Raw genomic sequence first — 56487 nt, 5'->3', positions numbered from 1 at the left:
CCGCCGCCCGACGCCACCGACCCCGTGGCGCTCAAGCTCATGCAGGGCTTTCCGCCCGCGCCCGACAAGCAGGTGCGGCTGGGCACCATCCTCAAGTACCCCAACGCCCGCTGGGCCCTGCACCACCTGCGCGAGCTTGGGCCCACCGCCAACATTGCGCGCGGCCCGGGCCCCGCGAGCGAACTGCAGGCTGCGCCGCGCGAGCTCGACGGCCTGGCCTTCCTCGACGACAAGGGCGCCCGCACCACGCTGGCCGAGTGGCAGAAGGCCACCTACACCGACGGCCTGCTGGTCATGCACCAGGGCCGCGTGGTGTACGAACGCCACTACGTCGGCAACCAGGCGCACGTGCCGCATGTGCTGTGGTCCATGAGCAAGTCGCTCACCGGCCTGCTGGCCACCGAGCTGATCCGCGAGGGCCTGATCGACCCCGCCGCCCCCGTCACCCGCTACCTGCCCGAGCTGGCGGGCAGCGCCTGGGCCGACGCCACCGTGCAGCAGACGCTGGACATGACCACCGGCGTGAACTACGCCGAGGACTTTGCCAACCCCCAATCGGGCATCTTCCAGTACCTCATCGCCGCCGGCCTGGTGCCCGCGCCCGCCAACTATCCCGGTGCCAAGGCCATGCTCGACTACCTGCCCACGGTGCAGAAGGAAGGCGAGCACGGCAAGGGCTTTTATTACAAGTCGGTGGACACCGAGGTCATCGGCTGGATCCTGCAGCGCGTGACCGGCAAGAGCTTTTCCACCCTGCTGTCCGAACGCATCTGGGCCCCGCTGGGTGCCGAGCAGGACGGCTACGTGTGGGCCGACCCCACGGGGGCGCAGTCCACCAGCGTGGGCATCAACGCCACGCTGCGCGACCTGGGCCGCCTGGGCGAAATGCTGCGCCAGAACGGCTACTACAACCACAAGCAGGTGGTCTCCCCCGCCACCGTGGCCGAGCTGCGCAAGGGCGCCGACCCCGAAAAGTTCATGGCCTCCGGCCAGACCATGCGCAACGGTTACTCGTACCACAACCACTGGTGGCTGCCGCACGACGTGGACGGGAGCTACGAGGCCAAGGGCCTGATGGGCCAGCACATCCACATCAACCCGGCCGCACAGCTGGTGGTGGTCAAGCTCTCGTCGCACCCCATCCCCAACACCGCCTTCACCCACAACTACGACCGCCTGGCCTTCGCCGCACTGGCCGGTGCGCTGCGCTGAGCGCTGACCCCTGCGCAGCCCCGCAGGGCCGGGGCTGCGCTTGTCCACAAGAAGACACCGCACAAGGAGACCTTCACCCATGCACCCCCAACCCTGGCTGGCCAGCTACGGCACCATCCCCGCCCACATCGACGCCGACGCGCAGCGCTCCATCGTGCACCTGCTCGACGTGGCCATGCAGCGCTACGCCCACCATCCGGCATTCACCTGCCTGGGGCAGACGCTGACCTATGCCGACGTGGACCACCTCTCCCGCGCGTTCGCGGCCTACCTGCAGAACGTGCTGCAGGTGCGCAAGGGTGACCGCATCGCCGTGATGTGCCCCAACCTCCTGGCCTTCCCCATCGTGCTGCTGGGCATTGCCCGGGCCGGGGGGGTGCAGGTCAACGTGAACCCCCTGTACACCCCGCGCGAGCTGGAGCACCAGCTGCACGATGCCGGCGCCAGGATCCTCGTCATCTATGCCGGCGCCACCGCCACGCTGGCGGCCATCCAGGGCCGGGTGGACCTGCACAGAGTCATCACCGTGGAGCCTGGCGATGGGGGCCCGGCAGCGCTGCCCGGCCCGCCCGTGGATGCTGGCCTGGCGCTGCCCACCACGGCGCTGGCCAAGGCCCTGGCACAGGGCGCGGGCCTGTCCTTCAAGCCACTGCGGCTGGCGGGAGACGACCTGCTCTTTCTGCAGTACACCGGCGGCACCACGGGCCTGTCCAAAGGGGCCATGCTCACGCACCGCAACCTGGTGGCCAATGTGGAGCAGTTCAAGGCCTTCATGCCCGACACCCTGCGCCCCGGGCAGGAGGCCATCGTCACCGCCATTCCGCTGTACCACATCTTCGCGCTGATGGTGAACCTGGTCACCTACTTCTCGGTGGGCGCGCACAACTGGCTGGTGCCCAACCCGCGCGACCTCGACGCCCTGATCGGCGTGATGAAGGCCGCGCGCCCCAGCGTGTTCATGGGCGTCAACACCCTGTACGCAGGCCTGGCCGCGCACCCGCGCACGCAGGAGATCGATTTTTCCAACCTGCGTCTGGCGGGGGGCGGGGGCTCCGCCATCATCGCCTCGGTCTCCGCCCGGTGGCAGGCCCTCACGGGCCAGTTCATCCGCGAAGGCTACGGGCTCAGCGAGACCAGCCCCGTCGTCACCTTCAACCCTGCCTACGTCGGCGCATTCACCGGCACCACCGGCCTGCCCCTGCCGTCGACCGACGTGCAACTGCGCGACGACAACGACCACCCGGTGCCCGTGGGCGCGGCGGGCGAGGTCTGCGTGAAGGGCCCGCAGGTCATGTCCGGCTACTGGCAAAAGCCCGAGGCCAATGCCGCCGCCTTCACGGCAGACGGGTACTTTCGCACAGGGGACGTGGGGCAAATGGACGAGCGCGGCTTTCTCAAGATCGTGGACCGCAAGAAGGACATGGTCCTCGTCTCAGGCTTCAATGTTTTCCCCAACGAGATCGAGGCCGTCGCCACCGCCTGCCCCGGTGTGCTCGAATGCGCCTGCATCGGCGTGCCCGACGACAAGACCGGCGAAGCCCTGCGCCTGTACGTGGTGCGCATGGCCGAGGTGCGCGTGAGCGCCCAGGACATTGCCGAGCACTGCCGCCGGGAGCTCACCCCCTACAAGGTGCCCCGGCAGATCGTGTTTGTCGATGCACTGCCCAAGTCCAGCGTGGGCAAGATTTTGCGGCGGGAGCTGCGCGAGCTGGCGTAGAGCCGCCGCGCCCGGCCGCCGCGCCGGTCGGTCACTGCACCAGCGTGGCCGTGAGCGTGATCTCCGGCACCGCGGCCAGCGCCTTCGACAGCGGGCAGTTGGCCTTGGCGTCGGCCGCCAGCTTCTGGAAGGCCGCATCGTCCAGCCCTGGCGCCTTGGCCTTGAGCGTGAGCGCGATGCGGTCGATAACAAAGCCATCGCCCTCCTTGGTCAGCCGCACTGCAGCCGTGGTGTCGATCACCTCGGTAGCGATGCCCGCCTTTTCGGCCGCAAAGGCAAACGCCATGGTGAAGCACGAGGCATGTGCCGCCCCCACAATCTCCTCGGGGTTGGTGCCCTTGCGGTCATCGCCAAAGCGGCTGCCAAAGCCATAGGGGTGCTTGTCGAGCGCACCGGTCTCGGTGCTCACCTGGCCCTGGCCGGTCTTGCCGGCACCTTCCCAATGAACACTGGCTTTCTTTTCAGACATGGTTTGGCTCCTGTAAATGCAAAGGGTCTATCGGACCATGCCCGGGCCGACCGGCCAGTCGGATGCGGCGGGCAAAGCGGGTGCGCAATGTCCTACAGGTACTCATCAGCGCGCAATGAGAAAAGGCCCTTGCGGGCCCTTTGAGGATGTGGGTGGCGGATCTGCCCAGCCCGATCAAGGCGCGCTCAGCACCTGCTGGCGCTTGGTCTCGTACTCACCCGAGGTGATCAGGTTGGCATCGCGCATCTGCTTGAGCCACTGCAGGCGCGATTCCTTCTTGCTGGCAGATGCGGGCACTGCGGCAACAGCCGTTGCTGCAGGCGCGGGCTGGGCAGGGCTCACCACGGCCACGGTGGCGGGGGCGGGCACGCTTTGCGCGGCGGGGGCTGATGCTGGCTCGGCAACGCGGCGCACTGGCCTGGCGTCGGACGCGAAAGGCATCGACATCGCGGCGGTGGCCGTGGGTGACGCAGGCCTTGGCCCTTGCGCTGCTGCTGCGGGCGCTGCGGTGCGGGCCACCGGCTTGGAGTCGGGCATGAACGGCATCGTCACCGTGGCGCCTGCCGGCGCTGGCGCAGACCCGGGGGCGGGCGCGGTACCCGGTGCCGGGGCGGATGCAAGTGCCGGCACCGGCGTCGACACCGGTGTCGGGGTTGGTACAACGGCCGTCGCCACGCCGCCCGCCGGTGCGAAGGCCAGGCCTGGCTTCGCCGCAATCATCTTGGAGGCCAGCACCCCCTGGCGGCCCCTGGCCTCGTCCGTCTGGGTGAGGTTGCTGCGCGCCTGGAACAGGCCCATCTTCACCTCTTGCCACACAAAGTAGTTCTTGGCCGCCTGCACGTCGATGCTGATGGAGGCCTGGTTCTCGGCCATCGACTCGATGGTGTACCGGCCCGGTGCCACGTTCAGGTAGAAGAAGCTCTTGGGCCCCGTGTAGCCCAGGTTCTGGTTGTTGACGTTCACCGGCATGGAGATCGCACCGCCGAACAGCTCGTCGCGGAAGATGTACAGAGAGGCCGATTCGGCCTGGGGTGCAAACTGCTTGGCTTTGGCCTCTTGGTCCACGCTGGCCCTGGGCACCTGCGCGCAGCCCACCAGGGCCAGCGCGGCAATGAACAAGGCAAGCGCACGGAAATATCTCGTCAGGAAACGCATGATGGATGTTGGACTCGGTGTTGGGTTGTACTGCGCTCCCCACGCAGGCGGGTGAACCCGCCCGCGCACTCTAGCACCCGGTAGCAACTGCTTACAGCACAACTCAGCAAGTTAGACGCGGCCACCCACGGGTTGTGCGGTGGCCGCAACACCCACCTCTTGGCGATTGACGAAACCGCGTCACCCCGCCTGCATCTGCGCCAGCCACCGCCCCGGCGCCATGCCCACCTGGCCCTTGAAGCGCCGCGTCAGGTGGCTTTGGTCGGCAAAGCCGCAGGCCGCCGCCACATCGGCCACCGCGCCGCCCTGCCGCAGGGCGGCCTGGGCCTGGCGAATGCGCACCATGTTCAGGTAGGCGTGCGGGGCCATGCCATAGGTGGCGGTGAAGGCGCGCGTCAGGTGCGCGCGCGACAGGCCGGCCTGCGTGGCCAGGGCCTGCACCGTCACATCGTCGGCAAAGTGCGCATCCAGGTACTCGCGCACCAGGGCCATGCGCTGGCGGCCTGCGTCCAGGCCGGCCGCCGCCCAGGGCCGCCGCAGCTCGCCATGCCGGCCCAGCAGCGCCACGATGGCTGCGGCCGTGCGCTCCTCGCCGTGCAATGATTCCTGCCGCTCGGCCACCGCCGCCACGGCCTGCTGCAGCAGCAGCGCGCCCTGCGGGTCGTGCACCAGCGGCGCCTTGAAATAGCGGGTGGCCATGCTGTGATGGCTGTTGCCACCCGCCGCATCGCGGTCGCCCATCCACGAATGCACCAGCGCGGCATCCACATACAGCATGGAGTAGCCAAACCCCGCCTCCGTGCCCCGGCTGCCGTCGTGCGGCTCATCGGGGTTGAACAGGATCACATCGCCCGCCAGGCTGGCATGGCGCGCACCCCGGCACGCAAAGGTCTGCACGCCCGAGCGCGTGACGCCGATCGAATACGTTTCGTGGCTGTGCCGCTCGAACCGGTGCTGCGTGAAATGCGCGTTGAGCAGCGTGACCCCGCCCGAGGCCAGCGGCCGCATCTCGGCCCAGTCGCGCTGGCTGGGCGATGGGGGAGACGAAGAGGAGGAGGAGCTTGGGTCCCCGGCATGCATGCAACAAATGTACAAGACCGCCCCGCGCCCGGTGGCGACACTGCAGGCACCAACCCGCCCATCCACGCGGTAATGCAACCAGAGCCCACCCCCATGCCTGAAACCAACCACACTCCCACCGCCGTCCCCGCCATCGACCTGGCCCACAAGCTCACCCAGTTCACCGAGCACTGGGCCCCGCGCACCGTGGCCGAGTTCAACGGCCACGACATCATGGTCGCCAAGATCGAGGGCGAGTACCAGTGGCACAGCCACCCCGACACCGACGACTTCTTTCTCGTGCTGCAAGGCACGGTGGAGATAGACCTGCCCGGCGGCGCCATGGTCACCCTGCATCCCGGCCAGCTCTACGTGGTGCCCAAGGGCGTGGAGCACCGCCCGCGCTCCAGTGCCGAGGCGCATATCCTACTGATCGAATCGACCGGCACGCCCAACAGCGGCGATGCGGCGACGGCTGCGCCGCGCAGGGTGTTGTAGGCAGGCCCTGCCCTCTGGCACGGCATTGGGCCGTTTGCCTACGCCACGCCGGCGCAGGCCCATGGACCATGGAGTTCCACCCCCACACGACAAGGAGCACACCATGGCCCGAGACAACACCACCATCAACCACGACCTCAACCCCGACCCTATCACCGGCGCACCCGGCGCCCACCCTGTCGGCACCGGCATCGGTGCGGCGGGCGGTGCGGTCACCGGCGCGGCTGCTGGCTCGCTGGGCGGCCCCATCGGCACCGCAGTGGGTGCCGTGGTCGGCGCTGTCGTCGGCGGCCTCGCCGGCAAGGGCGCGGCAGAAGCCGTCAACCCCACGGCCGAAGACGCCTACTGGCGCGACGCCCATGGCCGCCAGCCGTACTACTCCGACGCGTACACCTACGACGACTATGCGCCCGCCTACCGCCACGGCTACCAGAGCGTGATCGACGGCCGCAGCGACTGGGACGAGGCGCGCGGCCATCTGCAGACGCGCTGGGACTCGGACCGCGAGACCAGCCGCCTGAGCTGGAAGGACGCCGAGCCCGCAGCCAAGGCCGCGTGGGAGCGCGCCGACCGGATCTGGAAGCAGACCAAGCAGGAATAACGGGCGTTGCCTTCGACCGTCTGACGTCTTTGGGGCGCCTTGCCGTGCCACGGCACGGTTTGCGGCGTCCCGCCTAGTCACACGGTCGAATGCAAACCCGTTTGGGGTATCCGCGCCTGGGGTCGATTGGCTGTCAGCAACGCAGCCGTCGGCCACAGCGCGTTATGGACTGAAAGGCAGGCTGGTCAGCCGATCACATCGACGACCTTGCCCGTCGAATCCTTGATGGTCGTCTTCTCCACCCGCCACTCCACCCCGGGCAGCAGCGGCAGCACATAACTGCCCTCGCGCGGCTGCAATGTTTGGGCAAACTGCTGCACCGTGGCGTCGGTCAGGCGCAGCACCACGCCGCCCTCCCCCTCGCTTTGCCATTCCACCGCGTTCTGGCCATCGGTACCTGCAGGCTCCAGCAGCAATTGCCACTCGTGCCCCGCCACGCGCAGCGTGCGGCCAAAGGGCAGGCGCAGTGGCAGCAGGGCCACCAGCTCGTCCACCTGGCGGGCTCCCAGGGTCACCTGCGTCAGCGGCTTGCGCAGCAGGCGTTTGCTCTGCTGCAGCCCGAGCACATCGGTGAACAAGAAACCGCTCGACGAGCCATCCCGCCGCAAGCCCTCGTCCACCTGCTGCTTGACCGCCGGGTGGGCCAGCAGCGAGGCGCGGCCCAGGTCCGTGATCCACAGCGGCATGTGCGGCAGCAGCGCATCGAGCAGATTGCGCGTGCGCCACCGCTTGGCCGCGCGCTCTTCGTCCAGCGTCAGCCCCACCACCTGCAAAAAAGCGACTGACCCATTGGGCGTGGCCAGCGGCTCTGCCAGCTCCGGGTCGGTCGCAAAGCCCATGGAGCAGATCTGCGTGGCCTGCCCCAGCGCAATGGGGCCATTGGCCGTCATCCAGTCGCCATCGCGAAACACATTGCCGCTTTGGAACACATAGCGCGCCAGGTTCTGCAAAAAGTTCAGCGCCCACACCGGGGGCTCGGCATCTGCATCGGCGGCTTCGGTAGAGCCCGGCGCTATCGCCAGCCGAAACGTCAGCTCAAAGCCACAGCCGCTCACCTCGGGGTCGTCCGACTCCTTGGCATACAGCTCGCTGAACCCATAGGTCACAAAGTGCCAGTGCGACACCGGGTCCGTGCGCCGCCACGCGCTGATGCCGTCCAGGGGGTCCGGCCCGCCCAGCATGTACTTGATGATCGTGCCAAAGTGCTTGGGCTCCTGGCCGGGGTAGAGTTGGGCCAGGCGGGCGGAGATGGAGTCCCAGCCGGGGGATGCATCGTCGATCTCGTCGTCGGTGTTTGTGGTCGTCGTCGGCATGTCTTGGGCAATGCAGGGCCGCATTGTGGGTGAGCGGGAAACACGCATTGTGATTGCATGCCGCGGCATTGCCGTGTCCATGTGTGTGGCAATGCCACGGCATGCTTTTGCGATGCCGCGGCATGTCATTTCCATGCCGCGCTCAACCTTCTGACGTCGTTGGGGCGCCTTGCCGTGCTACAGAACCGTCTGCGGCGTCCCATCTAGTGAGTCATACGGTGAGATGCGAACCTGTGTGATGCACACGTCCCTGTGGTCTGTTGGCTGCCGAGCATCTTCTCGACGCCATTGCCTACCGAGGCCGAGGACATCGCTGCTTGGTCGCTTATAGGGTCGCAGTAATGCCTAACAGTCACTTAGTGAGAGCCACCCGACACCGTTATGGCGTGACGGCGTCTCAGATGAAGCCGGTCAGCTTGTCCAGCAACTTCATCAGGTCCGGCGGCTTTCGAATGATGTGATAAGTCCACCGACCGAAGCGCCCGTCGTTGTTGACGGCGGTGCACCAGCGGTGCGCGGCCTGGGCCTTCACCTCGGCATCGCCTAGCTGGCCCTTCACCTCGACCATCAGGCGCTCGCCCGTCGTCAGGTCCACGATGAAGTCGGGCAGGTAGCGTCGGCGGATGCCGTCCTTGCGGTACGGCACGATGAAGCCCAGATGGTCGTTCTTGACCCACTTGGCCACGCCCTTATGTGCGTCCAAAGCCGTGGCTGCCGCCTGCTCCCATGTCTTCGTGTCGGCGACGATGGCGTTAAGGTGGCACTTCTGCACCGGCCAGGGCTGCCGGCCGGTGAAGAACTCGACGTGTCGCGTCGAGCGCTCGCCCGCCGGCCCCGGCGTGATGATGGGCCGCTCTTGCGTCTTGCCGCTCTCGTCAACCGGCATCAACGAGTCGAACAGGATGCCCACCGCCTGCTGGAAGTACGGGTTCAGCGCCACGTCCTGCGCGGCTCGGTTGCCCGACAGCTTCAGCTTCTCGGCCAGGAACCGTGTGGTGTAGCCCAGCAGTTGCGGGAACAGCCGGTGCGTCGGGATGATATCGCCACGGTCGGCCAGCCACTGCTGCGTCAGAACTTTGGCCATGGTGAAGGCCACCTGCTGCACACGCACCTTGGCGCGCCACTGCTCCAAGTTCACCACGTCGGCTGCACCCGGCCCGTAGGCGGCCAGCGCGCCGTCTTGCGTGGTCAATCCCTTCATCAGCGTCACGTCCGGCACCGTCATAGGGTTCAGTTCCAAGGTCGGCACCTTGGGCCATTCCATGGTGAGCCGGGTCACGCCGGGGTCGGTGTAGCCCTCCACCACCGGGAAGGCCAGCTCGTACTGCGCCTTGGCCGGCACCGCGTAAATCTGGTTGGCCGGTGGTGATGGCGGCTGCTGGGCGCCGCCCTCCACCTTGAACGGGATGAGCTCGAAAGGCACGCCAAAAACCTTGGCCGTCTCCTCGCGGAAGAAGCCGGTAGCCTCTTCCACCGCGTACGACGTGCGCCGCAGTGCCCGGCCGACCACCTGCTCGCACAGCAGTTGCGAACCGAACGGGCGCAGGCCCACCACGTGCGTCACGGTCGTGGCGTCCCAGCCCTCGGACAGCATGGCCACGCTGATGATGCAGCGCACGTCGCGGCCGGGCGGCACGCTGGCGTCGATAGTCACCAAGCCGTTGTCGTCGTCCTCCAGCGCCTTGCGGTTGTGCTTCTCGACCATGGCCACGTACTCTTCAGGCACCTTGTTGCCCAGCCATCCGGTCTTGCCAATGGTCTCCAGCACGAAGCGCAGGCGTCGGGCCTCGTCGTTCTTGCCGCCGCCCTCGGCGATGTCCTCAGCCACCTTGCTGTCCACCCGCACGGTCCATTCACGGCCTGGGGCGTTGCGGAAATGCTCGGGCGCCGCGCCGTAGGTGGCGTTGCCGTTAGCTAGCCAGTCGTACAGCTCCTTGGCCAGCGCGGTATCGCGGCACACGATGATGAAGACTGGCGGCACGTCGGTCTTGCGGTGGCCGGCCTTGAACTGCGCCGACCACTGCTCGGCCGTCTTGCGCCACTCGTCGGCCAGTTGCACGATGGGCTGCGTAGCGTAGCGCATCAGCACGTCGGGTGTCAGCTTGCCGCTGTGGCCTTCCTTCTCGGCAATCTCCTGCACCCAACGCCACACGTTGAAGTAGGCTGGCGTCTCGGTACCGCCGATATCCTGCGTGGGGAGCTGCGGAATCTTCACCAAGCCGGCCTCGATGGCTTCCAGCAGGCTGAAGTCGGACACCACCCATGGGAAGGGCTTGCCCACCTCGTTGCCGCTGCCCTGGATGAAGAACGGCGTGGCCGACAGGTCCATGCAAAGCCGCACGCCATTGGTCCGGCCACCCAGGGCCTTGTTGATGCGGTCCAGGCCTTCAATCCACACCGTCGCCTCGCGGGCATCGACCTCGGCCGTCTCCTCGTCGATGGCGAAGGTGTCCTCAGCGTCGAGCTTGCCGCGCCGGTAGGCGTGGTGGGCCTCGTCGTTCATCACCAGAATGGCCGAGCTGCGCCCCTTGCGGTTGCCCAGCACGCGGCGCAGGAAGGCGGCGTCGCTCTCGTAGTAGCGCACCTCCTTCACCTCGAAGCCGGTGAGCTGGCCCTTGCTGTCCCGCAGCTCGCGCAGGATGTCGAAGGCCCCGGTCAGCGCCTGCTGCCGGATGTCGGCCTCGGTCAGTGCATCCTTGCCGCCCACCTTCACCGTGCGCAGCTTCTCCACCGGCACGCCCCGCTTTACCACCTTGGCCGACGTGCCGTTCACGTCGGTCAGCTCGCGCCGCTCCAGGTTGTGCCAGTTGGTGATGAAAACCTCGCCCTTGCGCAGGTCGGACATGCGGTGCAGCGGCACCAGTTGCCGGGTGCGGTACAGGCTCAGCTCGTCCAGGTTCGGGTCGAGCTCGCGCAGCCGGTCGCGGATGGTGACGTTCGGGCAGACGATGAGTACCGTATCCGAGTAGGCCGAGGCCTGCGGCTGGGCCACCTTGTTGAGGATGGACCAGGCGGACAGCATGCCCATCACCGTGGTCTTGCCGCTGCCGGTCGCCATCTTGAGCGCGTAGCGCACGAAGGCCTTGTAGCCCTCGGCCTTGGCGTCCTCGCCCGGCTCGTCGCTGGGGATGTAGACGCCCTGCTTCAGGTCATCGGGGCCTTCGACCAGGAACAGCACCGTCTCCACGGCTTCGAGCTGGGCGAAGAAGAGCCGTTGCGAACGGTCTGGCGACCGCCAGAGTTCCAGCAGTTCCCGCGTGACGTTGGTGGCGCCCGCAAAGTCGCGCTCGCGCCATTCCTGCAGCCGCTGACGGATGAGGTTGGCCAGGTCCAGCAGGTATTCCTGGCCCTTGGATGCGTCGTCCAGCAGCGACTGCTGGCTCTTGGCCTTGCGCCCGCGCGCCGCGCGGTCAGGCACGCGGAAGAAGTACGAGGCTAGGCGACGCCCTGGCCGCTTCTCAGGGTGCTTGCCTTCCTCGATGTGCCAGTGGTATGCCGGCGGCACGTAAGGCAGGTTGATGATGGGCGCTTCGACGGCGTTGATTTGGCTCATGGCGCGCCTCCCGCCGTGATGGCCGCCAGCTCAGGGTTCACGGTGCGGCCGCAAATCTCCCAGATGCGGTGAAGGCGCTGGTCACGGAAGCTGCGGTACGTTGCAGTGTCAAAGAGCAGCCTCTTTGTGTCAGCCGCGAACTCGTCCAGCAGCAGGTGTTTCTCAATGGGCGACCCGTAGGATTTGAGGCGGCCGAAGTAGCTGTCGGGCAGTTCGGCCCGCTTGCGGATGTTGTCGGTCGCTCCGACGAAGCGGTAGTTGCCGAGCGTGTTCACCTCGGTGCTGCCGAGTCCCAGCTTCGTAGACAAAGCATGTCGCGGATAGATGTGGTCGACGTGCGGTTCGTTGCCCTTGTACTTCACGTCGAACGGCGATGCCCCCATCTGGTCCACGTACACCAAGTTCAGCAGCAGGAATCGCAACCGCGTCTGTTCCAGGTGGCCCTTCTGCAACTCGGTCGGGTAGCCACGCCCGATGAAGTAATTCTTAACCGCTTGCATCGGAAACCCGCCAGGGGCCGGCTGCCCGACAATCGAATGCAGACCGTTGATGACCTTGTCGGTGCCCTGCGAGTACCAACCAAAGAGCTGGGCTTTGTAGTAGTAGCCGCGCATCAGCGCCCGGCTGCGCTCCGTGGGCTTCGGGTTGAAGTACAGATAGTCGAACAGCGGGATGAAGCTGTTGTGGCTGCGGACTACCTTCTCGGCGTAGACCTTCAGGTCAGTCTTGAGGAAGTCGCGCAGTTCCTGGAAGGCGGCTTCGGCCCTGTCCCAGTTCGCCTTCATTTCCGCCAGCAGTCTCGTCCCGTCGGCGCCGGTGAACTTCTCGGCCGATGCCTCGGCACCGCGCCCATGCACTACCAGCAGGCACTTCAGCGGGAACGTCTTGTCGAAGCCGATGTTGGTGCTGTTTAGCAGCTCGGTAGTGTCTTCGATGGCCTCCTCAATTTCGTCCCAGCCTTCCTTCATGGCGGCGAACATCAAGTCGGACGCATCCAACTTGGTGCCGCCGGAGTTCACCCGGACGAAGATGTCCAGCACAGTCCCGTAGGTGTAGTTATTCGCCACACCGTCGAGCTCCTGAATCCAGAAGTGCTTGTCCTCGCGCAGCAGCGATACCAACTGGCCGAAGTTGCGCCGCACGCGCTTCTGCCGCGCCTTCTGGTCCTGGATCGTCGGCTGCTTCTCTGCTGGCAGCGCATCGTCGGCCTCATCGAGGCTGTCGTTCATTCCCTCCGACAGTTCCTCGGCCACGCGCTGGGCGTCCTTGCCAACCAGGTCGGCCACCCGATACCAAGGGGGTGACAGCGCAACCTTCGAAAACTTCAGCGTGTACAGCAGCCCGTCGTCTGACAGCGCTGCGCCGCTGCTGGCATCGAAGTAGGCCTCCAGGCGCTCGCTGTCTGGGCCCTTGATGGCACCTGCAAAGGTGGCATACAGGGTCTGCAGCCGCTGCTGGCCATCAAGAACGAACGTCTTCTCGCATCCGGCCCTGCTGATATTCGGCTCGTAGTAGTCACTCAGGTCGGGGTCCCACTCGACCTCCTCCATGAACTTGCGTGCCTTGATTTCGTCATTGGTCTTCCAGAACAGCAGTGTCTGGATAGGGTAGTTGCGCATCAAGCTGTCGAACAGCTTGAGCATTTGCTCTTCCTCCCAAACGAAGGGGCGCTGGATGTGTGGAAGAAATAGGCTCTTGTTGATAGTTTGAATGAGGTTGAAGAGGGAAGTGGGTTTGTAGCTCATGCCTTCACCTCCAGCACACGCATCAGTTCGTTACCGCGCTCATCGATGACCTTCACCGCCACACGGCGCTTCGACCCCAGCGGGAAGGGCTCGCTAACAGTGCCCGCCAAGTGCTCCCACACCGACGGGTCAAACTCCGTCTTCAGCGACTTCTGCAGGTTGTCCCACGCGGCGGTCTTGGGGAAGAAGACCTGGGTGGCGTAGAAGCACATGCCGTCGTAGTCGCTGTCCAGCATCCACGCCGGCAGGTTCTGGGCCGGAATGTCTTCCTGCTCCATCGTCGCGGGGTTGAAGATGTCCAGGCCGCGCAGATCGACCTCGTACAGATCGGTGCCGTCGTCGTTTTTCTTGCCGGCCTTGCGCACCACGGCATCGGGCAGACCGGTTACCGAGAAGATTTCGCTCGCGCGGCTGGTCTTCAGCAGGTCACTCATGGCCACGTCCGGCGTGACGGTGACGTAGGTGCAGGGCACGCGCAGCTTGGCGCGGTCTTCCAGCAGTTCGCGGGCCTTGGCCTGGATGGCGAAGCCGAAGAAGTACAGGTGCGGGAATTTCAGGAAATAGGCCTCGCGGGCCGCCTCGAACACCACGTCGGACGAGATGGCGCCGTCCTCCGGGCCGAAGACTACGGCGATGCGGTTGCCCTCGGCGTCCACGCCCTCGGCGTGGATGGCATCACTGTCGGTCATGCGGCGGATGTCCGCCAGTACCAGTTCGCGGTTGCCGGGCAGGCGCAACGTTTTGGACTGTCGCAACACCAGGGTCATGCGCTCGATGTGAGTGGCAGGGTCGGCATACTGACTTACGGCTTCCGCCATCTGGAGGGGCATGCCGCCATTGACTGCGTTGGCGTCACTCGGTGCTGCATCAAGGGTCTGGTGCTCGGGCCCTTTAGAGGGACGCTCGTTCAGCTCGACCGTCTGAGCCGGAGCAATGGTTGCCTCAACAACGAACGGACCAGCGACACGGGTAACTTTGCTGATTACCTCAGGACGGTCGACAAGCGTTAGCGTTGGAGGCTGCTCGTCGTTCGCAATTGATTTAAGTGCAATTCGGGGAACCAAACCACCCACTTCCTCGCCCCGTCTATTCTTCCTTCTTGCGTATTGAAATCCACCAACCGGGCCAACCGATTGGTTCTTCAACTGAAAGAAAGGAAATGTCGCAGTCAGCAGGCGCTGCCTGGCCAAGGCCAAGGGCACCCGGGACGTATCACAAGTTATCCACCGCCTTCCCCAAAGTTCGGCGACGGCAGCCGTGGTTCCACTTCCGCAGGTGGGATCAAGGATCAAATCACCTGGGTCGGTTGACATCAAAATACAACGCGCGACAACATCGCTATTTGTCTGAACGACATACGACTTATTCTGCGCTGGAGCAGTATCGTCCCATGGATTCGTTACCTTTGCATAAGGAAAGTCATCATGGAAGACAACGTAACGCGGGTAATCGCCCTCCACAAAAAGCCGCCCTTCGTCGGCTAGCTTCTGAAGCTTTTCCTTTGAAGTAACCCAACATTGCCCCTCGGTTGGAAGGTACGTTTTCCCCTGAAAATCAAAAGGGAAAACGTTCGAAGAAGAAAACGAGGGAGCCCAAAGCGATACAGTTCCGAAGATCCGACAGTCATTCGGAATGTTTGCAAAGTCGGCCCTCTCGTCGGAATTAAGTCGGCGCAAGTTTCCGCTTACATCCTGCACACCGGTCCAACGCCCCTTTGGGTCTGGTGTGGTGGCGCGGTACAGTTGTCGATACTTCAAGCGGCTGGCATCTTTGGCATACCAAACTAAGAAGTCCGCCATTGATTCAAGCGTCTTCGCGCCCAGGGGCATCAGCTTTTTTCGGAACGTTATCTGACTTATGAAGTTTTCTGCGCCAAATACTTCATCGAGCACTAATCGGACACGATGGACATTTTCTTCTGAAATCTGAACAAACAAACTACCTGTTTCGTTCAGCAGCTCCCTGGCAACTAGCGCTCGGTCACGCAAATAGGTGAGGTATGAGTGAAGCCCCAACTCCCATGTGTCCCGATAAGCCTTAACCATTTCCGGCTCTCGCGTCATTTCATCATCGACGCCATGCTTCACATCTCGTCGACGCACAAACGGCTGGAAATTCGACCCAAACTTCACTCCATACGGCGGATCCATAAACATCATCTGGAGCTGACCGCCAAGCCCCTCGAACTCCAGGAGCGAATTCATCACCTGCAGACTGTCCCCAAGAATCATGCGATTCTGCCAAGGCCCCTTGTGCTCGTAGGCATCGAGTTTGTCAGTCACGTCCAGCCCGCCCCCGTCGCCGAACAGGTCGTAGGTGGTGCCCTTGGCCTTGCGGTGCTTGATGCCCTCCAGGATGGCCTTGGTCGAGTGCCGCTCGTGCACGAACAGCGGCACCGTGGGCACTGAAATCTGGTGGCGCTCGGCCTTGCCGGTCCAGTTCAGGAACGGCTGACTTAGCGCCTGCAGCAGGTCTGCTGCGGCTTTCAGCGACTGCACCTGCACGCCACCGCCTGCCCACACCTGCGGGCCGGCGAAGACCGCCACCTCACCCTCTGTGGCGCAGCGTTGCACCAAGCCCAGCAGCCATTCGGCACGGTCGCGGTCCCGATTCTCGTCCCAGCTCAGCGCCGGGTCTAGGCTGCTGTCGTAGCGGTATTTCTTCGGCGGCTTCCTGGTGGTGAACTGATCCTGCACGCCGACATCCGGACGTTGAGTGGCCTGCTGAGTGTGCTGGTAATCGGTAGTTTGGCTTTGTGATGTCGCTGCGATCTTCTTGGTGGCCAAGACGTGCTCCCATTCATTGTTGGATGGCGTAACTGATGAGCATAACTGCCGAATGGCTACATGAAGAATGAAAAAAGGCGCTCTGGATGAGCGCCTTTTTGTCTTCTCTCTGGCAGCACTTTTGCACTAACTTGGCAAAGTTTGCACTTTCTATGCATTTGACAAGATCAATGAGAACCTAACGGCTTACACGCCGATGTTGCCAGCGCGCGCAGCGCGTTCGTCTCAATGACGTCCCGCCGCGGCTCCACCTCATCGCCCATGAGCATAGTGAACACGCGGACGGCCTCGATGGCGTCGTCGATCTACACGTGCAGCAGGCGGCGCACGTTGGGGTCCATAATGGTTTTCCACAGCTGCTCGGGGTTCATCTCGCTCAGGCCCTTGTAGCGCTGGCGGCTGGTGCCGCGCTCGGCTTCGATGAAGAGCCACTTCACGGTCTGGCGTGCGGTGTTGCAGCGATTGTTGCGCTTGTAATCTCCACTACAAGCGCTGACTACAACTCGCTGTACTTGCGGTTGTTGCCCCGCGCTTGACCCGTGGGGTATTTCTGTTCGTTGATCACCACCTTGGCATTCGCAGCCTCGATCAGATCCACATCCAGCGCCGTCGCCATCTGTACCAGGTACAGCAGCACATCCGCCATCTCATGCGCAACGGCCTGCTTCTTGTCGGCCGAGAGGTTGCGGCTCTGCTCCTCGGTCAGCCACTGAAAGTGCTCCAGCAGCTCGCCGGCCTCCACGATCAGGGCCGAGGCCAAATTCTTGGGCGAATGGAACTGGCCCCAGTCGCGCTGCTGCGCAAACTCCTGCAGGCGCAGGGCCAGTTGCTGGAGCGATGTGGCTGGGGTTGCTGGGGCTGTGGTGGGGTCTTGGGACATGTCGAGTAATCGCCAATCTCCGCGCTAGCGGCAGTTCTCCGCCACGTCACGCTGTGCCGCAGCCATTTCCGATTGGCGCTTGCTGTCTTCCAGGTACTGCTTGTCGCCCTTGTTGTCGTACTGGAACACGGGGCGCGCTGTCTTGAGGGTGCCCAGGTTGCGGCGCGCGGTATTGCAGCGCGATGAGCGGTTGTACGCCTCGGCCTGCTGGCGCGCTTGTTGGGCGGCCTGGGCGTCGGCGGTTTGTTGCGTGCTGCCCGCGCCTGTGCTGCTTGCGTAAGGCGAGCGCTGCCGCGCTGGCGGCGCACTGGGCGGAAGGGGGTCGCTGGAGGGCGGGGTGACCTTGATGTGCACGCTGCCCCCGGTGCCGCCGCTCATGTGGCAGGGCTGGTCCTGGAAGGCGGTCTTGCCGTCAGGCTGGGTGCACTTGTACGTTTGCGCCCATGCAGACGGTGCGGCGGCGGCGGTCAGTGCCAGTGCGGCGACAGCGGCAGCGATGGTGGTGAGTGGCTTGGGCATGGCGTGGCGTGACGGGTCGAATGATGGGGGTGGCCAACAAGGTCGAGACGGGCCTATTACAGCACCAGAAAGAACAACGCCCGGCATGGGCCGGGCGTCTTCGGTTCAAGCGGTGCTTGATGGATGGGTGCTGGTCGGATATCTAACCAACCAGCCAACTATCAAACATCGATGTTGCCCGCGCGCAGCGCGTTGGTCTCGATGAAGTCGCGGCGCGGCTCCACCTCGTCGCCCATGAGCATGGTGAACACGCGGTCGGCCTCGATGGCGTCGTCGATCTGCACGCGCAGCAGGCGGCGCACGTTGGGGTCCATGGTGGTTTCCCACAGCTGCTCGGGGTTCATTTCGCCCAGGCCCTTGTAGCGCTGGCGGCTGGTGCTGCGCTCGGCTTCGCTGATGAGCCACTTCATGGCCTGGCGGAAGTCGCCGACCTTTTCTTCCTTCTGCTTCTCGCCCTCGCCGCGCAGGGCCTTGGCGCCCTCGCCCAGCAGGCCGCGGAAGGTTTCGGCGGCTTCGGCCAGGGCCTGGTAGTCGGCGCCGTGCACAAAGTCTTGCGTGATGACGCTGCTCTTGATGTTGCCGTGGTGGCGGCGGCTGATGCGCAGCAGGGGCTTGTCGGTGCGGGCGTCGAACTCGCCGGCCACTTCGGCGGGGGCGCCGGTGGTGTTCAGCTCGCGCAGCTTGGCCTGCAGGGCCATGGCGCTGGTTTCGGCCTCGGCCACCGTGTCGAGCTTCAGGCTCACGCCGTCGGCCACGGCGCGCAGGGCTTCGGCGTCCATGAAGTTGCTGAGGCGGGCAATCACGCTCTCGGCCACCTGGTGCTTGCGCGCCAGTTCGCCCAGGGTCTCGCCGGTCAGCACCTGCGGGTTGGCGCCGCCGGTGCTCACGCTGGCGTGGTTGAGCGCAATGCGCAGCAAAAAGCCGTCGAGCGCGGGCGCGTCCTTCAGGTACAGCTCTTCCTTGCCGGCCTTCACCTTGTACAGCGGTGGCTGGGCAATGTAGATGTGGCCGCGCTCCACCAGCTCGGGCATCTGGCGGTAGAAGAAGGTGAGCAGCAGGGTGCGGATGTGGGCGCCGTCGACGTCGGCATCGGTCATGATGATGATGCGGTGGTAGCGCAGCTTGGCCACGTCGAAGTCATCGCCGCCGGTGGTGCCGCCGGCCTTGCCGATGCCGGTGCCCAGAGCGGTGATCAGCGTCAGGATTTCGTTGCTGGTCAGCAGCTTTTCGTAGCGGGCCTTTTCCACGTTCAGGATCTTGCCGCGCAGCGGCAAGATGGCCTGGAACTTGCGGTCGCGGCCCTGCTTGGCAGAGCCACCGGCGGAGTCACCCTCGACGATGTAGATTTCGCACAGGGCGGGGTCTTTTTCCTGGCAGTCGGCCAGCTTGCCTGGCAGGCCCATGCCGTCGAGCACGCCCTTGCGGCGGGTCATTTCGCGGGCCTTGCGGGCGGCTTCGCGGGCGCGGGCGGCCTCCACGATCTTGCCGCAGATGATCTTGGCGTCGGCCGGGCGCTCCTGCAGGTAGTCGGTGAGCAGCTTGCCCACGATGTCTTCCACGGGGGCGCGCACTTCGCTCGATACCAGCTTGTCCTTGGTCTGGCTGCTGAACTTGGGCTCGGGCACCTTCACGCTCAACACGCAGCACAGGCCTTCGCGCATGTCGTCGCCGGTGACTTCGACCTTGGCCTTCTTGGCGAACTCGTTTTCTTCGATGTACTTGTTGATGACGCGGGTCATCGCGGCGCGCAGGCCGGTCAGGTGGGTGCCACCGTCCCGCTGGGGGATGTTGTTGGTGAAGCACAGCACCTGCTCGCTGTAGGCGCTGTTCCACTGCATGGCCACTTCCACGCCGATGTGCGTGCCGGGGATGCCGCCGTAGCTTTCGGCCGGGCGCTCGCCTGCGGCGTAGAACGAGTTGGGGTGCAGTACCGTCTTGCCCTTGTTGATGAACTCGACGAAACCGCGCACGCCGCCGGCGCCCGAGAAGTCGTCTTCCTTGCCGCTGCGCTCGTCCTTCAAACGAATGCGCACGCCGTTGTTCAAAAAGGAGAGCTCACGCAGGCGCTTGGCCAGGATCTCGTAGTGGTAGTCGTTGTTCTCTTTGAAGATCTCGGTGTCGGGCAAGAAGTGCACTTCGGTGCCGCGCTTTTCGGTCTCGCCGGTCACCTTCATGGGGCTCACTTCGAAGCCGTCCACGGTGTCGAGCAGGCGGTCTTGCACGAAGCCGCGCGCAAACTCGATCTGGTGCACCTTGCCTTCGCGGCGCACGGTCAGGCGCAGCCACTTGGAGAGGGCGTTCACGCAGCTCACGCCCACGCCGTGCAGGCCGCCCGATACCTTGTAGCTGTTCTGGTTGAACTTGCCGCCGGCGTGCAGCTCGGTCAGCGCGATCTCGGCAGCGCTGCGCTTGGGCTCGTGCTTGTCGTCCATCTTCACCCCGGTGGGTATGCCGCGGCCGTTGTCGGTCACGCTGATGGAGTTGTCGGAGTGGATGGTGACGACGATGTCGTCGCAGTGGCCGGCCAGGGCCTCGTCGATGGAGTTGTCGACCACCTCGAACACCAGGTGGTGCAGGCCGGTGCCGTCGCTCGTGTCGCCGATGTACATGCCGGGGCGCTTGCGCACGGCCTCCAGGCCTTCGAGGATGGTGATGGAGCCTTCGCCGTAGCTTTCGCTGGCGCCGGCCTGGTTGGTGTCGATCTTGTGCGGAACGGGCTCACCAGTGCCGGTGGGTTCTGGCTCGGGCAGGTTGTTGTCAGCGGTCATGGTGGGCCTTGGGATCCGTGGAGGCCCGGGGGGCCTCCGATGTGTCTGTCAATAAGGTTCAAATAGGGCTCTGGTCCCCATCATATGGGGGCGAGCAGCTATCAAATCAATAGCTCGTGCGGGGTGCCCGGCGCGCAAGGCGACAAGGGCACGGCGCAGGGCTAGATGCGCATCGGCATCACCACGTACTTGAAGCTTTCGTTGTCGGGGATGGTCAAGAGCGCGGAGCTGTTGCCGTCCGAGAGCTCCACCTTCACCATGTCCTGGCCCATGTTGGCCAGGGCGTCGATCAGGTAGGTCACGTTGAAGCCGATCTCGATGGTGTCGCCACCGTAGTCGATGTCGAGCTCGTCCACGGCCTCTTCCTGCTCGGCGTTGTTGGACGCCACGCGCAGGGTGCCGGGCTCCAGGTTCAGGCGCACGCCCTTGAACTTGTCGCTGGTCATGATGGCCGTGCGCTGCAGGCTGGCCAGCAGCGGGGCGCGGCCCAGGGTGATGCTGTTCTTGTGGTTCTTGGGGATGACGCGGTTGTAGTCGGGGAACTTGCCCTCGACCAGCTTGGTCACGAACTCCATGCCGCCAAAGGTGAACTTGGCCTGGTTGTTGGCGAACTGCATCTCGATGTGGGGCTGGTTCTCGCCGCCGGCGTCGGACAGCAGGCGCTGCAGCTCGATCACGGTCTTGCGCGGCAGGATGACTTCCTGCTTGGGCACTTCCACATCCAGTGTGGCGCTGGCAAAGGCCAGGCGGTGGCCGTCGGTGGCCACCAGGCTCAGTTGCTTGCCCTCGGCCACGAACAAAATGCCGTTGAGGTAGTAGCGGATGTCCTGCACCGCCATGGCAAACGACACCTGGCCCAGCAGGTCCTTGAGGGTCTTTTGCGGCACGGCGAACACGGGGCCGAAGGCGGCCGACTCCTGCACCAGCGGGAAGTCCTCGGCAGGCAGGCTTTGCAGGGTGAAGCGGCTCTTGCCGCCCTTCAGGATCAGCTTGGACTGGGCGGATTCGAGGCTCACCGTCTGGTCGCTGGGCATGGTGCGCAGGATGTCGATGAGCTTGCGCGCACCCACGGTGGTGGTGAAGTCGCCCGTGTCGCCCCCCAGTTCGGCCGTGGTGCGGATCTGGATTTCGAGGTCGCTGGTCGTCAGCTGCAGCGCGTTGCCGGTCTTGCGGATCAGTACGTTGGCCAGGATGGGCAAGGTGTGGCGGCGCTCCACGATGCCAGCCACCGATTGCAGAACCGCGAGTACCTTGTCTTGTGTTGCCTTCAGGACGATCATGTCATCAACCCCTTGCTTGTGGATCTTTTTTGGAACGGTGCGGGCAGCGGCACGGGTTGTGCCCCCCTGCTGCCCCTAAACCCCCCATTTTGCCTTGTAAGGACGTGTTCTATTTGGCAGTGTGGCGCCGAACAAGTTCTTACATCAAAGGCCAGGGGAGAACGCACGGTGGCTCAGCCCTTCAACGTCTGTTCCAGCACGTGCAGCTGCTGGTTCAGCTCGGTCAGCTGCTGGCGCTCGCCCGAAATCTTGCGCACCGCGTGCAGCACCGTGGTGTGGTCGCGCCCGCCGAATAGTTCGCCGATCTCGGGCAGGCTCTTTTGCGTGAGCTCCTTGGCCAGGTACATGGCGATCTGGCGCGGGCGGGCAATGCTGGCCGGGCGCTTCTTGCTGTACATGTCCGCCACCTTGATCTTGTAGTAGTCGGCAACGGTCTTCTGGATGTTTTCCACCGAGATCTGGCGGTTCTGGATGGACAGCAGGTCGCGCAGCGCCTCGCGGGCCAGCTGGATGGAGATTTCCTTCTGGTTGAAGCGCGAGTACGCCAGGATCTTGCGCAGCGCGCCTTCGAGCTCGCGCACGTTGGAGCGCACGTTCTTGGCCACGAAGAAGGCGACTTCCTCGGGCATCTCGGTGCCTTCCACGCGGGCCTTGTTGATCAGGATGGCCACGCGCATCTCGAGCTCGGGCGGCTCGATGGCCACGGTGAGGCCCGAGTCGAAGCGCGAAACCAGCCGCTCGTGGATGTTGGCCAGGCCCTTGGGGTAGGTGTCGCTGGTCATCACGATGTGGCTCTTCTTGGCCAGCAGGGCTTCGAAGGCGTTGAAGAATTCTTCCTGAGTGCGGTCCTTGTTCGCAAAGAACTGCACGTCGTCGATGAGCAGCAGGTCCAGCGAGTGGTAGCGCTCCTTGAACTCGTCGAAGGTGCGGCGCTGGTAGGCCTTAACCACATCCGACACGAATTGCTCGGCGTGGATGTAGAGAACTTTGGCGTCGGTCTTGTCGGCCAGCAGGCGGTTGCCCACAGCGTGCACCAGGTGGGTCTTGCCCAGGCCCACGCCGCCGTAGATGAACAGCGGGTTGTACAGGTGGCCGGGCATGCCCGCCACGTGCATGGCGGCCGAGCGCGCCATGCGGTTGGCCGTGCCCTCGACCAGGGTCTCGAAGGTGAGGCCGGCGTTCAGGCGGTTGCGGAAGGCGCCGGCCGATTCGTCGGGGGTGCTGCTGCCGCTGTTGCCGTTGCCGGAGTTGCTGTTGTTGTTGTTGCTGCTGCCCTGCCCCTGGCCCTGCTGGTCGTTGTGCGAAACCGGGGTCTGCGTGCCCGCTGCGTTAGGGCGCACGTAAGTGCGGGTAACGGCTTCGCGCTGAGCGAGTGCTAACTCCAGTGTGACGGGCTGGCCGTACAGGTCTTCGAGCAGCAGCGAGATGCGCTTGGCGTACTGGGCCCGGATCCAGTCGAGCTTGAAGCGGTTGGCGACGAACAGCGTGACCTTGGAGAAGTCTTCGGTCACCTGCGCCACGAGGGGCTTGATCCAGGTGTTGAACTGTTGCTCTGGCAGGTCTTGCGCCAGTTGTTCTAGGCAGGCCTGCCACAGGCCCTGGCCTGCGTCGGCCCCGGGGTTGGATGCGGAGCTGCTGGAGGGTTCCTCGGTCATTTATCGGGTGATTCTTTTTGTGGATAGGAGGAACGGTGCTGGGCCGGGTATTGTAGCTTGTCAAGGAGTTATCCACAATTTGAAAGGCCGGTTTCTCCAATGGGCTCGGACCCCTTGCGAGGGGGTCGGAAACGGCATTTTGAACCCCTGATTCCAGCGCGCCACAGGGTCTTCCCTGCCGCGGGCATTGCCAGCGGGGCACAAGCCTGCGATAATTTTGGGTTTCCCTGAATGTGTTCAGGGCGATTTGACCGGGCGTGCCGTTATTTCTGCGCAGCAGTCCGGAACTGAACCTCAAGGAATAGAGCACCATGAAACGTACTTACCAGCCCTCCAAGACCCGCCGCGCCCGCACCCACGGTTTCCTCGTCCGCATGAAGACCCGCGGCGGCCGCGCTGTCATCAACGCACGCCGCGCCAAGGGCCGCAAGCGCCTGGCCGTCTAAGGCCGGCAAGGTCCTGGGCCTGCACCCCGGTTTGCACCGTCAGGTACCAAACGGGGGCGCTTGCATGCAACGGCTGAAAACCCGTCCGCAGTTCCAGGCCGCCATGGCGGGGGGCACCGTTTCCCGTACCGCCCATTTTGCGCTGCACCGCCTGGTGCTGGGCGCCGACGGCACTGCCACGACTGGCGGTGCCGTTGTCGTTGCGCCCGGCGAACCCGCCACGGCAACCGCCGCGCAGCCCGCTGCAACGGTATCCTCCCCAGGGCCCGGCACCTCGCCGCAGGCCCTGTTCGGCGTTTCCGACGACGTCTGGCTGGGTGCCATGGTGCCCAAGCGCTGGGCGCGCCGCGCGGTCACGCGCAACACCATCAAGCGGCAGATCTACACGGTGGGCGCCACGTTCGAGGCGCGCCTGCCCCAGGCCGCCCACGTGGTGCGCCTGCGCAGCACCTTCGACCGCAAGCAGTTCATCAGCGCCACGTCCGACCAGCTCAAGGCGGCGGTGCGGGCCGAGCTGCTGCAGCTGTTCGGCTACGCGGCCAAGCGCTCGGGCCAGGCCCCGGGCGCCGGTGGCGAAGCGGGCAAAGGCGGCGGCAAGGGCCAGGGCGGTAGCAGAAGCGACAAAAGCCCCAGCGCGCCGCGGGTGTCGGCGGTTGCGCCATGATGCGTGCGCTGCTCATCGGGGTGGTCAAGGGCTACCGCCTGTTCCTGAGCCCCTGGCTGGGCTCGGCCTGCCGCTTCGAGCCGACCTGCTCCGTCTATTCGCTGCAGGCGCTGGAGCAGCATGGCGCGGCGGCTGGCAGTTATCTCACGGTGCGCAGGCTGGTACGCTGCCACCCCTGGTGTGACGGGGGCCATGACCCGGTCCCGCAGGAGCTGCCGCGCAGCATGCGGCTTTTTTCGCGCTTCACTGCGTCGTCCACCACTCCAACATCCTCACCAAAGAAGTCTTCATGAACGACATTCGCCGCACCATACTGTGGGTGATTTTTGGCTTTTCCATGGTTCTGCTGTGGGACAAGTGGCAGTTGCACAACGGCAACAAGGCCACCTTTTTCCCCACCGCAGCCCCCGTGGCAGCGCCTGCGCCTGCGGGCACCGCCTCGGCTTCGGCCGGCGCTGCGAGCGTGCCTTCCAGCACCAATGCGTCGGCGCCCGCCACCGCATCGGCCCAGGGCGCAGCGGCCGTGCCTGGCCAGCCGGCTCCCACGGCAGCGCCTGCCACGCGTGAGCGCGTGCAGGTGACGACCGACGTCTACCGCCTCACCTTCGACAGCGAAGGCGGCTCGCTGACGCATGCCGAACTGCTCAAGCATGCCGACATCGGCGACAAGAGCGGCAAGAACTTCCTGCTGCTGGACGAGAGCGCGAACCGCGTGTACGTGGCGCAGACCGGCCTGATCGGCGGCGCCTTCCCCACGCACAAGACGCTGATGACGGCCGTGGCCGGCCCGCGCGAACTCAAGGACGGGCAGGACGAGCTGTCCATCCGCTTCGAGTCGCCCGAGCAGGGCGGCGTGAAGCTGGTGAAGACCTGGACCGTCAAGCGCGGCGCCTACGACATCGCCGTGAAGCACGAAGTGGTGAACACCGGCACGGCCCCCGTGTCGCCCGAGCTGTACCTGCAGCTGGTGCGCGACGGCAACAAGCCGCCAGGCGAGTCGTCGTTCTACTCCACCTTCACCGGCCCTGCGGTCTACACCGAGGCCAAGAAGTACCAGAAGGTCGAGTTCAAGGACATCGAGGCCGGCAAGGTCGACATCCAGAAGGATTCCACCAATGGCTACGTGGCCATGGTGCAGCACTACTTCGCCACAGCCTGGCTGCTGGGCAACGACATCCCGCGCAACCTGTTCATGCGCAAGGTGGACACCAACCTGTACTCGGTGGGCATGATCACCCAGTTGGGCGCCATCGCCCCCGGTGCCAGCAAGACCGTGGACGCGCGCCTGTTCGCCGGCCCCCAGGTCGAGAAGACGCTGGAAGCTCTGAGCCCCGGCCTGGAGCTGGTCAAGGACTATGGCTGGCTGACCATCCTGTCCAAGCCGCTGTACTGGCTGCTGGACCAGCTGCACAAGATCCTGGGCAACTGGGGCTGGGCCATCGTGGCGCTGGTGCTGCTGCTCAAGATCGCCTTCTACTGGCTCAACGCCAAGGCCTACGCGAGCATGGCCAAGATGAAGGCCATCAACCCCAAGATCATGGAGATGCGCGAGCGCCTGAAGGACAAGCCGCAGCAGATGCAGCAGGAGATGATGCGCATTTACCGCGAGGAAAAGGTCAACCCCATGGGTGGCTGCTTCCCCATCATGATCCAGATCCCGGTGTTCATCGCCCTGTACTGGGTACTGCTGTCCAGCGTGGAAATGCGCAACGCGCCGTGGATCCTGTGGATCCACGACCTCTCGGCACCGGATCCGTTCTTCATCCTGCCGCTGTTGATGACGGTCAGCTCGCTGCTGCAGACGGCGCTGAACCCCGCGCCACCAGACCCGCTGCAGGCCAAGATGATGTGGTTCATGCCGCTGATCTTCAGCGTGATGTTCTTCTTCTTCCCGGCCGGCCTGGTGCTGTACTGGCTGACGAACAACATCCTGTCGATCGCGCAGCAGTGGCTCATCAACACCCGCATGGGCGTGCCCCCGCAGTTCAACCTGCCCAAGTTCAAGTGATCATTGCCTGATCGCTGAATTCCCCGAAAGGCCGCGCAAGCGGCCTTTTTTCATTGAACGCCCTGCCCTGTAAAGTCACCCCCTATGCTCGCCCGCCACGCCGACCCCATCGTTGCCATTGCCACTGCCCCGGGGCGCGGCGCCGTGGGCATCGTGCGCGTATCCGGCAAGGGCATCGCGCCGCTGGTGCAGGCCCTGTGCGGGCGTGACCTGCGCCCGCGCGAGGCGCACTACCTGCCGTTTCGCGATGCCGAGGGCCAGGCCATCGACCAGGGGCTGGCGCTGTACTTTCCGGCGCCGCATTCCTATACGGGCGAGGACGTGCTCGAGCTGCAGGCCCATGGCGGGCCGGTGGTGCTGCAGCTCTTGGTGGCGCGCTGCCTGGAGGCGGCGGCTGCGGCGCAGAACGAGGGCGGCCCTGCCGTGCTGTCCGGGCTGCGCGTGGCCGAGCCCGGGGAGTTCACCGAGCGCGCCTTCCTCAACGACAAGATCGACCTGGCGCAGGCCGAGGCGATCGCCGATTTGATCGACGCCTCCACCTCGGCGGCGGCGCGCAGCGCGAGCCGCTCGCTCACGGGCGCCTTCTCCAGCGAGATCCATGCGCTGCGCGACGCGCTGATCCACCTGCGCATGCTGGTGGAGGCGACGCTGGACTTCCCCGAGGAGGACATCGACTTCTTGAAGCAGGCCGATGCCCAAGGCCAGCTCGACCGGCTGCAGGGGACTTTGGCGCGTGTGCGCCAGCGCGCGCAGCAGGGCGCGCTGCTGCGCGAGGGCATCAAGGTAGTGATCGCCGGCCAGCCCAATGCGGGCAAGAGCTCGCTGCTCAACGCGCTGGCGGGGGCGGAGCTGGCCATCGTGACCCCGATTGCCGGCACCACGCGCGACAAGGTGCAGCAGACCATCCAGATCGAGGGCGTGCCGCTGCACGTGATCGACACCGCTGGCCTGCGCGACAGCGAGGACGAGGTGGAGCGCATCGGCATCGCCCGCGCCTGGGACGAGATCGCAGGGGCCGATGCGGTGCTGTTCTTGCACGACCTGTCGCGTGCGCACACGGCTGCCTATGCCGAGAGCGATGCGGCCATCGCTGCCGACATGGCGCAGCGCCTGCCGGCGTCGGTGCCGGTGATCGATGTCTGGAACAAGATCGACTGCGTGGACCAGGCCGCGGCCGCCCGGCTGCAGGGCCCGGGCCGCTCGGTGCAGCTGTCGGCGCGCATGGGAACGGGCCTGGAAGACCTGCGCCGCACGCTGCTGGAGGTTGCCGGCTGGCAGTCGGCGCCCGAGGGCGTGTACATCGCCCGCGCCCGCCATGTGCAGGCGCTGCAGGCAGTGGCCGCGCACCTCGATGAAGCGCACATGCAGTTACAGGCGCGGGCCCCGGCCCTTGACATCCTGGCCGAAGAATTGCGCCTGGCGCAGAACGCGCTGGGGGCCATTACGGGGGAGTTCACGTCCGATGACCTGCTGGGCGTGATTTTTTCGAGCTTTTGCATCGGCAAGTAGCCCGCGGGAGCCACCTGGCTGGGCGCTTTTGTTGTAAACGGACGTAAACAGCGCTTGTGCGCAACCTGTAACAGGGTTACTTTAAGAACAACCATGAACGTTCTATCCCCCGCTGCCACCAAAGCCGATCTGCAGGGCCTGATCGATGCCATCGCCCAGGCCAGCGCCGACGACAGCATGACCAACCCGCTGACCCCTGCGCAGTGGGACACCGTCGCTTCCTACCTGCTGCCCTGCATCCTGCCCACGGGGCATGTGCTGTTCACCCAGGGTACCAGCGACCGCACCCTGTATTTCGTGGAGAGCGGCAGCCTGAGCGTGCACTTCCAGGACGAGAAGGAGCGCCTGCGCCTGGCCATCGTGGGCCCCGGCTCCGTGCTCGGCGAAGGGGCGTTCTTTTCGCACCGGTCGCGCAGCGCCACGGTGCAGGCCACCGGGCCTTGCAAGCTGTGGAGCCTGACGGCCATCCGTTTCACCGAGTTGACCAACCGGCAGCCCGCCATTGCCTTGGGCCTGGCCATGGCGGCTGGCTCGGTGCTGGCCAAGCGCCTGGGCAATCGCCGCCGGCGCGTTGCGGCGACCTGACACCGCTGTCGGCCGGCACCGCTTTCGGTACCGGCGGCATCGTTGGGGGTGCAGGGCTCGCGGTACACTCGAATCGGACAACCCACTGCAGGTGTACTCCGAGGAAAGCAAGCCATGTCACTGTTCAGCTGGTTCAGCCGCAAACCGGTACCGCCCAAGCCCCGGCCCAATGCGGCATCGGAGCCTTCGGGCCTGCTCAACGCCGATGCCACGGTGCCCCTGGCTGCCGGCCGCCAGGGCAAACCCCTGGTCGACGCGCTGCCGCCCGAGCACGCCGCCAACCGCAAGAACGAGCGCATGGAGCGCCGCGAGCTGCTGTACACCGTGGTGCGCGACGCCATGGTGCGCGCCGGCGTGCTCTCGGCCAGCTACAAGTTCAAGGTGCTGTCGCTGGACCAGCGCGGCCGCCAGTTCCTGGTGATGATGGACTTGGCGCGCGAGTACGGCGGCGAGACGGTGCGCCTGTCGGAGATCGAGGCGCTGATCGCCCAGACCGCCAAGACGCGCTACGACATCCTGGTGACCGCCGTCTACTGGCGCATCAATGACCATGTGGCGGTGGGCATTCCGCAAAAGGGCATTGCCCCGCTGGGTGCCGCCCTGCCCGTGGGCACGCAGGCCCCGGCCGCTGCCGCCGCCGTGCGGCGCCCGCTGCCTCCAGTGTCGGCCCCGGCCCCGCTCACGGCCACGCCGTCCGCCCCGATCTCGCGCCCGGCACCGCTGCGCGCCGCCGCGCCCGTGGCCACCGCCCCGGCTCCGCTGACGGGAACGGCCGCACCGCGCTCGCCCACGCCGGTGGACTACGAAGCCACCCGCCCGGTGCCGCGTTTCGAGCCCATCGAGGCCGATGAAGTGGCGGCCTTCAAGCGCGCCCTGGCCGATGCCGCAGGCACCAACCCCGTGCCCGTCACCCCGGCACGCCCGGGCGGTGCCCCGGTGCGCTCGGGCCCCATCCGCCCCCGGCCAGCCAATGCAACGGGCTTCGAGGACACGGAAATGCCCGGTGCCGAAGAGCGCGGCCCGGACCTGAGCAGTACGCAGTACGGCGAGCTGCGCTAGAGCGCGCAGGGCGCCAAAAACAAAGGCGGCCCCAGGGGCCGCCTTTTTCATGGCACACCGCTGGGGTGCTCAGGCTTTGACGTCGAGCAAAGAGCCCATCATCTGGTCCTGGGTCTTCACCACCTGCAGGCTGGCCTTGAAGGCGTAGGTGGCCGACATCTGCTCCACGGCCTCCTTCTCCAGTGCCACGCCCTCTTCCTGGCTGCGGCGCACGGTGCCGGTCACGCCGGCTCCACCCGGTGCGGCCTGCTGCTCCACCACCTCGCTCTTGTAGCGCGGCGTGTTCATGTTGGCCACGTTGTTGGCCGAGGCATCCAGGCGCAACTGGGCTGCCTGCATGCCAGAGGCGCCGATCGAGGAAATGGAGGCCATGGTGGAGTGCTCGCGGTGGAGGGGGATGGCCGGATTATCCGGCGCTGCCGGGTTTTGGGCGAGACCGCCCATCCTGCCGGCAGGGTCACTGGCCCCAGAAGCGGTCTTCCTGCGCCGGGTCGCTGGAGAAGAGAAACACCTCGACGACCTGGCCGTCCGCGATGCGCAGCAGGTCCACGCCCGCCTGGTCCAGGCGGGCGCCCTCGCGCTCGCCGCCAAAGCGGATGCTGACGGCGACCCAGTCGCCGTTCTCCATGTAGTGGCTGGCCTCGGTGATGGCAAAGCTGCCCTGGGACACCTCCATCATGCCCCCGATCATCGCCCCCACGGCGGCCAGGCCCCGGTGCGTGCCCGAGAAGCGGTTGGCGCCGGGCTGGTGCCAGACCACGGACGGCGACACGGTGGCGGCCAGCAGGGCCTGGTCGCCGGTCTGGGCGGCACGGATGTAGTTCCTGGCGATGTCGATGGGGGTCATGGGGCTCTCTGGAGGTGTTGAAGATCAGGCAATTATTGGACTCGGGGTGCAGCAAAGCACGGCAGCCAGCAGCCGGAGAAAGACACTTATCGGACAAAATGGGCCAACTACCCACGCCAAGGAAAGCGATGGCCCCGAAGAAGACCGGCCGCACCCGCACCGACGCCAACACCGACATCGAACGCTTCGACTACCGGCCGCCCGGGACCTACGGGCTGGACCTGGAGGTCTTCCCGATGTCCGACCTGCGCCAGCGCGGGCCGGAGGGCGAGGTCCTGCGCACCCACCGCTACGCCTTCCACATGCTGGTGCTGGTCACCCGCGGAAGCTGCACGCAGGTGATCGACTTCGAGCCCGTGCCCTGCGCGCCCGGGTCGCTGCTGGCCATCCGGCCCGGCCAGGCCCACCACTTCGGGACGGCGCAGGACTGGGAAGGCTGGGTCATGCTGCTGCGCCCGGAGTTCCTGCTGGCGGCCGGCGCTGCGGCAGCCAGCGATCTGCGCCTGGTGGTCGGGCTGGAGCGGTTTCCCGTGCACCTGGCGCTGGGCGACGGCGAGGCCCGCACGGTGGCGGATGCGATGGTGCTGATGCGCACGGACGCGGCGGCCACTGCGCCGGCGCAGGAACTGCACGCGCTGCTGCGCTACCAGCTCTATGCCCTGCTCGCGCGGCTGGCCATTGCCCACGGCCAGCGCGGCCAGCGGGAGCCCGCGAACCACCGCGCGCTGCTGCGCTTCGAGCGCTTTCGGCAACTGCTGGAGCAGCGTTTTGCCCAGTGGCACCAGGTGGCGGATTACGCCGGCCCGCTGGGCTGCACGCAAAAGAGCCTGGCGCGTGCCACCAGTGCCGCGGCCGGCATGAGCGCCAAGGCCTTCATCGCCGCGCGCCTCTGTCTGGAGGCCAAGCGCCTGCTGCTGCACACCGGCGTGCCCGTGGCACGCATTGCCGAGCGCCTGGGCTTCGACGAGGCGACCCATTTCAGCAAGTTCTTCCGGCGGGAGGCGGGCTGCACCCCGGCCGAGTTCCGCCGCCAGCAGGTGGCGGCACTCCCGGAGGTCAACGCAGGGTGAGGATTCAGACCTGCACGTAGTCCGGGTGGCGCGCGCAGATCTCGTCGACCTGGCTCAGCGTGCCCGACAGGTGCTGGCGCAGCGCGTCCTGCGCGGCCGGGGCGTCGCCGGCCGCAATGGCGTCCACGATGCGCCGGTGGTCGGCCAGCACGGCCTCGGTCTTGCCGGCGGTGGGCAGGTGCAGGCGGCGCAAGCGGTCCACATGGCCGGAGCGGCGGCGCACCAGGTCCCACAGGCCGGCCACGCCGGCGGCCTCGTACATGCGCTGGTGAAAGCCCTGGTCGGCCTCGACGAACTCGCGGTAGTGGGCCGGGCCCACCACGGCGGCCATGGCCGCCACCTGGGCACGCAGGCGGGCCAGCACGGTGTCGTCGGGTGCCAGGGCCAGGGTGCGCACCACCTCCAGTTCGAGGGAGCGGCGCAGGTAGTGCGCCTGGCGCGCGGCCTCGATGTCGATGCGGCTGACCACCGTGGCGTGCTGCGGAAAAATGTCCACCAGCCCCTCTTCGCCCAGGCGCAGCAGGGCGTCGCGCACGGGCGTCTGGCTGATGCCGAACTGCTCGGCCAGCTCGGCCCGCGCCAGCACGGTGCCGGGCGCCAGGTCGAGCGAGACGATGGCCTCGCGCAGCCGGTCGAAGACCTGGGGCGCCGCATGGCGCGAGCGGTCGAGGCGGACTTTTTCTCTCACGTTCATAGGGTCGGGTTCATGGCGCCCGGATTGTCGCACCGTGTTGTGTTGACGCACTAATATACTAGTGCTTTAATGCGCCACATGACACGACGCACCCCTGATTCCCTGCGCAGTGCGCGCTGGTTCGCGCCCGACGACCTGCGCTCCTTCGGCCACCGCTCGCGCATCCTGCAGATGGGCTATGCGCCCGAGGACTGGGTGGGCAAGCCCATCATCGCCATCGTCAACACCTGGTCGGACATCAACCCCTGCCACGGCCACTTCCGTCAGCGGGTGGAGGACGTCAAGCGCGGCGTGCTGCAGGCGGGCGGCTTTCCCATCGAGTTGCCGGCCATCTCGCTGGCCGAGGCCTTCGTCAAGCCCACCACCATGCTCTACCGCAACATGCTGGCCATGGAGACCGAGGAGCTGCTGCGCAGCCACCCGGTCGACGGCGCGGTACTGATGGGCGGTTGCGACAAGACCGGGCCCGGCCTGCTGATGGGCGCCATGAGCGCCGGGCTGCCCGCCATCTTCGTGCCCGCCGGCCCCATGCTGCGCGGCAACTACAACGGGCAGGTGCTGGGCTCGGGCTCGGACGCCTGGAAGCTCTGGGACGAGCGGCGCGCCGGCAACCTGAGCCAGGAGCAGTGGCAGGGCGTGGAGGCCGGCATCGCGCGCAGCCACGGCACCTGCATGACCATGGGCACGGCCAGCACCATGACGGCGATTGCCGAGGCCATCGGCATGAGCCTGCCCGGCGCCTCGTCCATCCCTGCACCCGACGCCAACCATGTGCGCATGAGTGCCGAGAGCGGCCGGCGCATCGTCGACATGGTCTGGAACGACCTCACGCCCGCACGGCTGCTCAGCCGCGAGTCCTTCCTCAACGGCATCCGCATCGCCATGGCGGTGGGCTGCTCGACCAACGCCATCGTGCACCTGGTGGCCATGTCGCGCCGTGCGGGTGCGCACTGCGCCGTGACGCTGGACGACTTCGACGCCGCCAGCCGCGTGGTGCCGGTGCTGGCCAATGTGCGGCCCAGCGGCGACACCTACCTGATGGAGGACTTCTATTACGCCGGCGGCCTGCCGGGCCTGATGTCGCGCATGCCGCAGCTGCTGCACCTGGGCGCGCACACCGTCACCGGCCGCACGCTGGGCGAGAACATCGAGGGCGCGGCCGTGTTCAACGACGACGTGATCCGTCCGCTGTCCAACCCCATCTACGCCGAGGGCGCACTGGCCGTGCTGCGCGGCAACCTGGCGCCCGATGGCGCGGTGATCAAGCCCAGCGCCTGCGCCCCTCACCTGCAGCAGCACACCGGCCCGGCGCTGGTGTTCGACGACTACCCGAGCATGAAGGCCGCCGTGGACGACCCGGACCTGGACGTCACGCCCGGCCACATCCTGGTGCTGCGCAACGCCGGCCCCCAGGGCGGGCCGGGCATGCCCGAGTGGGGCATGCTGCCCTTACCGGCCAAGCTCGTGAAGCAGGGCGTGCGCGACATGCTGCGCCTGTCCGACGCGCGCATGAGCGGCACCAGCTACGGCGCCTGCATCCTGCACGCCGCGCCCGAGGCCTACATCGGCGGGCCCCTGGCGCTGGTGCGCACCGGCGACCTGATCACCGTGGACGTGCCCGCGCGCCGCATCCACATGGAGGTGGACGACGCCGAGCTGGCGCGCCGCCGTGCCGAGTGGACGCCGCCGCCCGCGCGCTTTCAGCGCGGATACGGCTGGATGTTCAGCCGCCACATCCTGCAGGCCGACCAGGGCTGCGACTTCGACTTCCTCGAAACCGGCTTCGGCGCGCCCGTGCCCGAGCCCGACATCTTCTGACCACCAACCTGCCGCCGACATGCCACTGAACCCCTCCACCCGCGAACTGCTGGCCCACGTCAGCACTGCCACCCTGTGCACTGCGCTGTTCAAGCGCGGACTGCGCAACCAGTTCCTGCAGGACGTGCACCCCCTGCGCGGCGGCCGCGCCAACATGGTGGGCGAGGCTTTCACGCTGCGCTACATCCCGGCGCGCGAGGACCTGAACCCGATCAGCGTGTTCCAGGACCGCGACCACCCCCAGCGCAAGGCCGTGGAGGAATGCCCGCCGGGCGCTGTGCTGGTGATCGACAGCCGCAAGGACGCGCGCGCCGCCTCGGCCGGCTCCATCCTGGCCACGCGCCTCATGCAGCGCGGCGTGGCCGGCCTGGTGACGGACGGCGGCTTTCGCGACACGCCCGAGATCGCGACGCTGTCCATGCCGGCCTACCACCAGCGGCCCTCGGCGCCCACCAACCTCACCCTGCACCAGGCGCTGGACATCAACGTGCCCATCGCCTGCGCCGACGTGGCCGTGTTCCCGGGCGACGTGCTGGTGGGCGACGGCGAGGGCGTGGTGGTGATCCCCGCCCACCTGGCCGACGAGATCGCCGCCGAGGCCACGGAGATGACGGCCTTCGAGGACTTCGTGACCGCGCAGGTGCTGCAGGGCCGTTCCATCCTGGGCCTGTACCCGCCCACCGACCCGGCCACGCCCGGCGAGTTTGCCGCCTGGCGGCAGGCCCACGGGCGTTGACACCCTTCGCCGCATTGCTTCCCCCATAACGACACCCGGAGACAAACCACCATGCGATTCCTCATCCACTGCGCGACCGTGCTGGCGCTGGCTGCCTTGCCCCCGATGGCTGCCGCGCAGGACTGGCCAGCCGCCAAGCCCATCACCTACGTGGTGCCCTTCACGCCCGGGGGTTCCACCGACACCATCGGCCGGGTGCTGGCCAGCAAGCTGCAGGAGGCCCTCAAGCAGTCGGTGGTGGTGGAGAACAAGCCGGGCCAGGCCGGTGGCATCGGCGCGGCCTATGTGGCCAAGGCCGCGCCCGACGGCTACACCCTGTTCGGCGGCACCATCAGCACCCACGCCATCAACGCCAGCCTGTACAAGAACCTCGCGTACCAGCCGGTGCGCGACTTCGAGCCGGTGGCGCTGGTGGCCACCCTGCCCAATGTGCTCATCATCAACCCCGCGCTGGGCGTGAACTCGGTGGCCGAACTGGTCGAGCTGCTCAAGAAAGACCCGAGCAAGCGCATGTTCGCCTCCTCGGGTTCGGGCACCTCCACCCACCTGGCGGGCGAGCTGTTCGGCGACCTGATCGGCGTGAAGCTCACGCACATACCCTACAAGGGCACGCCCCCGGCGCTGACCGACGTGGCGGCCGGCCAGGTGGCCTTCATGTTCGACCAGATGACGGCGGCCCTGCCCCTGGCCAAGGCCGGCCGCGTGAAGCTGCTGGCGGTGACCACGGGCAAGCGCATCACCCTGGCGCCCGAGCTGCCCACCATGGCCGAGGCCGGCGTGCCGGGCTTCGAGATGTCGTCCTGGCAGGCGGTCTATGCGCCCAAGGGCACGCCCCGGGCCGTGGTGCAGCGCCTGAACGCCGAGATCACCAAGGCCCTCAGGCTGCCCGACGTGCAGGCCAAGCTGCACGACCAGCTGGGCATGGACATCGTGGCCAGCACGCCCGAGGAGCTGGCCGCCCACATGGCGCGCGAGATTCCGCGCTGGGCGGAGCTGGTCAAGAAATCCGGTGCCCAGCCGGACTGAGGGGGCTCAACCCACGCCGTGGGCCTGTGCCAGGCACTGCTGGAAGGCCTGGGCCGCGCGCGAGGGTTCGGGCGAGCGCCGCAGCAGGCCCACGAACTGGCAGCTGTAGCGCAGCAGCGCCGGCTGCACGGCCTGCATCAGGCCACGGCGCTCGTAGACCTCGGCATAGTGGTCGGGCAGAAAGCCCAGGTAGCGGCCCGAGAGGATCAGCGTGGCGATCGACTCCTGGTCGAAGCCCGTGGCCGTGCGCGACAGGCGTGCCTGGTGGCTCAGCTCCATGTTGGGCGAGTGGTAACCGAGGCCCGCGAAGGGCTGGTGGCGCAGCGCCTCCCAGTCGAGCGAAGTGTCGTCGACGCCGAACAGCGGGTGGCCTGCGCCGCAGTACAGCAGCATGGTCTCGGTGAACAGGTCGGTGTACAGCAGGCTTTGCGAGGCGCGGTGCGCCGGGATGATGCCGACCTGGAAGGTGCCGTCGATGACCCCGCGCTCGATGGCATTGATGGTGCCCACGTGCATCTGCAGGTGCACGTCGGGCGCCTGCTGCGCAAACGCGGCGATGGCCTGGCCGATGCGCGCGGCCGGGTTGGTGGCGGTCTTGTCGAACACGGCCACTGCGAGCTGCCCGCCCATGCGCGCATGGATGTCGTCCACCGCATTGCGAAAGCCCTCCACCGAGGCCAGCAGGCGCAGCGTCTCGTCGTAGACGCGCTGCCCCTCGGGCGTGAGGGCGAAGCCTGCCCGGCCGCGCCGGCACAGGGTCAGGCCCAGGCGGGTCTCCAGGTCCTTGACGTGGCGGCTCACGGTGCTGGTGCCGATGTTCAGCTCCAGCTCCGCGGCCGACATGCCGCCGCACTCGGCCACGGCCTTGAACACCTGCAAGAGGCGCAGGTCCATGTCGCTGAGCTGGCCGAGCACGGCGCGGTTCTTGGTGTTCATGGCGGTCCGGTTGTTACTTGCATAAACGCGCAAGTAAACATTGATATTGCACTATTTGAGAGATTAACACCGGCGACAACAATCCGCCTGAAACCTGCTTTTCGCCCGGCCCTGCGCGGCTGCCTTGCACTGGAGATTCCCATGAGTTTCGTCAACATCGAAAAACCCGCTTCCGACGCTGGCGGTGACCGCCTGGACGCCGCCTGGCTCGACGCCCACTGGATGCCCTACACCGCCAACCGCCAGTTCAAGGCGGCTCCGCGCATGATCGTGGAAGGCAGCGGTGCCTACTACACCGACTCTGATGGCCGCAAGATCTTCGACGGCCTGTCGGGCCTGTGGTGCACCGGCCTGGGCCATGGCCGCCGCGAGATCGCCGAGGCCGTGGGCAAGCAGGCGCTCAAGCTCGACTATGCGCCGGCCTTCCAGTTCGGCCACCCGCTCTCGTTCGAGCTGGCCAACCGCATCAAGGCCATCACCCCGGACGGCCTGGACTACGTGTTCTTCACGGGTTCGGGCTCGGAAGCGGCCGACACCTCGCTGAAGATGGCGCGCGCCTACTGGCGCGCCAAGGGCCAGGCCAGCAAGACGCGCCTGATCGGTCGCGAAAAGGGCTACCACGGCGTGAACTTCGGTGGCATCTCGGTGGGCGGCATCGCGGCCAACCGCAAGCTCTTCGGCCAGGGCGTCGAAGCCGACCACCTGCCCCACACCCAGCCGGCCGCTGGCTCCTTCCACAAGGGCATGCCGCCCACGGGCAAGGAACTGGCCGACCGCCTGCTGGACGTGATCGCACTGCACGATGCCTCGAACATCGCGGCCGTGATCGTCGAGCCCTTCTCGGGCTCGGCCGGCGTGGTGATCCCGCCCGTGGGCTACCTGCAGCGCCTGCGCGAGATCTGCACGCAGAACAACATCCTGCTGATCTTCGACGAGGTGATCACCGCCTTCGGCCGGGCCGGCGCCTGGACCGGTGCCGAGGCCTTCGGCGTGACACCCGACATCCTGAACTTCGCCAAGCAGGTCACCAATGGCGCGCAGCCCCTGGGCGGCGTGGTGGCCAGCAAGGACATCTACGACACCTTCATGGCCGCGGGCGGCCCTGAGTACATGCTCGAGTTTCCGCACGGCTACACCTACTCGGCCCACCCCGTGGCCTGCGCCGCCGGCATCGCCGCGCTGGACCTGCTGCAGAGCGAAGACGCCATCGGCCGCGTGAACGCGCTGACCCCGCACTTCGAGCAGGCCGTGCACAGCCTCCAGGGCAGCAAGCATGTGCTCGATATCCGCAACTACGGCCTGGCAGCGGGCATCACCATCGCCGCGCTGCCCGGCGAGCCGGCACGCCGCCCCTACGAGATCGCGATGAACTGCTGGAAGAAGGGCTTCTACGTGCGCTACGGTGGCGACACCATCCAGCTGGCACCGCCCTTCATCAGCGAGAAGGCCGAGATCGACCGCCTCGTGAACGCCCTGGGCGACGCCCTGGCGGAAACCGCCTGAGTTCCATTTTTTAGCCATTCCTTTGCCATGAACCACGACAAGAGCGTCACCACCACCGTCGGCCACCTGATCGACGGCCAGATCGTTGCCGATACCGAGCGCACGCAGCCGGTCTTCAACCCGGCCACGGGCCAGTCCACCACCAACGTCGCCCTGGCCAGCAAGGCCACGGTGGAGCGCGCCATCGCCTCGGCCGAGGCTGCCTTCCCGGCCTGGCGCAACACGCCGCCGCTCAAGCGCGCCCGCGTCATGGGCAAGCTCAAGGTGCTGCTCGAAGAGAACGCCGACAAGATCGCCGCGATGATCACGGCCGAGCACGGCAAGGTGCTCAGCGACGCGCACGGCGAACTGCAGCGCGGCATCGAGAACGTGGAGTACGCAAGCTACGCGCCCGAGCTGCTCAAGGGCGAGCACAGCCGCAACGTCGGCCCCGGCATCGACTCGTGGAGCGAGTTCCAGGCACTGGGCGTGGCGGCGGGCATCACGCCCTTCAACTTCCCGGCCATGGTGCCGCTGTGGATGTGGCCCATGGCCGTCGCCTGCGGCAACACCTTCGTGCTCAAGCCCTCCGAGCGCGATCCCACGAGCACCCTGTTCATCGCCCAGCTGGCGCTGGAGGCCGGCCTGCCCCCGGGCGTGCTCAACGTGGTCAACGGCGACAAGCTGGCCGTGGACACGCTGCTGCAGGACGCGCGCGTCAAGGCCGTGAGCTTCGTCGGCTCCACCCCCATCGCCGAGTACATCTATTCCGAAGGCTGCAAGCACGGCAAGCGCGTGCAGGCCCTGGGCGGCGCCAAGAACCACGCCATCGTGATGCCCGACGCCGACATCGGCAACGCCGTGAGCGCGCTCATGGGCGCCGCCTACGGCAGCTGCGGCGAGCGCTGCATGGCCATCCCGCTGGTGGTGGCCGTGGGTGACGAGGCCGGTGATGCCGTCGTGGCAGGCCTCAAGGTCGAAATCGCCAAGATGAAGGTCGGCCCCGGTACCGACAACGGCAACGACATGGGTCCGCTGGTGACCAAGCCCCACTTCGAGAAGGTCAAGGCCTATGTCGACAGCGGTGTGGCCGAGGGTGCCACGCTGGTGGTCGACGGCCGCGGCGTGACGGTGCCCGGCCATGAGGACGGCTACTTCCTCGGTGCCTGCCTGTTCGACAACGTCAAGCCCGGCATGAAGATCTACCAGGAAGAGATCTTCGGCCCCGTGCTCGGCGTGGTGCGCGTGAAGACGCTGCAGGAAGCCATGAAGCTGATCGACGACCACGAGTACGGCAACGGCACCTGCATCTTCACGCGCGACGGCGAGGCTGCGCGCTACTTCACCGACCACATCCAGGTCGGCATGGTGGGCGTGAACGTGCCCCTGCCCGTGCCCGTGGCCTACCACTCCTTCGGCGGCTGGAAGCGCAGCCTGTTCGGCGACCTGCACGCCTACGGCCCCGATGCCGTGCGCTTCTACACCAAGCGCAAGACCATCACCCAGCGCTGGCCCTCGGCCGGCGTGCGCGAAGGCGCGGTGTTCAGCTTTCCGAGCAGCCGCTGATTCGACGGCGTCCAACAAGACAAACGGCCCCGCGGGGCCGTTTTTTCTTGGCGGGTTCGGGGCTCAGCAGGCGGCGCGGCAGCGCTTTCCGTCGGTCCAGGTCGCGCCTTCGAGCAAGGCGGCGTCCAGGTCCACATTGACCATCTTCGCGCCCGAGAGGTTGGCGCCGCGCAGGTCGGCCTGCTCCAGGCTCACGTTGACGAACTCGGCGCCGCGCAGGTCGGCGCCCGAGAGGTTGGCGCGCGACAGGTCCACGTTGGTGAACTTGCGGCCGGCCAGCTGGGCCCCCGCGAAATTGCGGCCCGAGAGGTCGCTGTTCACATAGTCACCGCTTTTGCCGGCCTTGCCAGCCGGGGCGGGCCTGGCGTTGCCGGAGTTGGTCACCGTGACCGACGAGCCCTGCACCACCACGCGGTTGGCACCGCCGCCCACCGTGGTCTCCACGCGGGCATTGCCGTCGGTAGCGGTGATCACCTGCTGGCCGTTGACGACCACCGCGGCGTTGTTGTCCCCGGCGATCACCGTGCCGGAGCCGTTGGAGGCGAGGTTGCGCTGGGCATGGGCCAGGGGCATGCAGGCAGCGACGGCCGTGAGGGCGATCAGGGTGCTGGCAAGGGGGTGCTTCTTCATCTCTGGATTTCCTTGGTCATTCGTCAATCGGTAGGCCCTCGGCCGGAGCGCGGGCTGGACTGTAAGGGGGGACGGCGGGTTCGGCGGTAACAGGCGGTGTCCAACGTAAGCTGGTGAGATTCCACAGCGCGTCCTCGCTGCGCCGCGGGCGGTCGGAGAGCATGTCCCGGCCCTCCTTGCCGGCATCGGTGCGGGCATTGATGCGCGTGGCCAGTTCCTCCATCCAGGCGGCATCCACGCCGCGCGCCGGGTTGTCGCGCGCGGAGCGGCTGAAGACCAGCGCCAGGAATTCGCGCGCGCTGCGCGAGCCGCTGTCGGCCGCGCGCCGGTAGAGTTGGATGGCCTGGGCGAAGTCGCGCTGCACGCCGCCCCGGCCCTGGTGGTACAGCTGGGCCAGCTGCAAGGTGGCATCGGCGTTGCCGTCGTCCGACAGGGTGCGCAGGCGTGCCAGCGTGGCCGATTCGCTGGAACGGTTCTGGCGCTCCAGGCGCAGGTAGTTGGCGCGCGCCGCGCCATAGCCCTGGGCCGCGGCGAGTACGTACATCTCGCGCGCCCGCTCCAGACTGCCGTCGAGCTCCCAGGCCACGGCCAGGTCGTTCAGGGCCAGGGGGTCGCCGTCCTGGGCGGCCTGCTCCAGCAGGCGCCGCGCATCGCGCAGCTTGCGCGGGCCGGTGATCTGGCCTTCGAGCAGCGACTCGAGGTAGGTGGCGCGCACCAGGCCGGCCGCGCGCGCCTTGTGCAGCCATTCGCGCGCGGCCGATAGGTCGCGCTGGCCGCCGGCGTTGTCCACGCCCAGCAGGTAGCCGTAGCCGGCCATGCCGCGCACGTCGCCGGCTTCGGCGGCGCGGCCCCACCAGCGCCGTGCCGTGGCCGCGGCCTGGGGTAGGCCCGGGTTGGCGTGGTAGTACATGCCCACCTGCACCATGGCATCGGCATCGCCGGCGTTGGCCGCCTCGATCAGGCCGTCGAGCACCTGCCCGGTATTGGCCGAGGGCAGGCGCAGCGAACTGCCCGGTGCCTGGGGGGCGCGGGCCGCACCGCCTTGCGGGGCCGACGCCGGTTGCGCCGAGGGCAGCTGGATCACCGCCTGGGCGGCGCCCGCGGCGGCCACGCAGCAGGCGGCCAGGGACCAGCGCAGGGCCGCCCTGCGTGCCCGGTCGGCGGGGGCGCCCGGGGGGGACAGGCTGGCCATGCTCATTTGGCAGGCCGGTTGGGGTTGCTGCGGACGCGGCCGGCGGCCGGTGCGGGCTCGGGGGCCTGCACGTTCCAGTCAAGCGAGGTGCTCATCACGCCGACGCCGGCCTGCTCGAAGGCGCCCTGCACCTGGGCCAGGCTGGAGTAGCTCTTGATCGGCTCCAGGTTGGCACGGGTCAGGGCCACCGGCACCTGGCCCTTGAGCGGCTGGGCCGTCATCGCGCAGAACATGTTCTCGGTGCCGCCGCGCGCCGTCTCGATCAGGAAGGAGTTGGGCTTGCTGATGTCGGGGATCAGCACGCTGGTGCGGCCCTGCACCGTGGCCGAGGGCTGCATCGGGTTGGGGTAGACCTGGCTGATGGAGCCGCCCGCGTCCTGGTAGTAGCAGTACAGGTAGCCCGTGCGCGGCGGCACCACGCGCACCACGATGGATTCGCCCACCTTGAGGTCGCGGTCCTTGCGGCCGACCATGCTCAGCGCGATGCTGCGCGGGTCGGGCTCGTTGGCCGGCAGGCCGCTGGGGCGCGCCACCAGCTGGTCGCCGGCGTATTCGGGCTTGCGCAGCTTGCCTTCGGCTGACATGCCCACGAAGCTGCGCATCAGCCGGGTGTAGGTCTCGAAGTTGACCACGCCCACGGGGGTCAGGTCCTGCGAGGCCTGGTACAGGGCCACGGCCTTGCGGAAGGCGGGCGAATCCGTGCCGTCCGTCGCACCATTCCACATGCCATGCGTCTGCAGCACCCGCTGCGCCAGGGTCCAGCGCTCGGCCACGCTGGCCTCGTCGAACCAGGCACGCATCTGGCGCAGGAACTCGGGGTGGTTCTGCTCGTAGTCGATGCAGTCCCAGTACGGCACCTTGGCCCACTTGCCCACCAGTTCGATGGCCGCCAGGTCCACCAGCAGGCGGATGGCGGCACCGGCGCCCTGGTTGTTGTCGGCCGCCACCTCGTACTGCACGCCCACGCGGTAGATGTGCCGGGGCAGGCCGGTGGCCTTGGCGCCGATCTCCACGGCCTTGCCGCCGGTGGCCACAATGAGCTCGTTGGCCGATTCGATGCCCGAGTACAGCGTGCGCGTGTTCATGTCCCCCAGGTGCAGGTCCAGGCCCACGGCGCTGCCCAGCACGTCCCAGCTGTAGCCGGTGTCGGTGGCGGCGGTGGAGACGCCCAGGCTCTGGCGCTTGGAGACCACCGTCTTGTCGCCGAAGCTGATGGCGCCCGAGATGTAGATCTGCGGCTTGCGCAGTTCCATCTGGTTGTTGTTGAGCAGCAGGCTGGTGAGGGTCTGCACCGTGTCCTGGCGCAGCGCGTCGACCTCGTAGTCCACCACGCGGAAGGCCTGGCTGGTGCGCGACATGCGCGACAGGGCGGTGATCAGCATCTCCTTGGTGCCGGTGCTGAACAGGCCCGAGGGGTCGGGGATGGACTTCACGGCGATCAGCGTGGTGGGCGTGTTCTCGGCGGCCAGCATGCGGTCCATGCAGGCCAGGCCCTCGCGCAGCACGGAGCCGGACTTGCTCGGCGTGACCAGGGGGGCCTGCTCCACGGTGCCCTGCTCGATGATGTTCACGCGGTCGCTCACGTTGGGCTGGATGGCGCACCCGGACACCAGAAGCGCCAGGGCCGAGAGGGCCAGCAAGCTGCGTGCAGGGAGGCTGTTCTTGTTCTTCATGCGGGAAACCGTTGGGTGGGAATGGGGGGTGGCGGGAGGCTTACTTGCAGAGGTTGATCACCGGGCCTTGCACCACGATGACCTGGTCGTTGTTGGCGGTGCCGAAGCGGTTGCCGATGCCGCTGTCGCCCTCGGGCACTTTGGGCGCGCCGATGTTGGTGGCGCAGCTGCTGCCGCTGGGACCGGTGACGAGCTTGCGGTCCACCGTGGCCAGCGTGTCCTCGGCATCGATGCGCGTGCGCGAGAGCACATTGGTGACCTTGGTGCGCGAGGCGGGGTCCAGGCCGCTGCGCCCGGCCGGGGGCTTCTGGACGGGCGTCTGTGCAAAGGCGGCCGAAGACGATGCGGCGGCGCATGCGCCGACCAGGTACAGCGCGGCGAGGCGATGGGGTTTCATGGGTGCTTCTCCTCTTCTCTTTGGAACCTGTACAAAATCCTCTGTGCCTGCGGCAGTGTTGTTGCCAGAGGGTTTTGGACAGGTAATTCAGGGCGGGCAGCAGCGCTACTGCACGCCTTGTTCTTCTGTCGTGAAGGGTCAGGGCGCAGGGCGCGCCCCTGAATTACTTGCCGTCGTTGGAGGCCAGGTTCTGCTCGGCCTTGGAAGCACCGAAGGCCATGTTGGCGACGGCACCGTTCTTCACGGAGACTTCCTGGGTGTTGTTGCCACCGATCTTGACGTTGCCCTTGTTGGAAGCCAGGTTCTGCTTGGCGGTGGAAGCACCGAAGGCCATGTTGGCCACGGCGCCGTTCTGCACGGTCACCTTCTGGCTGTTATTGCCGCCGATCTTCACTTCTGCATGCGCAGCGCCAGCAACGAACACGAGTGCAGAGATAGCCAGTGCGAAAGTCTTTTGCATAATGAACTCCATTGATAAATATAAAAAGGAAAGGCGCCAGATAGATAATGGCTGCCATAGGGAAATCCGGTGGATTTGAAATAATCCATCGGAGGTTTTGGCGGAAATTACCTCCCGCCAATATTCACGACACTTCTCACGCCCTTGCCGGCGGCCTGGTTGACGACGGGGCCCTGGACCGAAATCACCTGGCTGCCGGAGCCTGAGCCGGGCCCCGTGCGGGAAGCAATATTCAATTCACTATGGGCACCAAAGGTCGCCGCATTGAGCACGGCGCCGCGCACCACCACCTGCTGTGAATTGCCGCTGATGACCTGCGCACCCTGGGTCGACGAGATATTCATCACTGCAGTGCCGCCCGTGGCGGCCAGGTTTGCAGCACCGCCCGACAGCTCGACCGTCTGCTGATTGCCTGCGCCGTGGGCCCATGCGGGCGCCAACGCCACCAGGGCCACCCAGGGAAATGGGGATTTCTTCATTTCAAATTCCAGTCCATGTTCGTCGTGCCCAATGCGTGGCTTGTCCTGCTGCATCCATGCAATGGATATTCATGACCCATTACTGCCGTGTCTTTGAACCCCTTGAACCAATTCTGCCAAGGATCCTTCGAAATCTTTTGGACCCAACGGCAGTTTCAATCCGCTTCATGACAAATTCATTAAATTGAAGCGGCTGGAACGTAAGTCGCCCCAATTGCGTAAAACTTCTCAAAATGCAGAATTCCGGACATTCAATTTGAAATAAGCGCAACCGGAAGCAACAAACCAGCGGAGAAGTTAATAGCCCATGTACTTATGGAAACACGGATGCCAAATGAATACACATGTGACAGCGGCGCTGACGACCCGCGGTAGCGCGTTGTGCTTGGATGTTGTATGCAGATGCGGGAGCTGGGCCGGGGTGGCGTCGGTGCTGGCGGTGGCCCTGCTGCCCCTCGCAAGGGCCCGAGGGCCTTCGTCGCCTGCCTGCCGCAGTCCACCGGCGCAAGGGGTTGCCGGACCGGGCCGGCATGGGTTCAGTCGGGGCTTCGCGCGCGCCGCAACTGCTCCAGCCGCTGGTAGAGCCGATGGGTCTCGCCCAGGTGTTCGGGCGTGGGGGGCAGGGGTTGGGCGTGCGTTGGCAACGGATCGCCTTCGAATCGGTCGTGCGAGTGCTTGGAGTGGAAACCCGAGCGTGCCTGCAGCGCGGCCAGTTCGGTGGGGCTGCACTCCATGCCCAGGGTGTCCAGCAGCCCGTGCCAGATCACCGCGGGAAGCTGCCCATAGTCCATCAGCACCAGGTCCGATGTGGTCGCCGCCTCGAGTCCGCAGCGGTACAGGCTTTCAAGCACCCGGATGGCATGGCCGTCCAGGTCTCCGGGGGCCAGTTCCGGGGCCCCGGGGCGGTGCAGCATGTCCGCCAGCCGCGACAGGTCGATCAAGCCTGGCACCATCTGCCGGCCGCGCTGGCGGCGGTGGGAGGCCAGCACTTCGCTGGGCTCGCGGTACAGGAACACGACGGGGGTGCCCGGAAACGCGGCCTGCACGAACGGAATCCAGGGCAGGTGCCAGCAGTCGAACTTGATCACCAGGTGCCGCTCCGCAGGGCTGCGCCGCTGCCCCAGGGCGGCCACCAGCCGCTGCAAGGTCCGGGCGCCGCCGCTGTGCTCCGGGTGCCGATGGTGCAGCCGGAAGAAGGCGTTGAGGGCCGGGGGCTCCGACATCACGATGCACTGCGGCGAGGTGGCCAGCGCCTGCGTGAGCAGCGTGGAGCCGCAGCGCGAGACGTGGAAGATGAAGGCCGCGGGGGGCACGCTGTCGGGCAGATCCTCCAGTGCGGACAGGGGCGTGCTGCAGACCCGGCGGTCCGGCGCTGCCTGCCAGGCCAGGGTGTCATCGAAGAAGGGGGCGGTGAAGCGCTGCTCGCCCATGAAGCGCCACCAGACCGTGGCCGGGTCGTGCTGCAGGCTCACCGGGAACCAGCCGTGCAGCGATTGCCGCTCGGCCGGGCCCACCTCACGGCCGCGCAGCAGTGCCTGTTCTTCGAGCATGGGTTTCCTCCAATTGGGTGGCCAGCTGCGCTGCGCTGGCATGGCCGCCGGCGCGCAGCGCGGCAATGACCTGCAGCACGTTGCCGTCGTGGATGGAGGCATCGCCATAGGGCGGGCTTTCGCGCAGCACCCCGCCGGCGGACAGGAACAGCTGTTCCAGCCACGGGTTGGTGATGCAGTCGATCATCAGGTGGATGCGGGCCTGCGGGCTGCGGTTGTGGGCGCCGTGCAGGCAGCTGGCATTGAGGTACCAGGCATCGCCGGCCGAGAAATGGACCTCTTCGCCTTCGATGCGGTAGGTGGCCAGCGGCGAGGTCTGCACGGGAATGTGCAGGCGGGTCAGGCCGTCTTCCAGTGCGCTGCCCTGGTCCCGATGCTCGTGGATCACCCCTGCGGCTTCCAGCCCCATCAGGCGGATGGAGGTCTTCTCGCATTGGAACTGGTCGATGGCATGCCGGAAGTAGGGGCAGCGCGCGAGGATGGGGGTGTCCTCGAAGCGGCCGCCATTCACCGGCACGATGTGGTCCGCACGGCCATCGACCGAGCGCAAGGGCACGCATCCCCAGCCTTTTTCGTAGGCGGCGGTGTTGAAGTGGCCGATCCATTCCGAAGGGGCCACGCGCTGCAGGTCTTCCTGCAGGCGGGCCAGGTCGAAGGCCATGGGCAGCTTCAGGTAAGGGGTGGGTGCGATGGTGCGGTTCATGCGTGCTCCCCCCGCCAGACCATCTGCGCGTGGGTACCGTCTTCGGACGTGGTGGCGAATCCCAGCCTGCGGTACAGGCTCTGCGCTGCGTGGTTGCCATGGGCCACGGCCAGGCACAGCGGCAGCCCTTGCGCCAGGGCATGGGCCTGCAGCGCCTGCAGCACGGCGGTGGCGGCGCCGCTGCGGCGGGCCTCGGGGACGATGGCGATGTCCACCACGCGCAGGTCTTGCGCTGCGGCGTCCACCACCACACGGCCAATGGGCAGGCCTGAGCGCAGCAGGAGCCACTGGCGGGCTTCGGGGAACTGGCGGCGGAACCCGGCTTCCTGCGCGTTCTGCTGCATGGCCAGCAGGGGCAGCAACTGCGCGGGATCCGGCAGGGCCTGCCGCAGGTCCTCACGGGTGGAGGCATACAGCGCCTGCACAAAGGCCTGGTCGGTATCGGTCCTGTCCCGCAGGGCAAAGGGTTCTGGCAATGGGTACACAGTGGATAACCGGCGGTACGGTGTGTGGTCGGGTCGTGGAAACCTGCCTATTCTGGCAAAGGGAACGGCCATCCTCCAACGATTGGATCACTCTTCAGCGCATGCAACCGGTGGTATCCGGTTCGAAACGCTCAAGGCCGTACTCGGCAGTCGCTCCGCCGCGTGCTCCCGGCATGGCCCGGTTCCGCGCCATGGGGCGCTGTTTGGCAAGGCAATGCCGCCCTCCGGGCGAGGGGCGTCCTGCCTTGTCCCAACGGTGCGCAGGGATTTGGCGCCGCCGGTAGCCTGCTGCTTTCCAACCCGGACAGCAAAACTGTCCCACCCATATAAGCAGATTCGCTTACTAGGGTTTTTACCGAACGCGGCCTACAATCCCTTCCCCCGGAACGTGTAAGCATGTTCCTACAAGAGCTGACCGACGCCTTGCGCACCCCCCAAGCTGGAGACAATTGAATGCCCGAGAACACCACGGCCGAGAACAACAACAACCATCCCGACAAGCGCGCCCAGCTGCGCCGCGCGGCTCTCGAGTACCACGAGTTTCCCAAGCCCGGCAAGATCGCCATCGCGGCGACCAAGCAGATGATCAACCAGCACGACCTCGCGCTGGCCTACTCGCCCGGCGTGGCCGCGCCCTGCGAGGAGATCGTCAAGGACCCCAATGCCGCCTTCAAGTACACCGCGCGCGGCAACCTGGTCGGTGTGGTGACCAACGGCACGGCCGTGCTCGGCCTGGGTGACATCGGCCCGCTGGCGGGCAAGCCGGTCATGGAGGGCAAGGGCGTGTTGTTCAAGAAGTTCTCGGGCATCGACGTGTTCGACATCGAGATCAACGAGAAGGACCCCGAGAAGCTGGTCGAGATCATCGCCAGCCTGGAGCCGACCTTCGGCGGCATCAACCTCGAGGACATCAAGGCGCCCGACTGCTTCTACATCGAGCGCAAGCTGCGCGAGCGCATGAAGATCCCGGTCTTCCACGACGACCAGCATGGCACGGCGATCGTGGTTGGCGCCGCCATCCTCAACGGCCTGAAGGTGGCGGGCAAGAATCCAGAGGACGTCAAGCTCGTGACCTCGGGCGCCGGCGCGGCCGCCCTGGCCTGCCTGGGCCTGCTGGTCAAGCTGGGCATCCGGCGCGAGAACATCTGGGTGACCGACCTGGCCGGCGTGGTCTACGAAGGCCGCACCGAACTCATGGACGAGGACAAGATCCAGTTCGTGCAGAAGACCTCGGCGCGCACGCTCAGCGAAGTGATCGAAGGTGCCGACGTGTTCCTGGGCCTGTCCGCCGGTGGCGTGCTCAAGCAGGACATGGTGCGCAAGATGGCGCCACGTCCGCTGATCTTCGCGCTGGCCAACCCCAACCCCGAGATCCAGCCCGAAGACGTGAAGGCCGTGCGCGACGACGCCATCATGGCCACCGGCCGCACGGACTACCCCAACCAGGTCAACAACGTCCTGTGCTTCCCCTACATCTTCCGCGGGGCGCTGGACAGCGGCGCGACCACCATCACGCTGGAGATGGAGATCGCCGCGGTGCACGCCATCGCCCAGCTGGCCCAGGCCGAGCAGAGCGAGGTGGTGGCCGCTGCCTACGTGGGTGAGCAACTGGCCTTCGGCCCCGAGTACCTGATCCCCAAGCCCTTCGATCCGCGGCTGATGATGATGATCGCCCCGGCCGTGGCCCAGGCCGCCGCCGACAGCGGCGTGGCCCTGCGCCCCATCACCGACATGGATGCCTACCGTGACCAGCTGCAAAGCTTCGTCTACGCCTCGGGCACCATGATGAAACCCATCTTCGCCGCCGCAAAGGCCGCCAGCAAGAAGCGCGTGGCCTATGCCGAAGGCGAGGAAGAGCGCGTGCTGCGCGCCGCCCAGATCGTGGTCGATGAGCGCATCGCGCGCCCCACGCTGATCGGCCGCCCCGCCGTGATCGCCGAGCGCATCCAGAAGTTCGGCCTGCGCCTGCGCGAGGGTGTGGACTACGACATCGTCAACGTCGAGCAGGACCACCGCTACCGCGACTTCTGGCAGACCTACCACCGCATGACCGAGCGCAAGGGCGTGACGGTGCAGATCGCCAAGATCGAGATGCGCCGCCGCCTGGCATTGATCGGCTCCATGCTGCTGCACAAGGGCGAGGTCGACGGTCTTATCGTGGGCACCTGGGGCCACACCGCCCTGCACCTGAACTACATCGACCAGGTGATTGGCAAGCGCGCGGGTGTGTGCACCTACGCCTGCATGAACGGCCTGCTGCTGCCCGACCGCCAGGTGTTCCTGGTCGATACGCACGTCAACTACGACCCCACGGCCGAGCAGCTGGCCGAGATCACCGTGATGGCGGCCGAGGAGATGATGCGTTTTGGCATCAAGCCGCGCGCCGCCCTGCTCTCGCACTCCAACTTCGGCAGCAGCAACCAGCCCAGCGCGGTGAAGATGCGCCAGACCCTGGAACTGCTGCGCGTGCAGGCCCCCTGGCTGGAAGTGGACGGCGAGATGCACGGCGACGTGGCGCTGGACGGCAAGGCCCGTGCGGCCATCATGCCGCACAGCGATCTCATCGGCGATGCCAATCTGCTGGTGCTGCCCAATATCGACGCCGCCAATATCTCCTACAACCTGCTCAAGACGGCGGCCGGCGGAAACATCGCGATCGGCCCCGTGCTGCTGGGTGCTGCGCAGCCGGTGCACATCCTGACGGCGAGCGCCACGGTGCGCCGCATCGTCAACATGACCGCTCTCACCGTGGCCGATGCCAACGCTTCTCGATAAGTGATTTATTGATAGCGAGCACTAACTTATATTGCTTGCAACTCCCTTGAGCGCCTGCCCAATCTTTGTGCAGGCGCTTGCTTTTTGGGGACCGTTGAGTCACACTACGGGCTCGAAATTTCGGGTTAACCCGTAGTTTCTGAAAGGTGTTGTTGATGCTGAAGGCTGTAGCCACCCGGGCGCGCAAAGCAGGGTTTTTGTGTGTGGTGGGTGTTGCGTTTGCTCTTTCCCCGATGGTGGGGCAGGCCCGCCAATCCCCCTCCACCCACGGTTCCACCACCCCTATCGCACTGGCCGAGTTGCCGCCCCAGGGACGTGCGACGTATGCGCTGATCCGTGAAGGAGGCCCGTTTCCGTACGACAAGGACGGATCGGTTTTCGGCAATCGAGAGCGGCTGTTGCCCGCCTACAAGCGCGGCTACTACCGTGAATACACCGTCAGAACACCAGGTTCGCGCGACCGGGGAGCCCGGCGTATCGTGTGTGGCGGCAAGCCCCGGGTACCGGACGCCTGCTACTACACCAGCGACCACTACGCCAGTTTTCGCGAAATCATCGAAAAATGACGCCCGATGCACCAAGCACCGCCCGGTTTGTCCGGCGGTGGGCGGTGCGCGCTCTTGAATCCCCCAACCGGCAGTCGGCCCCCGTGGACTGGCGGATACCCGAAGTTTTTGGACTTTATAAAGAAAGAGTAGCGGAGATGCAGACGCCACTTCGTAAAGACCTGGAAACGCCACTGCGTGGCGTGCGCACCAACATCGTGCAGTCCATCCGCGCGTTTCGCGTGCAGGACCTGCAGGATGCAGCCACTTCCCTGGGCCAACATTTCCTGTACGCCAATCTGGCCCACGCCCAGTCCAAGCAGGACGTGCTGGACCTGATCGCCGGGCAGTTCACCTTCCCGTCGCACTTCGGCAAGAACTTCGATGCGCTGTACGACTGCATGACGGATCCCTTGCACAAATCGGGCCCGCAGCCCGGCTTCATCGTGGTGCTGGAACAGATCCCGGCCACGGGCAAGTTCGACAAGGAAGCGCGTGAGCAGCTGCTCGACATCTTCCGCGACGCGGCCGACTACTGGAGCGACCGCAAGATCCCGTTCCGCTGTTTCTATTCTTTTCTGTAGCCCGTTCTGCATCCACCAGCCAAGCAGAACGGGCGAACGAGGCTACCGGAGCACAGACCAAGGTCCAAGGCATCGAGATCCCCGCCGACCCTGCCGAGAAGATGCCCACTGACAAGTTGGTGGACGTGTCCCCCCTGGCGCTGCGCATGAGCAGCCCTTTCAACGCGGGCTACTGGCTCAGCGCTGCATGACCCCCTGCCGCCCGGGGCGGCAGCATTGAACCCTGCCGCCTTGCGCGGCAGCCTTCCAAGCCCACCACGGCACGCCTGCATGCGCCAGCGCGCAGCTGCGGGCGCGGCATCGCCGTCCGTCAGGCGCCCTGGCCCATCGCCGCAGCCAGGGCCACGTATTCGTCCACGGGCACTTCCTCGGCGCGGCGCTGGGTGTCGAAAGTGCCGGGGTAGGCCTTGGCTTCGAGCCAGCGGCCCAGGGTGTGGCGCAGCAGCTTGCGGCGCTGGCTGAAGGCGACCTGCACCAGCTCTTCGAGCAGGCGTTCGTTCAGGGCGACCGGTGCCTCGCGGGGCACCATGCGCACCACGGCGCTGTCCACGCGCGGGGGCGGGTCGAAGCTCTCGGGCGGCACGAAGAGCACGTTCTCCATCGCGTAGCGCCACTGCAGCATCACCGACAGGCGGCCATAGTCCGAGGTGGACGGGCTGGCCACCATGCGGTCGATCACTTCCTTTTGCAGCATGAAATGCTGGTCCTCGATCACCGCCACGTGTGCCAGCAGGTGGAACAGGATGGGCGTGGAGATGTTGTAGGGCAGGTTGCCCACCACCCGCAGCTTCAATGCCGGCTGCTCCACGCGCGTGCGCCAGTCCTGCGCCAGCTGCGTGAAATCGACCTTGAGCACATCCGACTCAATCACCTCGAGCTGCCCATGCAGGCGCAGCCGCAGCGCCAGGTCGCGGTCCAGCTCGATCACCGTGAGGCGCCCCAGCCGCTCCACCAGCGGCTGCGTCAGCGCCGCCAGCCCCGGCCCGATCTCCACCATGGGCTGGCCCGCCTGCGGCGCAATGGCGTCCACGATGCCATCGATGATGCCCTTGTCGGACAGGAAATGCTGGCCGAAGCGCTTGCGGGGAATGTGTTTCATGTCAATTGCATGTGCGCGTGGCCTATCGGCCCGCGTGGGGAAAGAAGCAAGAGCGCCCGAGGTCGAGCGCGCTTTCAGCGAATGATGCCCCATCGGCAGACACGAGGCTACCGGGCTGGTGGCCCCAACCCCCGCACCTCGCGGAGTTCGCCTGATTGATCATCCACGGCACGAGACCTGGGGGCGGACCGGCCGCAGCGCCGGGCCGCCCCAAGCAAGGCCAGCCCCCTCGGGGGGCAGGGAGCGACACGCAGTGCGCGACCGTGGGGGCTCTATTTACTGCGGTGGTTCCCGGTACTCGACATAGGCGCGGCCGCGCAGTTCCTGTGCCCAGGTGGCGTAGGCGTCCTCGATCTTCTTCTCGCGCACGGCGTCGCGCACCATGTCGCGCTGCTCGCGCTGCGTGAGCTTGGCCTCGCGGCGTTCCATGAGCTGGATCAGGTGCACGCCAAAGCGCGAAACCAGGGGCTCGCTGATGTCGCCGGGCTTGAGCGTGCTGAGCGCCTGCTCGAATTCGGGCACATAGCGGCCGGGGCTGGCCCAACCCAGGTCGCCGCCCTGCTTGGCGCTGCCATCCACCGAGTTCTCGCGCGCCAGGGTGGCAAAGTCGGCCTGTCCGGCCAGGATGCGGCGCCGGTAGTCGGCCAGCCGTGCCGCGGCCGCGGCCTCGGTCAGCTGCGCGCTGGGGCGCAGCAGGATGTGCCGCGCGTGGTTCTGCACCACGGTCGACGGCAGGCCGGCCACATTGCGCTCCACCACCTTCAGGATGTGAAAGCCTGCGGGCGAGCGCACGGGGCCTACGATGCCGCCCACGGGTTGGCCCTGCACGGAGTTGACGAACAGGTCGGGGTAGCGGTCGGCCGGGCGCAGGCCCAGCAGGCCGCCGGCGCGCTTGCCTTCGGGCGCATCCGAGAACTCGGCCGCCACGGCGGCAAAGTCGCTGCCGGCGGCGCGTGCCTTGTCGGCGGCGCTCTGCGCGCGGGCCTGCAGCTGCGCCACCTGGGTGGGCGTGGCGTTCTCGGGCACCAGCACCAGCACGTGGCCGAGGTTGATCTCCATGGCCGAGGCATCGGCGCCCGACTGCTGCTCGCGCAGGAACTGGTCGATGTCCTGGTCGTTGACCCGGACCTTGGCGTCCACATCGCGCTCGCGCAAACGCTGCAGCAGCAACTGGCTGCGCAGTTCCTCGCGAAAGCGCTCCTTACTCGTGCCGTCGCGGGCCAGGCGCCGGTGCATGTCCTCGAGCGTCATGCCGTTCTGCTGGGCAATGCCCTGCTCGGCCTGGTTGAGGGCGAATTCCTCGACCTTGACGCCGCTTTCCTTGGCCAGCTGCATCTGGGCCTTCTCCAGGATCAAGCGTTCGAGCACCTCGCGCGCCAGCAGGTCGCGCGGGGGCCGGTTGCCACCCTGCTGCTGTGCCAGCTGCTGTTCGGCCCGGGCCAGGCGGGCACGCACCTCGTTGTTGGTGACGGGCTCGGAGTTGACCACCGCCACGATGAAGTCGGCCGATTGCGGGCCCTGGCTCGCAGCGGGCACGGGCAGGCCCAGGGCCGGGGCGGCAGCGGCGGCCGGCCGGCCGGTGTTGCCCTGGATGCGCAGGCCCTGCGCGAATGCGCCCCCGGAGGCGAGGGCGGCCAGGCAGGCAAGTGCCAGTGCGGAAACACGGTGGTTCATGGCGGTGTCAGTCAGTCGTAGTTGCTGAAGCGGCTGGGCGAGCCAACCTGGTCGCGCAGGTTCTGGTAGCGCGGCACATTCTGCTTGAAGGTGTCGAGGGGGCTGGAGCCCAGGCTGAGGCGGGAGAACCCGACGAACTCGATCTGGAACAACAGGCGGGTGTTGGAGGTGGAGACGCTGTTCTGCAGGCGCTCCAGCACCACGCGGCCGATCCAGCAGCAGCCGTCGTATTCGAGGCCGACCACGCTGTCCACCAGCTTGCGGTCCTGCATGCTGAAGTTCAGGCGACCGATGGTGTACCAGCGGCCGGGGCCCTGGCCGCGGCCCGGGCCCAGGTCCTGGCCCTTGTCGCCCCACAGGTCGTTGAGCGGCCACTGCCAGCCGATGTCGATCTGCTCGCTGGTGCCGCGCTGGAAGCGGTAGGCGGCGCTCACGGTGCGGTAGTTGCCCGGGCTGTAGCGCGCGCCGATGGTCGAGCGGATGGAGCGCCGGGTCTTGGGGTTGTACTGCACCGTGGAGTCGTAGGCCCAGTTCTTCGTCCAGTTGATGCCCGCGCCCAGCAGGATGTCCGACAGGCGCTCGCTCACCGGGGCGGCACCCGGCAGGGTCACCTGCTGGTCCGAGAAGCGCACGCGCTGCGCCACGCCGAAGCGCGCCGCCTCGGCGCCCGAGTCGGGGTCGATCAGGCGCGTGGTCACGCCCATGGTAAGCAGGTTGTTGTCCGCCAGCCGGTCGTTGCCGCCGAACGAGTTCTCGGTGTAGATCGTGGCGAAGTTGAAGTCGTTGAGTGCCGTGTCGTACAGCGGCAGCTTGCTCTGGTCGCGGTAGGGCGTGTAGGTGTAGAACGCCCGGGGCTCCAGGGTCTGCAGGAAGGAGCGGCCGAAGAAGCTGGCATCGCGCTCGAACACCAGGCCGCTGTCCAGGCTGAAGGTCGGCAGCGTGCGGCTGGCCGAGCGCGAGCCGTCGCTGAGCGGGCCATCGAACTGGTACTGCGTGGTGTGCAGCTGCAGGCGTGGCGTGATGAAGCCGGCCGGCGCAAGGAACGGTCGGCTGATCTGCGCCACAGCGAAGGAGCGGTTGGCGTCGGGCTGCTTGGTCAGGAAGCGGTCGGCCTGGAAGCGCGTGGTGTCCAGCTCGACGCTGGCGTCGAAGCCGCCAGGCAGCATCGTCGGCTCATAGCGCCAGACCAGTTGCGGCATGCGGTCGTAGGGCGGCACGATGGGCGCCGACACGTCCTGCAGCGTCTGCCACTTGAGGGCCCGCGCGCGCACCGACATGTCGCCGCTGCCCCAGGTCAGCGTGGCATCGCCGGGCAGGAGGCGCTGGCGCAGCGGTTCGGAGACGCGGCCGAAGTCGCGCCAGTAGTTGTCGTCGCTCACCCGGTTGAGGTTCAGGCTCAGGTTCAGGCCGCCCACGGGCGAGGCGATCAGGGCGTCGTGCTTGCCCGTGAAGCCCCAGCGGTCGCGGTCGCGCAGGCGGTCCGAAGGCATGTAGTCGCCGCTGATCTCGCCCTTGTAGGTGGGCTCCAGGTAGCGGAACTCGCCACCCAGGTTGGTGCCGCGCTTGGAGAGCAGCGCCGCGCGCAGCGTGGCATCGCGGTTGGGCGCGATGTTCCAGTAATAGGGCTGCGAATAGGCCACGCCATCGCGGCTGTCCAGCCCGAAGGACGGGGGCAGCAGGCCCGACTTGCGCTTGTCCGACAGCGGGAAGGTGATGCGCGGGATCGGCAGCAGCGGGATGCCCTTGAACTCCAGCACCGCGTCCTCGGCCGTGCCCACTTCCTCTTCGCGGTCGATGCGGATGGTCTTGGCGCGCAGCACCCAGTCGGGCTGCCAGGAGGCCTCGTCGTTCTTCTGGCAGGTGGTGTAGGTGGCGTCGTGGACGATGGAGCGCTGGCGGTCAATGAAATCCACGCGCGAGGCATCTCCGTGGGCCTGGGTGGCCAGGAAGCGGTAGCGCGCGTCGTTGAAGAAGCCCTCGAAGGCCTCCACCCGCAGGTCGAGCGCCGTGCCTTCATAGACATTGCCGGCGCGGTTGATGCGCACCGAGCCGCGTGCCTTGGCCAGGTCTTCGGGCACGTCGTAGTCCAGCCGGTCGGCGCGGATCACCGTGTCCCCCCGGCGCAGCTCGGCGTTGCCTTCGATGGTGGCGTTCAGGTCCGTCTGCCCGCTGATGTGGTCACCGGTGACGAAGATCGGCAGCTTGGGCCGCACCGCCTCGGGAATGTTCTCCTGCAGCTGGGGCGAGGTGCGCAGCGCGGGGGGGGCATCCCAGGCGCTGGGCGTGTTGCCGTCCTGCGCCAGGGCGGCCAACGGCAGGCCGCACCAGGCGAGGGCCACGCCATAGGCCAGTGCGCGCGGCACCGGCGGGCGCAGCCGCGCTCCGGGTGCCGTGGCGGGCCGGGTCCGGGAGGAAGGGGTCTGCACGGTGGGGGGCTTGCGGCGTGGCACGTGGGACGGTAGGGGCTGTATCAGAAGAAGGGAACCCGCTCCAGGGAACGGGTTTGTAAAATCGGATTATCCATGAGCCACCCTTTCCCCCCACCTTCCTCCCCCCCACCCGCCGGTGCGGCGGGGGGACACCCC

Annotated in this window: 48 protein-coding genes and 1 pseudogene (1 of these 49 only partly in view); 20 read left to right on the top strand and 29 right to left on the bottom strand. The window is 66.6% G+C overall.

What is annotated here, in order from left to right; translation table 11 throughout:
• Positions 1-1212 carry the 3' portion of a serine hydrolase gene (locus tag PMI14_RS12530; protein ID WP_007854818.1) on the top strand. The gene continues 87 nt to the left of window position 1, outside the view, so the window shows 1212 of its 1299 coding nt (coding positions 88-1299); its start codon lies beyond the left edge, outside the window; it ends in the stop codon at positions 1210-1212.
• Between the two features lie 79 nt (positions 1213-1291).
• Positions 1292-2929 carry an AMP-binding protein gene (locus PMI14_RS12525; RefSeq protein ID WP_007854813.1) on the top strand — a complete coding sequence of 546 codons (1638 nt, stop codon included), beginning with the start codon at positions 1292-1294 and terminating at the stop codon, positions 2927-2929.
• A gap of 31 nt (positions 2930-2960) precedes the next feature.
• Here PMI14_RS12525 and PMI14_RS12520 read toward each other — a convergent pair whose 3' ends face one another.
• The 3 genes from PMI14_RS12520 to PMI14_RS12510 all read right to left on the bottom strand — a co-directional run bounded on the left by PMI14_RS12520 (position 2961) and on the right by PMI14_RS12510 (position 5633).
• Positions 2961-3398, bottom strand: coding sequence for an OsmC family protein (locus PMI14_RS12520; RefSeq protein WP_007854812.1), 438 nt, complete (start codon positions 3396-3398; stop codon positions 2961-2963).
• 174 nt (positions 3399-3572) lie between these two features.
• Positions 3573-4553, bottom strand: a complete 981-nt coding sequence (locus PMI14_RS33530) for a DUF2846 domain-containing protein (RefSeq protein WP_007854811.1) — start codon at positions 4551-4553, stop codon at positions 3573-3575.
• A gap of 180 nt (positions 4554-4733) precedes the next feature.
• Positions 4734-5633 carry an AraC family transcriptional regulator gene (locus PMI14_RS12510; protein ID WP_238541834.1) on the bottom strand — a complete coding sequence of 300 codons (900 nt, stop codon included), beginning with the start codon at positions 5631-5633 and terminating at the stop codon, positions 4734-4736.
• A 93-nt stretch (positions 5634-5726) separates the two neighbouring features.
• Here PMI14_RS12510 and PMI14_RS12505 point away from each other — a divergent pair, with 93 nt between their 5' ends.
• Complete coding sequence (locus PMI14_RS12505) at positions 5727-6110, top strand: cupin domain-containing protein (protein ID WP_007854808.1); 384 nt, start codon at positions 5727-5729, stop codon at positions 6108-6110.
• Between the two features lie 103 nt (positions 6111-6213).
• On the top strand, positions 6214-6711 hold the full coding sequence (locus tag PMI14_RS12500) for a hypothetical protein (protein ID WP_007854807.1): 498 nt from the start codon (positions 6214-6216) through the stop codon (positions 6709-6711).
• A 185-nt stretch (positions 6712-6896) separates the two neighbouring features.
• Here PMI14_RS12500 and PMI14_RS12495 read toward each other — a convergent pair whose 3' ends face one another.
• From PMI14_RS12495 to dnaA, 10 genes and pseudogenes are all read right to left on the bottom strand, one after another.
• Positions 6897-8024, bottom strand: coding sequence for a suppressor of fused domain protein (locus PMI14_RS12495; protein WP_007854805.1), 1128 nt, complete (start codon positions 8022-8024; stop codon positions 6897-6899).
• A 397-nt stretch (positions 8025-8421) separates the two neighbouring features.
• Positions 8422-11577 carry a BPTD_3080 family restriction endonuclease gene (locus PMI14_RS12490; protein WP_007854804.1) on the bottom strand — a complete coding sequence of 1052 codons (3156 nt, stop codon included), beginning with the start codon at positions 11575-11577 and terminating at the stop codon, positions 8422-8424.
• Positions 11574-13322 carry a DUF262 domain-containing protein gene (locus tag PMI14_RS12485; RefSeq protein ID WP_007854802.1) on the bottom strand — a complete coding sequence of 583 codons (1749 nt, stop codon included), beginning with the start codon at positions 13320-13322 and terminating at the stop codon, positions 11574-11576. Before PMI14_RS12485 ends, PMI14_RS12490 begins: the two co-directional genes overlap by 4 nt.
• Positions 13319-16108: a site-specific DNA-methyltransferase gene (locus PMI14_RS34200; protein WP_007854801.1), complete on the bottom strand. Its 2790-nt coding sequence runs from the start codon at positions 16106-16108 to the stop codon at positions 13319-13321. Before PMI14_RS34200 ends, PMI14_RS12485 begins: the two co-directional genes overlap by 4 nt.
• A 186-nt stretch (positions 16109-16294) precedes the next feature.
• Positions 16295-16539, bottom strand: a pseudogene (locus PMI14_RS34860) (hypothetical protein); the annotation flags it as partial.
• Positions 16540-16604: 65 nt separating this feature from the next.
• Positions 16605-16988, bottom strand: a complete 384-nt coding sequence (locus PMI14_RS12475; protein WP_007854799.1) for a nucleotide pyrophosphohydrolase — start codon at positions 16986-16988, stop codon at positions 16605-16607.
• 24 nt (positions 16989-17012) lie between these two features.
• Entirely contained in the window at positions 17013-17507 is a 495-nt protein-coding gene (locus tag PMI14_RS12470) for a DUF4124 domain-containing protein (protein ID WP_007854798.1), read from the bottom strand.
• A 161-nt stretch (positions 17508-17668) separates the two neighbouring features.
• Positions 17669-20275 (bottom strand): DNA topoisomerase (ATP-hydrolyzing) subunit B, encoded by a 2607-nt coding sequence (gene gyrB / locus PMI14_RS12465; RefSeq protein ID WP_007854797.1) that lies wholly within the window; start codon positions 20273-20275, stop codon positions 17669-17671.
• Between the two features lie 161 nt (positions 20276-20436).
• Positions 20437-21555, bottom strand: coding sequence for a DNA polymerase III subunit beta (gene dnaN, locus PMI14_RS12460; protein WP_007854794.1), 1119 nt, complete (start codon positions 21553-21555; stop codon positions 20437-20439).
• Between the two features lie 173 nt (positions 21556-21728).
• Complete coding sequence (gene dnaA, locus PMI14_RS12455; protein ID WP_007854793.1) at positions 21729-23210, bottom strand: chromosomal replication initiator protein DnaA; 1482 nt, start codon at positions 23208-23210, stop codon at positions 21729-21731.
• 311 nt (positions 23211-23521) lie between these two features.
• Here dnaA and rpmH point away from each other — a divergent pair, with 311 nt between their 5' ends.
• The 7 genes from rpmH (at position 23522) to PMI14_RS12420 (ending at position 29481) form a co-directional block, all read left to right on the top strand.
• Entirely contained in the window at positions 23522-23656 is a 135-nt protein-coding gene (gene rpmH / locus PMI14_RS12450; RefSeq protein ID WP_005798102.1) for a 50S ribosomal protein L34, read from the top strand.
• Positions 23657-23720: 64 nt separating this feature from the next.
• The gene (locus PMI14_RS12445; protein WP_007854783.1) at positions 23721-24320 is read left to right on the top strand and encodes a ribonuclease P protein component; all 600 of its coding nucleotides are present in this window, start codon (positions 23721-23723) and stop codon (positions 24318-24320) included.
• Positions 24317-24613 carry a membrane protein insertion efficiency factor YidD gene (gene yidD, locus PMI14_RS12440; RefSeq protein ID WP_007854782.1) on the top strand — a complete coding sequence of 99 codons (297 nt, stop codon included), beginning with the start codon at positions 24317-24319 and terminating at the stop codon, positions 24611-24613. The genes PMI14_RS12445 and yidD overlap by 4 nt, the downstream gene beginning before the upstream one ends.
• The gene (gene yidC, locus PMI14_RS12435) at positions 24610-26328 is read left to right on the top strand and encodes a membrane protein insertase YidC (RefSeq protein ID WP_007854781.1); all 1719 of its coding nucleotides are present in this window, start codon (positions 24610-24612) and stop codon (positions 26326-26328) included. Before yidD ends, yidC begins: the two co-directional genes overlap by 4 nt.
• 84 nt (positions 26329-26412) lie before the next feature.
• On the top strand, positions 26413-27837 hold the full coding sequence (gene mnmE, locus PMI14_RS12430) for a tRNA uridine-5-carboxymethylaminomethyl(34) synthesis GTPase MnmE (RefSeq protein ID WP_007854780.1): 1425 nt from the start codon (positions 26413-26415) through the stop codon (positions 27835-27837).
• Positions 27838-27930: 93 nt separating this feature from the next.
• A complete protein-coding gene (locus tag PMI14_RS12425; protein WP_007854779.1) occupies positions 27931-28422 on the top strand; it encodes a Crp/Fnr family transcriptional regulator in 492 nt (163 codons plus the stop codon).
• Between the two features lie 114 nt (positions 28423-28536).
• Entirely contained in the window at positions 28537-29481 is a 945-nt protein-coding gene (locus PMI14_RS12420) for a hypothetical protein (RefSeq protein WP_007854778.1), read from the top strand.
• 69 nt (positions 29482-29550) lie between these two features.
• Here PMI14_RS12420 and PMI14_RS12415 read toward each other — a convergent pair whose 3' ends face one another.
• Together PMI14_RS12415 and PMI14_RS12410 are read right to left on the bottom strand one after the other, a co-directional pair.
• Positions 29551-29853 (bottom strand): flagellar basal body protein, encoded by a 303-nt coding sequence (locus PMI14_RS12415; protein ID WP_007854776.1) that lies wholly within the window; start codon positions 29851-29853, stop codon positions 29551-29553.
• An 85-nt stretch (positions 29854-29938) separates the two neighbouring features.
• Entirely contained in the window at positions 29939-30328 is a 390-nt protein-coding gene (locus PMI14_RS12410) for a nuclear transport factor 2 family protein (RefSeq protein ID WP_007854774.1), read from the bottom strand.
• A 128-nt stretch (positions 30329-30456) separates the two neighbouring features.
• Between PMI14_RS12410 and PMI14_RS12405 the strand changes: the two genes are divergently transcribed.
• On the top strand, positions 30457-31398 hold the full coding sequence (locus tag PMI14_RS12405; RefSeq protein WP_007854773.1) for an AraC family transcriptional regulator: 942 nt from the start codon (positions 30457-30459) through the stop codon (positions 31396-31398).
• Between the two features lie 4 nt (positions 31399-31402).
• On the opposite strand, the gene PMI14_RS12400 is transcribed toward PMI14_RS12405, so the two are convergent.
• Positions 31403-32092 carry a GntR family transcriptional regulator gene (locus PMI14_RS12400; RefSeq protein WP_007854771.1) on the bottom strand — a complete coding sequence of 230 codons (690 nt, stop codon included), beginning with the start codon at positions 32090-32092 and terminating at the stop codon, positions 31403-31405.
• A 78-nt stretch (positions 32093-32170) separates the two neighbouring features.
• On the opposite strand from PMI14_RS12400, the gene araD reads away from it, so the two are divergent.
• Genes araD through PMI14_RS12385 form a run of 3 tightly spaced genes read left to right on the top strand, consistent with a single transcriptional unit; the run spans position 32171 to position 35672 of the window.
• Positions 32171-33910 carry an L-arabinonate dehydratase gene (gene araD / locus PMI14_RS12395; RefSeq protein ID WP_007854770.1) on the top strand — a complete coding sequence of 580 codons (1740 nt, stop codon included), beginning with the start codon at positions 32171-32173 and terminating at the stop codon, positions 33908-33910.
• A gap of 25 nt (positions 33911-33935) precedes the next feature.
• Positions 33936-34646: a ribonuclease activity regulator RraA gene (locus PMI14_RS12390; RefSeq protein WP_035203550.1), complete on the top strand. Its 711-nt coding sequence runs from the start codon at positions 33936-33938 to the stop codon at positions 34644-34646.
• A 51-nt stretch (positions 34647-34697) separates the two neighbouring features.
• Positions 34698-35672, top strand: a complete 975-nt coding sequence (locus tag PMI14_RS12385; RefSeq protein WP_007854767.1) for a tripartite tricarboxylate transporter substrate binding protein — start codon at positions 34698-34700, stop codon at positions 35670-35672.
• 6 nt (positions 35673-35678) lie between these two features.
• Here the strand turns inward: PMI14_RS12385 and PMI14_RS12380 are convergent, their stop codons facing one another.
• Complete coding sequence (locus PMI14_RS12380; RefSeq protein ID WP_007854766.1) at positions 35679-36608, bottom strand: LysR family transcriptional regulator; 930 nt, start codon at positions 36606-36608, stop codon at positions 35679-35681.
• Between the two features lie 141 nt (positions 36609-36749).
• Between PMI14_RS12380 and PMI14_RS12375 the strand changes: the two genes are divergently transcribed.
• Together PMI14_RS12375 and PMI14_RS12370 are read left to right on the top strand one after the other, a co-directional pair.
• Positions 36750-38111 carry an aspartate aminotransferase family protein gene (locus tag PMI14_RS12375; protein WP_007854765.1) on the top strand — a complete coding sequence of 454 codons (1362 nt, stop codon included), beginning with the start codon at positions 36750-36752 and terminating at the stop codon, positions 38109-38111.
• Positions 38112-38138: 27 nt separating this feature from the next.
• Positions 38139-39656, top strand: a complete 1518-nt coding sequence (locus tag PMI14_RS12370; protein ID WP_007854764.1) for a CoA-acylating methylmalonate-semialdehyde dehydrogenase — start codon at positions 38139-38141, stop codon at positions 39654-39656.
• A gap of 63 nt (positions 39657-39719) precedes the next feature.
• Here PMI14_RS12370 and PMI14_RS34610 read toward each other — a convergent pair whose 3' ends face one another.
• The 9 genes from PMI14_RS34610 to PMI14_RS12325 form a co-directional block, all read right to left on the bottom strand.
• Positions 39720-40286 carry a pentapeptide repeat-containing protein gene (locus tag PMI14_RS34610; RefSeq protein ID WP_007854763.1) on the bottom strand — a complete coding sequence of 189 codons (567 nt, stop codon included), beginning with the start codon at positions 40284-40286 and terminating at the stop codon, positions 39720-39722.
• Between the two features lie 16 nt (positions 40287-40302).
• On the bottom strand, positions 40303-41478 hold the full coding sequence (locus tag PMI14_RS12360; RefSeq protein ID WP_158279152.1) for a tetratricopeptide repeat protein: 1176 nt from the start codon (positions 41476-41478) through the stop codon (positions 40303-40305).
• A 2-nt stretch (positions 41479-41480) separates the two neighbouring features.
• A complete protein-coding gene (locus tag PMI14_RS12355) occupies positions 41481-43151 on the bottom strand; it encodes a DUF4384 domain-containing protein (protein ID WP_007854761.1) in 1671 nt (556 codons plus the stop codon).
• Between the two features lie 40 nt (positions 43152-43191).
• Complete coding sequence (locus tag PMI14_RS12350; protein WP_007854760.1) at positions 43192-43548, bottom strand: hypothetical protein; 357 nt, start codon at positions 43546-43548, stop codon at positions 43192-43194.
• Between the two features lie 163 nt (positions 43549-43711).
• Positions 43712-44008 carry a hypothetical protein gene (locus PMI14_RS12345; RefSeq protein WP_007854759.1) on the bottom strand — a complete coding sequence of 99 codons (297 nt, stop codon included), beginning with the start codon at positions 44006-44008 and terminating at the stop codon, positions 43712-43714.
• Between the two features lie 107 nt (positions 44009-44115).
• A complete protein-coding gene (locus tag PMI14_RS12340; protein ID WP_007854758.1) occupies positions 44116-44541 on the bottom strand; it encodes a hypothetical protein in 426 nt (141 codons plus the stop codon).
• 482 nt (positions 44542-45023) lie between these two features.
• Complete coding sequence (locus PMI14_RS33515) at positions 45024-46037, bottom strand: sulfotransferase family protein (protein WP_007854753.1); 1014 nt, start codon at positions 46035-46037, stop codon at positions 45024-45026.
• Positions 46003-46740, bottom strand: coding sequence for an aspartyl/asparaginyl beta-hydroxylase domain-containing protein (locus PMI14_RS12330; protein WP_007854752.1), 738 nt, complete (start codon positions 46738-46740; stop codon positions 46003-46005). Before PMI14_RS12330 ends, PMI14_RS33515 begins: the two co-directional genes overlap by 35 nt.
• Positions 46737-47225 carry a GNAT family N-acetyltransferase gene (locus PMI14_RS12325; RefSeq protein ID WP_162137120.1) on the bottom strand — a complete coding sequence of 163 codons (489 nt, stop codon included), beginning with the start codon at positions 47223-47225 and terminating at the stop codon, positions 46737-46739. The genes PMI14_RS12330 and PMI14_RS12325 overlap by 4 nt, the downstream gene beginning before the upstream one ends.
• Before the next feature lie 453 nt (positions 47226-47678).
• Here PMI14_RS12325 and PMI14_RS12320 point away from each other — a divergent pair, with 453 nt between their 5' ends.
• The 3 genes from PMI14_RS12320 to PMI14_RS12315 all read left to right on the top strand — a co-directional run bounded on the left by PMI14_RS12320 (position 47679) and on the right by PMI14_RS12315 (position 51129).
• Positions 47679-50000: an NADP-dependent malic enzyme gene (locus PMI14_RS12320; RefSeq protein WP_007854748.1), complete on the top strand. Its 2322-nt coding sequence runs from the start codon at positions 47679-47681 to the stop codon at positions 49998-50000.
• 155 nt (positions 50001-50155) lie between these two features.
• Positions 50156-50566: a ribonuclease domain-containing protein gene (locus tag PMI14_RS34185; protein ID WP_007854746.1), complete on the top strand. Its 411-nt coding sequence runs from the start codon at positions 50156-50158 to the stop codon at positions 50564-50566.
• A 137-nt stretch (positions 50567-50703) separates the two neighbouring features.
• On the top strand, positions 50704-51129 hold the full coding sequence (locus PMI14_RS12315) for a barstar family protein (RefSeq protein ID WP_007854744.1): 426 nt from the start codon (positions 50704-50706) through the stop codon (positions 51127-51129).
• A 310-nt stretch (positions 51130-51439) separates the two neighbouring features.
• Here PMI14_RS12315 and rsmA read toward each other — a convergent pair whose 3' ends face one another.
• The 3 genes from rsmA to PMI14_RS12300 form a co-directional block, all read right to left on the bottom strand.
• Entirely contained in the window at positions 51440-52228 is a 789-nt protein-coding gene (rsmA, locus tag PMI14_RS12310; protein WP_007854743.1) for a 16S rRNA (adenine(1518)-N(6)/adenine(1519)-N(6))-dimethyltransferase RsmA, read from the bottom strand.
• A gap of 276 nt (positions 52229-52504) precedes the next feature.
• Positions 52505-53902: a peptidylprolyl isomerase gene (locus tag PMI14_RS12305; RefSeq protein ID WP_007854742.1), complete on the bottom strand. Its 1398-nt coding sequence runs from the start codon at positions 53900-53902 to the stop codon at positions 52505-52507.
• A gap of 11 nt (positions 53903-53913) precedes the next feature.
• Positions 53914-56328, bottom strand: coding sequence for an LPS-assembly protein LptD (locus tag PMI14_RS12300; RefSeq protein ID WP_369751450.1), 2415 nt, complete (start codon positions 56326-56328; stop codon positions 53914-53916).
• Positions 56329-56487 lie beyond the last annotated feature (159 nt).

The sequence above is a fragment of the Acidovorax sp. CF316 genome, assembly GCF_000276605.1.
Lineage (GTDB): Bacteria > Pseudomonadota > Gammaproteobacteria > Burkholderiales > Burkholderiaceae_C > Acidovorax.
Note: the sequence above shows the minus strand (reverse complement) of the source record. Positions and strands in the feature narration are given on the sequence as shown.

Excerpts from the sequence above, each read along its gene's own strand:
- PMI14_RS12525 (WP_007854813.1), top strand. The coding sequence starts at position 1,292 with ATGCACCCCCAACCCTGGCTGGCCAGCTACGGCACCATCCCCGCCCAC.
- PMI14_RS12520 (WP_007854812.1), bottom strand. The coding sequence starts at position 3,398 with ATGTCTGAAAAGAAAGCCAGTGTTCATTGGGAAGGTGCCGGCAAGACC.
- PMI14_RS33530 (WP_007854811.1), bottom strand. The coding sequence starts at position 4,553 with ATGCGTTTCCTGACGAGATATTTCCGTGCGCTTGCCTTGTTCATTGCC.
- PMI14_RS12510 (WP_238541834.1), bottom strand. The coding sequence starts at position 5,633 with ATGCATGCCGGGGACCCAAGCTCCTCCTCCTCTTCGTCTCCCCCATCG.
- PMI14_RS12505 (WP_007854808.1), top strand. The coding sequence starts at position 5,727 with ATGCCTGAAACCAACCACACTCCCACCGCCGTCCCCGCCATCGACCTG.
- PMI14_RS12500 (WP_007854807.1), top strand. The coding sequence starts at position 6,214 with ATGGCCCGAGACAACACCACCATCAACCACGACCTCAACCCCGACCCT.
- PMI14_RS12495 (WP_007854805.1), bottom strand. The coding sequence starts at position 8,024 with ATGCCGACGACGACCACAAACACCGACGACGAGATCGACGATGCATCC.
- PMI14_RS12490 (WP_007854804.1), bottom strand. The coding sequence starts at position 11,577 with ATGAGCCAAATCAACGCCGTCGAAGCGCCCATCATCAACCTGCCTTAC.
- PMI14_RS12485 (WP_007854802.1), bottom strand. The coding sequence starts at position 13,322 with ATGAGCTACAAACCCACTTCCCTCTTCAACCTCATTCAAACTATCAAC.
- PMI14_RS12475 (WP_007854799.1), bottom strand. The coding sequence starts at position 16,988 with ATGTCCCAAGACCCCACCACAGCCCCAGCAACCCCAGCCACATCGCTC.
- PMI14_RS12470 (WP_007854798.1), bottom strand. The coding sequence starts at position 17,507 with ATGCCCAAGCCACTCACCACCATCGCTGCCGCTGTCGCCGCACTGGCA.
- gyrB (WP_007854797.1), bottom strand. The coding sequence starts at position 20,275 with ATGACCGCTGACAACAACCTGCCCGAGCCAGAACCCACCGGCACTGGT.
- dnaN (WP_007854794.1), bottom strand. The coding sequence starts at position 21,555 with ATGATCGTCCTGAAGGCAACACAAGACAAGGTACTCGCGGTTCTGCAA.
- dnaA (WP_007854793.1), bottom strand. The coding sequence starts at position 23,210 with ATGACCGAGGAACCCTCCAGCAGCTCCGCATCCAACCCCGGGGCCGAC.
- rpmH (WP_005798102.1), top strand. The coding sequence starts at position 23,522 with ATGAAACGTACTTACCAGCCCTCCAAGACCCGCCGCGCCCGCACCCAC.
- PMI14_RS12445 (WP_007854783.1), top strand. The coding sequence starts at position 23,721 with ATGCAACGGCTGAAAACCCGTCCGCAGTTCCAGGCCGCCATGGCGGGG.
- yidD (WP_007854782.1), top strand. The coding sequence starts at position 24,317 with ATGATGCGTGCGCTGCTCATCGGGGTGGTCAAGGGCTACCGCCTGTTC.
- yidC (WP_007854781.1), top strand. The coding sequence starts at position 24,610 with ATGAACGACATTCGCCGCACCATACTGTGGGTGATTTTTGGCTTTTCC.
- mnmE (WP_007854780.1), top strand. The coding sequence starts at position 26,413 with ATGCTCGCCCGCCACGCCGACCCCATCGTTGCCATTGCCACTGCCCCG.
- PMI14_RS12425 (WP_007854779.1), top strand. The coding sequence starts at position 27,931 with ATGAACGTTCTATCCCCCGCTGCCACCAAAGCCGATCTGCAGGGCCTG.
- PMI14_RS12420 (WP_007854778.1), top strand. The coding sequence starts at position 28,537 with ATGTCACTGTTCAGCTGGTTCAGCCGCAAACCGGTACCGCCCAAGCCC.
- PMI14_RS12415 (WP_007854776.1), bottom strand. The coding sequence starts at position 29,853 with ATGGCCTCCATTTCCTCGATCGGCGCCTCTGGCATGCAGGCAGCCCAG.
- PMI14_RS12410 (WP_007854774.1), bottom strand. The coding sequence starts at position 30,328 with ATGACCCCCATCGACATCGCCAGGAACTACATCCGTGCCGCCCAGACC.
- PMI14_RS12405 (WP_007854773.1), top strand. The coding sequence starts at position 30,457 with ATGGCCCCGAAGAAGACCGGCCGCACCCGCACCGACGCCAACACCGAC.
- PMI14_RS12400 (WP_007854771.1), bottom strand. The coding sequence starts at position 32,092 with ATGAACGTGAGAGAAAAAGTCCGCCTCGACCGCTCGCGCCATGCGGCG.
- araD (WP_007854770.1), top strand. The coding sequence starts at position 32,171 with ATGACACGACGCACCCCTGATTCCCTGCGCAGTGCGCGCTGGTTCGCG.
- PMI14_RS12385 (WP_007854767.1), top strand. The coding sequence starts at position 34,698 with ATGCGATTCCTCATCCACTGCGCGACCGTGCTGGCGCTGGCTGCCTTG.
- PMI14_RS12380 (WP_007854766.1), bottom strand. The coding sequence starts at position 36,608 with ATGAACACCAAGAACCGCGCCGTGCTCGGCCAGCTCAGCGACATGGAC.
- PMI14_RS12375 (WP_007854765.1), top strand. The coding sequence starts at position 36,750 with ATGAGTTTCGTCAACATCGAAAAACCCGCTTCCGACGCTGGCGGTGAC.
- PMI14_RS12370 (WP_007854764.1), top strand. The coding sequence starts at position 38,139 with ATGAACCACGACAAGAGCGTCACCACCACCGTCGGCCACCTGATCGAC.
- PMI14_RS34610 (WP_007854763.1), bottom strand. The coding sequence starts at position 40,286 with ATGAAGAAGCACCCCCTTGCCAGCACCCTGATCGCCCTCACGGCCGTC.
- PMI14_RS12360 (WP_158279152.1), bottom strand. The coding sequence starts at position 41,478 with ATGGCCAGCCTGTCCCCCCCGGGCGCCCCCGCCGACCGGGCACGCAGG.
- PMI14_RS12355 (WP_007854761.1), bottom strand. The coding sequence starts at position 43,151 with ATGAAGAACAAGAACAGCCTCCCTGCACGCAGCTTGCTGGCCCTCTCG.
- PMI14_RS12350 (WP_007854760.1), bottom strand. The coding sequence starts at position 43,548 with ATGAAACCCCATCGCCTCGCCGCGCTGTACCTGGTCGGCGCATGCGCC.
- PMI14_RS12345 (WP_007854759.1), bottom strand. The coding sequence starts at position 44,008 with ATGCAAAAGACTTTCGCACTGGCTATCTCTGCACTCGTGTTCGTTGCT.
- PMI14_RS12340 (WP_007854758.1), bottom strand. The coding sequence starts at position 44,541 with ATGCAGCAGGACAAGCCACGCATTGGGCACGACGAACATGGACTGGAA.
- PMI14_RS33515 (WP_007854753.1), bottom strand. The coding sequence starts at position 46,037 with ATGCTCGAAGAACAGGCACTGCTGCGCGGCCGTGAGGTGGGCCCGGCC.
- PMI14_RS12330 (WP_007854752.1), bottom strand. The coding sequence starts at position 46,740 with ATGAACCGCACCATCGCACCCACCCCTTACCTGAAGCTGCCCATGGCC.
- PMI14_RS12320 (WP_007854748.1), top strand. The coding sequence starts at position 47,679 with ATGCCCGAGAACACCACGGCCGAGAACAACAACAACCATCCCGACAAG.
- PMI14_RS34185 (WP_007854746.1), top strand. The coding sequence starts at position 50,156 with ATGCTGAAGGCTGTAGCCACCCGGGCGCGCAAAGCAGGGTTTTTGTGT.
- PMI14_RS12315 (WP_007854744.1), top strand. The coding sequence starts at position 50,704 with ATGCAGACGCCACTTCGTAAAGACCTGGAAACGCCACTGCGTGGCGTG.
- rsmA (WP_007854743.1), bottom strand. The coding sequence starts at position 52,228 with ATGAAACACATTCCCCGCAAGCGCTTCGGCCAGCATTTCCTGTCCGAC.
- PMI14_RS12305 (WP_007854742.1), bottom strand. The coding sequence starts at position 53,902 with ATGAACCACCGTGTTTCCGCACTGGCACTTGCCTGCCTGGCCGCCCTC.